Annotated in this window: 53 protein-coding genes, 3 tRNA genes and 1 other annotated feature (2 of these 57 cut by a window edge); of the genes, 47 read left to right on the top strand and 9 right to left on the bottom strand. The window is 35.9% G+C overall.

The features are described 5' to 3' along the window. The 8 genes in view from OEV98_RS10930 to OEV98_RS10895 are tightly spaced (at most 51 nt apart) and all read left to right on the top strand, a layout consistent with a single transcriptional unit that may run on beyond the window. Window positions 1–2,590 carry the 3' portion of a phage tail tape measure protein gene (locus OEV98_RS10930; RefSeq protein ID WP_263073310.1) on the top strand. It extends 233 nt beyond the left edge of the window, so 2,590 of the gene's 2,823 nt are visible here — the last part of the coding sequence; the start codon falls outside the window, past its left edge; it ends in the stop codon at window positions 2,588–2,590. Window positions 2,591–2,592: 2 nt separating this feature from the next. Then, window positions 2,593–4,014: a distal tail protein Dit gene (locus OEV98_RS10925; RefSeq protein ID WP_263073570.1), complete on the top strand. Its 1,422-nt coding sequence runs from the start codon at window positions 2,593–2,595 to the stop codon at window positions 4,012–4,014. Further along, the gene (locus OEV98_RS10920) at window positions 4,011–7,379 is read left to right on the top strand and encodes a phage tail spike protein (protein ID WP_263073309.1); all 3,369 of its coding nucleotides are present in this window, start codon (window positions 4,011–4,013) and stop codon (window positions 7,377–7,379) included. Before OEV98_RS10925 ends, OEV98_RS10920 begins: the two co-directional genes overlap by 4 nt. Beyond that, the gene (locus tag OEV98_RS10915) at window positions 7,376–7,789 is read left to right on the top strand and encodes a DUF1617 family protein (protein ID WP_263073308.1); all 414 of its coding nucleotides are present in this window, start codon (window positions 7,376–7,378) and stop codon (window positions 7,787–7,789) included. Before OEV98_RS10920 ends, OEV98_RS10915 begins: the two co-directional genes overlap by 4 nt. Beyond that, the gene (locus tag OEV98_RS10910; protein WP_263073307.1) at window positions 7,786–8,010 is read left to right on the top strand and encodes a hypothetical protein; all 225 of its coding nucleotides are present in this window, start codon (window positions 7,786–7,788) and stop codon (window positions 8,008–8,010) included. Before OEV98_RS10915 ends, OEV98_RS10910 begins: the two co-directional genes overlap by 4 nt. Window positions 8,011–8,013: 3 nt before the next feature. Then, a complete protein-coding gene (locus tag OEV98_RS10905) occupies window positions 8,014–8,232 on the top strand; it encodes a BhlA/UviB family holin-like peptide (RefSeq protein ID WP_263073305.1) in 219 nt (72 codons plus the stop codon). Window positions 8,233–8,283: 51 nt separating this feature from the next. After that, window positions 8,284–8,544 carry a phage holin family protein gene (locus OEV98_RS10900; protein WP_263073304.1) on the top strand — a complete coding sequence of 87 codons (261 nt, stop codon included), beginning with the start codon at window positions 8,284–8,286 and terminating at the stop codon, window positions 8,542–8,544. After that, a complete protein-coding gene (locus tag OEV98_RS10895) occupies window positions 8,544–9,440 on the top strand; it encodes an N-acetylmuramoyl-L-alanine amidase (RefSeq protein ID WP_263073303.1) in 897 nt (298 codons plus the stop codon). The genes OEV98_RS10900 and OEV98_RS10895 overlap by 1 nt, the downstream gene beginning before the upstream one ends. 21 nt (window positions 9,441–9,461) lie before the next feature. Here the strand turns inward: OEV98_RS10895 and OEV98_RS10890 are convergent, their stop codons facing one another. Then, entirely contained in the window at window positions 9,462–9,839 is a 378-nt protein-coding gene (locus OEV98_RS10890; RefSeq protein WP_263073302.1) for a pyridoxamine 5'-phosphate oxidase family protein, read from the bottom strand. A gap of 27 nt (window positions 9,840–9,866) precedes the next feature. Further along, window positions 9,867–10,514 carry a Panacea domain-containing protein gene (locus OEV98_RS10885; protein WP_263073301.1) on the bottom strand — a complete coding sequence of 216 codons (648 nt, stop codon included), beginning with the start codon at window positions 10,512–10,514 and terminating at the stop codon, window positions 9,867–9,869. Window positions 10,515–10,925: 411 nt separating this feature from the next. Between OEV98_RS10885 and OEV98_RS10880 the strand changes: the two genes are divergently transcribed. Next, window positions 10,926–11,141 carry a WYL domain-containing protein gene (locus OEV98_RS10880; RefSeq protein ID WP_263073300.1) on the top strand — a complete coding sequence of 72 codons (216 nt, stop codon included), beginning with the start codon at window positions 10,926–10,928 and terminating at the stop codon, window positions 11,139–11,141. Between the two features lie 3 nt (window positions 11,142–11,144). Beyond that, window positions 11,145–11,408: a LexA family protein gene (locus OEV98_RS10875; protein WP_263073299.1), complete on the top strand. Its 264-nt coding sequence runs from the start codon at window positions 11,145–11,147 to the stop codon at window positions 11,406–11,408. A gap of 19 nt (window positions 11,409–11,427) precedes the next feature. On the opposite strand, the gene OEV98_RS10870 is transcribed toward OEV98_RS10875, so the two are convergent. Next, window positions 11,428–11,637 carry a helix-turn-helix domain-containing protein gene (locus tag OEV98_RS10870; protein WP_263073297.1) on the bottom strand — a complete coding sequence of 70 codons (210 nt, stop codon included), beginning with the start codon at window positions 11,635–11,637 and terminating at the stop codon, window positions 11,428–11,430. Between the two features lie 260 nt (window positions 11,638–11,897). Between OEV98_RS10870 and OEV98_RS10865 the strand changes: the two genes are divergently transcribed. The 5 genes from OEV98_RS10865 to OEV98_RS10845 all read left to right on the top strand — a co-directional run bounded on the left by OEV98_RS10865 (window position 11,898) and on the right by OEV98_RS10845 (window position 16,161). Continuing rightward, on the top strand, window positions 11,898–13,175 hold the full coding sequence (locus OEV98_RS10865; RefSeq protein WP_263073296.1) for an FtsK/SpoIIIE domain-containing protein: 1,278 nt from the start codon (window positions 11,898–11,900) through the stop codon (window positions 13,173–13,175). Then, a complete protein-coding gene (locus tag OEV98_RS10860) occupies window positions 13,111–13,695 on the top strand; it encodes a replication-relaxation family protein (RefSeq protein WP_263073295.1) in 585 nt (194 codons plus the stop codon). Before OEV98_RS10865 ends, OEV98_RS10860 begins: the two co-directional genes overlap by 65 nt. Window positions 13,696–13,706: 11 nt before the next feature. Next, on the top strand, window positions 13,707–13,934 hold the full coding sequence (locus OEV98_RS10855; RefSeq protein WP_263073294.1) for a hypothetical protein: 228 nt from the start codon (window positions 13,707–13,709) through the stop codon (window positions 13,932–13,934). Window positions 13,935–13,944: 10 nt separating this feature from the next. Continuing rightward, on the top strand, window positions 13,945–14,355 hold the full coding sequence (locus tag OEV98_RS10850; protein ID WP_263073293.1) for a hypothetical protein: 411 nt from the start codon (window positions 13,945–13,947) through the stop codon (window positions 14,353–14,355). Window positions 14,356–14,631: 276 nt separating this feature from the next. Then, complete coding sequence (locus OEV98_RS10845) at window positions 14,632–16,161, top strand: recombinase family protein (protein WP_263073292.1); 1,530 nt, start codon at window positions 14,632–14,634, stop codon at window positions 16,159–16,161. Here the strand turns inward: OEV98_RS10845 and OEV98_RS10840 are convergent. After that, complete coding sequence (locus tag OEV98_RS10840) at window positions 16,158–16,340, bottom strand: helix-turn-helix domain-containing protein (RefSeq protein ID WP_263073291.1); 183 nt, start codon at window positions 16,338–16,340, stop codon at window positions 16,158–16,160. The two genes, OEV98_RS10845 and OEV98_RS10840, sit on opposite strands and share 4 nt — an antisense overlap. Before the next feature lie 411 nt (window positions 16,341–16,751). Between OEV98_RS10840 and OEV98_RS10835 the strand changes: the two genes are divergently transcribed. From OEV98_RS10835 to yihA, 18 genes are all read left to right on the top strand, one after another. Continuing rightward, the gene (locus tag OEV98_RS10835; protein ID WP_263073290.1) at window positions 16,752–17,201 is read left to right on the top strand and encodes a MarR family winged helix-turn-helix transcriptional regulator; all 450 of its coding nucleotides are present in this window, start codon (window positions 16,752–16,754) and stop codon (window positions 17,199–17,201) included. Window positions 17,202–17,211: 10 nt separating this feature from the next. Continuing rightward, window positions 17,212–18,012 carry a glutamate racemase gene (racE, locus tag OEV98_RS10830; protein WP_263073289.1) on the top strand — a complete coding sequence of 267 codons (801 nt, stop codon included), beginning with the start codon at window positions 17,212–17,214 and terminating at the stop codon, window positions 18,010–18,012. A gap of 278 nt (window positions 18,013–18,290) precedes the next feature. Next, window positions 18,291–19,361 carry a GerMN domain-containing protein gene (locus OEV98_RS10825; RefSeq protein WP_407676509.1) on the top strand — a complete coding sequence of 357 codons (1,071 nt, stop codon included), beginning with the start codon at window positions 18,291–18,293 and terminating at the stop codon, window positions 19,359–19,361. A gap of 136 nt (window positions 19,362–19,497) precedes the next feature. Then, window positions 19,498–20,100, top strand: a complete 603-nt coding sequence (locus OEV98_RS10820) for an XTP/dITP diphosphatase (RefSeq protein WP_263073287.1) — start codon at window positions 19,498–19,500, stop codon at window positions 20,098–20,100. A 1-nt stretch (window position 20,101) separates the two neighbouring features. Then, window positions 20,102–20,608 (top strand): metallophosphoesterase family protein, encoded by a 507-nt coding sequence (locus tag OEV98_RS10815; protein WP_263073286.1) that lies wholly within the window; start codon window positions 20,102–20,104, stop codon window positions 20,606–20,608. A 166-nt stretch (window positions 20,609–20,774) separates the two neighbouring features. Beyond that, window positions 20,775–20,848, top strand: a tRNA-Arg gene (locus tag OEV98_RS10810). Between the two features lie 164 nt (window positions 20,849–21,012). Continuing rightward, window positions 21,013–22,014, top strand: a complete 1,002-nt coding sequence (locus tag OEV98_RS10805) for a tyrosine-type recombinase/integrase (RefSeq protein ID WP_263073285.1) — start codon at window positions 21,013–21,015, stop codon at window positions 22,012–22,014. A gap of 142 nt (window positions 22,015–22,156) precedes the next feature. Continuing rightward, a complete protein-coding gene (locus OEV98_RS10800; RefSeq protein ID WP_263073284.1) occupies window positions 22,157–22,471 on the top strand; it encodes a hypothetical protein in 315 nt (104 codons plus the stop codon). Window positions 22,472–23,057: 586 nt separating this feature from the next. Beyond that, entirely contained in the window at window positions 23,058–23,600 is a 543-nt protein-coding gene (locus OEV98_RS10795) for a helix-turn-helix domain-containing protein (protein ID WP_263073283.1), read from the top strand. Window positions 23,601–23,753: 153 nt separating this feature from the next. Beyond that, on the top strand, window positions 23,754–24,623 hold the full coding sequence (locus tag OEV98_RS10790; RefSeq protein ID WP_263073282.1) for a Swt1 family HEPN domain-containing protein: 870 nt from the start codon (window positions 23,754–23,756) through the stop codon (window positions 24,621–24,623). Between the two features lie 208 nt (window positions 24,624–24,831). Then, window positions 24,832–24,905: transfer RNA gene (locus OEV98_RS10785), tRNA-Arg, on the top strand. Window positions 24,906–25,054: 149 nt separating this feature from the next. Continuing rightward, window positions 25,055–25,128: transfer RNA gene (locus tag OEV98_RS10780), tRNA-Arg, on the top strand. Between the two features lie 145 nt (window positions 25,129–25,273). After that, window positions 25,274–26,284, top strand: a complete 1,011-nt coding sequence (locus OEV98_RS10775) for a tetratricopeptide repeat protein (protein ID WP_263073281.1) — start codon at window positions 25,274–25,276, stop codon at window positions 26,282–26,284. 228 nt (window positions 26,285–26,512) lie between these two features. After that, window positions 26,513–27,799 carry a trigger factor gene (gene tig / locus OEV98_RS10770; protein ID WP_263073280.1) on the top strand — a complete coding sequence of 429 codons (1,287 nt, stop codon included), beginning with the start codon at window positions 26,513–26,515 and terminating at the stop codon, window positions 27,797–27,799. A 447-nt stretch (window positions 27,800–28,246) separates the two neighbouring features. Beyond that, window positions 28,247–29,506, top strand: coding sequence for an ATP-dependent protease ATP-binding subunit ClpX (clpX, locus tag OEV98_RS10765; protein ID WP_263073279.1), 1,260 nt, complete (start codon window positions 28,247–28,249; stop codon window positions 29,504–29,506). A gap of 226 nt (window positions 29,507–29,732) precedes the next feature. Continuing rightward, window positions 29,733–31,409, top strand: a complete 1,677-nt coding sequence (lonB, locus tag OEV98_RS10760; protein ID WP_263073278.1) for an ATP-dependent protease LonB — start codon at window positions 29,733–29,735, stop codon at window positions 31,407–31,409. 466 nt (window positions 31,410–31,875) lie between these two features. Next, the gene (lon, locus tag OEV98_RS10755; RefSeq protein ID WP_263073277.1) at window positions 31,876–34,206 is read left to right on the top strand and encodes an endopeptidase La; all 2,331 of its coding nucleotides are present in this window, start codon (window positions 31,876–31,878) and stop codon (window positions 34,204–34,206) included. After that, a complete protein-coding gene (gene yihA / locus OEV98_RS10750; protein WP_263073276.1) occupies window positions 34,196–34,825 on the top strand; it encodes a ribosome biogenesis GTP-binding protein YihA/YsxC in 630 nt (209 codons plus the stop codon). The genes lon and yihA overlap by 11 nt, the downstream gene beginning before the upstream one ends. Window positions 34,826–34,901: 76 nt before the next feature. On the opposite strand, the gene OEV98_RS10745 is transcribed toward yihA, so the two are convergent. Further along, window positions 34,902–35,387 carry a LiaI-LiaF-like domain-containing protein gene (locus tag OEV98_RS10745; protein WP_263073275.1) on the bottom strand — a complete coding sequence of 162 codons (486 nt, stop codon included), beginning with the start codon at window positions 35,385–35,387 and terminating at the stop codon, window positions 34,902–34,904. 282 nt (window positions 35,388–35,669) lie between these two features. On the opposite strand from OEV98_RS10745, the gene hemA reads away from it, so the two are divergent. The 8 genes from hemA (at window position 35,670) to ysxE (ending at window position 44,857) form a co-directional block, all read left to right on the top strand. Beyond that, window positions 35,670–37,016 (top strand): glutamyl-tRNA reductase, encoded by a 1,347-nt coding sequence (gene hemA / locus OEV98_RS10740; RefSeq protein ID WP_263073274.1) that lies wholly within the window; start codon window positions 35,670–35,672, stop codon window positions 37,014–37,016. Window positions 37,017–37,030: 14 nt separating this feature from the next. After that, complete coding sequence (gene ccsA, locus OEV98_RS10735) at window positions 37,031–37,864, top strand: cytochrome c biogenesis protein (protein WP_263073273.1); 834 nt, start codon at window positions 37,031–37,033, stop codon at window positions 37,862–37,864. Window positions 37,865–37,930: 66 nt separating this feature from the next. Beyond that, complete coding sequence (hemC, locus tag OEV98_RS10730) at window positions 37,931–38,863, top strand: hydroxymethylbilane synthase (RefSeq protein ID WP_263073272.1); 933 nt, start codon at window positions 37,931–37,933, stop codon at window positions 38,861–38,863. A 21-nt stretch (window positions 38,864–38,884) separates the two neighbouring features. Next, a complete protein-coding gene (locus OEV98_RS10725; protein WP_263073271.1) occupies window positions 38,885–39,667 on the top strand; it encodes a uroporphyrinogen-III synthase in 783 nt (260 codons plus the stop codon). A gap of 22 nt (window positions 39,668–39,689) precedes the next feature. Beyond that, a complete protein-coding gene (gene hemB / locus OEV98_RS10720; protein WP_263073270.1) occupies window positions 39,690–40,667 on the top strand; it encodes a porphobilinogen synthase in 978 nt (325 codons plus the stop codon). Window positions 40,668–40,717: 50 nt separating this feature from the next. After that, window positions 40,718–42,004 carry a glutamate-1-semialdehyde 2,1-aminomutase gene (gene hemL / locus OEV98_RS10715; protein ID WP_263073269.1) on the top strand — a complete coding sequence of 429 codons (1,287 nt, stop codon included), beginning with the start codon at window positions 40,718–40,720 and terminating at the stop codon, window positions 42,002–42,004. Between the two features lie 315 nt (window positions 42,005–42,319). Beyond that, the gene (locus OEV98_RS10710) at window positions 42,320–43,693 is read left to right on the top strand and encodes a LysM peptidoglycan-binding domain-containing protein (RefSeq protein WP_263073268.1); all 1,374 of its coding nucleotides are present in this window, start codon (window positions 42,320–42,322) and stop codon (window positions 43,691–43,693) included. A gap of 117 nt (window positions 43,694–43,810) precedes the next feature. Beyond that, the gene (gene ysxE / locus OEV98_RS10705) at window positions 43,811–44,857 is read left to right on the top strand and encodes a spore coat protein YsxE (RefSeq protein ID WP_263073267.1); all 1,047 of its coding nucleotides are present in this window, start codon (window positions 43,811–43,813) and stop codon (window positions 44,855–44,857) included. Between the two features lie 106 nt (window positions 44,858–44,963). Here ysxE and OEV98_RS10700 read toward each other — a convergent pair whose 3' ends face one another. After that, window positions 44,964–45,155 carry a hypothetical protein gene (locus OEV98_RS10700; RefSeq protein WP_263073266.1) on the bottom strand — a complete coding sequence of 64 codons (192 nt, stop codon included), beginning with the start codon at window positions 45,153–45,155 and terminating at the stop codon, window positions 44,964–44,966. A gap of 273 nt (window positions 45,156–45,428) precedes the next feature. Further along, window positions 45,429–45,716, top strand: a binding site (T-box leader). 79 nt (window positions 45,717–45,795) lie between these two features. Between OEV98_RS10700 and OEV98_RS10695 the strand changes: the two genes are divergently transcribed. From OEV98_RS10695 to OEV98_RS10685, 3 genes are all read left to right on the top strand, one after another. Next, window positions 45,796–48,441, top strand: coding sequence for a valine--tRNA ligase (locus tag OEV98_RS10695; protein WP_263073265.1), 2,646 nt, complete (start codon window positions 45,796–45,798; stop codon window positions 48,439–48,441). 187 nt (window positions 48,442–48,628) lie between these two features. Continuing rightward, window positions 48,629–49,930 (top strand): bifunctional folylpolyglutamate synthase/dihydrofolate synthase, encoded by a 1,302-nt coding sequence (locus tag OEV98_RS10690; protein WP_263073264.1) that lies wholly within the window; start codon window positions 48,629–48,631, stop codon window positions 49,928–49,930. Between the two features lie 251 nt (window positions 49,931–50,181). Continuing rightward, window positions 50,182–51,900 carry a sensor domain-containing diguanylate cyclase gene (locus OEV98_RS10685; protein ID WP_263073263.1) on the top strand — a complete coding sequence of 573 codons (1,719 nt, stop codon included), beginning with the start codon at window positions 50,182–50,184 and terminating at the stop codon, window positions 51,898–51,900. A gap of 136 nt (window positions 51,901–52,036) precedes the next feature. On the opposite strand, the gene OEV98_RS10680 is transcribed toward OEV98_RS10685, so the two are convergent. From OEV98_RS10680 to OEV98_RS10670, 3 genes are read right to left on the bottom strand one after another with little or no spacing between them, the layout of a single operon-like run. Further along, window positions 52,037–53,287, bottom strand: coding sequence for a hypothetical protein (locus OEV98_RS10680; RefSeq protein WP_263073262.1), 1,251 nt, complete (start codon window positions 53,285–53,287; stop codon window positions 52,037–52,039). A gap of 1 nt (window position 53,288) precedes the next feature. Further along, window positions 53,289–53,717 carry a prepilin-type N-terminal cleavage/methylation domain-containing protein gene (locus tag OEV98_RS10675; protein ID WP_263073261.1) on the bottom strand — a complete coding sequence of 143 codons (429 nt, stop codon included), beginning with the start codon at window positions 53,715–53,717 and terminating at the stop codon, window positions 53,289–53,291. 3 nt (window positions 53,718–53,720) lie between these two features. Then, entirely contained in the window at window positions 53,721–54,158 is a 438-nt protein-coding gene (locus tag OEV98_RS10670; RefSeq protein ID WP_263073260.1) for a type IV pilus modification PilV family protein, read from the bottom strand. A gap of 528 nt (window positions 54,159–54,686) precedes the next feature. Here OEV98_RS10670 and OEV98_RS10665 point away from each other — a divergent pair. The 3 genes in view from OEV98_RS10665 to OEV98_RS10655 are tightly spaced (at most 10 nt apart) and all read left to right on the top strand, a layout consistent with a single transcriptional unit that may run on beyond the window. After that, entirely contained in the window at window positions 54,687–56,342 is a 1,656-nt protein-coding gene (locus OEV98_RS10665; protein ID WP_263073259.1) for a GspE/PulE family protein, read from the top strand. Between the two features lie 10 nt (window positions 56,343–56,352). Further along, window positions 56,353–57,405: a type IV pilus twitching motility protein PilT gene (locus OEV98_RS10660; protein ID WP_263073258.1), complete on the top strand. Its 1,053-nt coding sequence runs from the start codon at window positions 56,353–56,355 to the stop codon at window positions 57,403–57,405. Next, window positions 57,392–57,671, top strand: the 5' end (the start) of a protein-coding gene (locus OEV98_RS10655) for a type II secretion system F family protein (RefSeq protein WP_263073257.1). Its footprint extends 929 nt past the window's final position; only the first 280 of its 1,209 coding nucleotides appear in the window; it begins with the start codon at window positions 57,392–57,394; the stop codon falls past the right edge of the window. The genes OEV98_RS10660 and OEV98_RS10655 overlap by 14 nt, the downstream gene beginning before the upstream one ends.

Raw genomic sequence — 57,671 nt, 5'->3', positions numbered from 1 at the left:
AATGAGTCGTGTAAAGGCTATTTCTGGCGCTACACAAGAAGAGTTTAAAAGTTTAGAAGAGGCAGCACTAGATTTAGGAGCATCCACTTCTAAATCAGCTTCAGAGGTAGCAATTGGTATGGAAGACATGGCGGCAATGGGCTTTAACGTCAACGAAATCATTGCTGCAATGCCAGGGGTTATTAGTGCCGCAGAAGCTTCTGGAAGTGATTTAGCAACTACTGCAGGAATTGTAGCAGCTGCATTAAATTCATTTCAATTAGAAGCGTCTGATGCTAGCAGAGTAGCCGATGTGCTTGCGATGACCGCCAATGTGTCTGCTGCAAGTGTAGATGATATGGGATATGCGTTCAAATATACTGCCCCTATCGCAAACTCATTAGGGATCAGTATGGAAGAGGTTGCCGCAGCAATTGGTATTATGACGAACGCAGGTCTTGAAGGTTCTCAAGCAGGTACATCATTGAGACAAATCTTGTTATCTTTAAACAATCCAACAAAAGAACAAGCGGAATTAATGGAAGACTTGGGTTTTTCCATGAAAGACTCAGATGGTAAGGCTAAATCCTTGTCTAAAATTATTGGTGATTTAACCAAAGTTACTAAAGATAAAACTCAAGCAGATAAATTGGCAACAATAGCAACACTTGTTGGCACCGAGGCATCATCGGCAATGATTGCAATGATGGACCAAGGTGTAGATCAATTGGATGAGTTTACCGACTCCTTACAGAATTCGGAAGGTGCTTCTAAAGCCGCTGCAGATGTCATGATGGATAATGTTGCTGGAGCATACGAGGAATTTACAGGTGCTTTAGAAACGGCAGGAATTAAGTTAGGAAATGAATTTTTGCCATTGTTATCTGACGTCATTCATTGGGGAACAGGTGTAGTCGATACCTTATCGGAAATGGATTCTTCGACATTAAAAGCTGGACTAGCTTTTGGTGGAACCACTGCAGCAATTGCATTAGCAATCACGACAATTGGTAAATTAGCTGGTTCAATAAAAGGCTTATTTGTATCCATGGGTCCTGCTGGTTGGCTAATTGCGGGTGTATCTGTTTTGGGTGGTTTGATGGCTGCTGGAGCAGCATCGACTAAAAGTTTAGAAGAGAGAATTGGAGAATTAAGCCAAAAGTTCGAAGAAGCCGAAGCATTAGATAATAAAATTACCCAGTTTGATGAATTATCTAATAAGTCTAAGTTAACGAATGATGAGTTTGCTCGCATGGTTGACTTGAATGAAGCGATTAATTCATCTACAGATCCAACGAAAGTTCAGGAGTTGAAGGATGAATACGCGAAATTACAAGAGAATTCTGGTTTAACAAACGATGAACTACAAACCATGATAGATTTGAATGGAGATTTAATCGATACGGTTCCAGAAGCGACGGGAGTAATCACGGATCAAGGAAACAAAATTCTTGATACGACAGAGGCGTTAAAAGAATACAATGAGGAACAACGCAAAGAACTCCAAGCACAATTGGAACTGGAAAGAACTGCTGGTGCTTATGATTATTCTCAAAAACTTGAAGAACGTAAGGATAAGCTAGAAGAAATAAATAAAAAGAATGAGAAATTGGTAGAGTACCAGGAAAAAATCCATTATTGGGAAGACCAATTGAGGCAAGCTAACGAGGATTTAAATTATCTCCTTGAAAACAGAAGTATGTACACTGATGAAGAATATGAAGCTGCAAGAAGAAGAGTAAGGACACAAGAGGAAGGTCTTGAAAAAGCTAAAGAGGAGTTAAGTGAGCAAGGGAAAAAAGTACTGGAAGCTCAAAAAGAATTGGACACAATTAACGAAGAAATAAGTGGTTATGAGGTTATTCGGGAACAATTAGCCCAACTGTATTTAAAACAGGTGGATATTAACGCAGAAAAAGGCAATGAGCTGTATGCGATTGATCAGCAGATTAAAAAATTAGACGAGCAGAAAAAGAAACTAGAAGAAACAACTCCGATTGAAAAGAAAAACACCGATCAATACAAAGAACGTGTAAATCAAATCGATGAGCAAATCGATAAATTAGAGGATGTAAGGAGTCAAATTGAAGATTTAAATCGAGAAATGGGTAAACCCATTACCAAAGAATTTAGAATCAACGAAACTACTTACAAGACCATAATGACAACCGAATATAAAAGACGACAGGTAGATGTGGATGCGAATAATAGACCAAAATATCACACTGGAGGAGTTGTAACAAACAGAAAGATTCCAAAACTTCATACCGGTGGTTTTCCCTCGCAAGTTGTGGATGCGTTCGCTAATGCTCCAATGCATAACGAAATCGACATACGGGCGTTGCCTAGAGAAATGATTTTGACCGAAGCGCAGCAGGCAAATTTATTTAGATTGTTAGATGCTGGGCAAGTAAATCATTCCAATGCTCAACCACTAAACGACGAAATAGTGGTGGATCTCCTTAGAAATATCGCTTTAATTTTGTCAGATGGTTTAAATCCTACTGTGGTGTTTGACGCTCGAGATTTAGCCTATGCCATTGAACCTCATGTAACAGAAAAACAAGGGTTTAACACCAATCGAATGAATAGCTTTAATGGAGGTGCCTAGTGATGATAAAACAAAGCTTAGTATTTAACGGAATAACGAAGCCGTACTTAACGGTTCTTTCAAGAAAAAGAAGCTACTGGGCACCCATTAGCAGAAATTTGACATATGTAATTGGTCGCCCAGGCGCTTTGCTAAATCATACGAAAACGGATGTCAGAGTCGAAGAAGTAAGTGTTGAAATCTCGGCTGAAAGCGCACAAGAATTAAGGAAAATTGAAGAGGATTTAGCTGATTGGTTGATTCAGGAAGAGGAAAAAGAATTGATTTTTCCGGACGAGACAGACCGAACCTACTATGCATACATTGATGGGAGTTTTAACGCTAACGAAATCGTGTCGAAAGGTTACGGTACGCTTAAGTTTATTTGCTTAGATCCTTACAAGTATGGAGCGATTAAAGAAAGTCAAATATCTACAGATTCAGTAGTTATTGACTATAAAGGAACGGTGGAAGGAAAGCCTGTTTTTAGATTTAATGTGGAGGAGCCATTAACTAATATCGATGTTATTAGGGAAGATGATTATTTCTCAATTGGGGAACCGGCGGATGAAACAGACGTTGTGTATCCAGAGCGTACTAAAATGTTAGAGGACGAATTAGAAACTACAGTCGGTTGGGGAGATTCTCCCATGACTCCAGATAATGGAGTGAAAGCTGGTACCATGGTCAGCAATGGCGATGTGTTTTATGCTGCGAATTATGGAAATGGCTCCAACTGGCATGGTCCTATCTTAGCAAAGTCGTTGAGTGAGCCTATACAGGATTTTTGGATTAGAGCATATTTCGATGTGGATTGTAGAAAGAGTGATCAACGAGCCAGAAATGAAGTGTATTTGCTAGGAGAAAATGGGGCGATTATTGGAAAATTAGCCGCCGCGATAAACAATAGTGGCTTAAATGTGGACGCAGGTTGCCACATTCGAAATGTGGACAAGTCAAGATGGGTACTAAGTGAAAATGGATTTACGAAGTCTAAGTTTTTGGGTTATGTCACTTTAGAAAGACGTGGTACTCAATTTAAAGCAGAATACGGTTATGACGCATTTGTTGACGGCAAGCATGTAAAGTACCCACAAAAAGAAGTGCTATTTCAAGACATCGAAAATAGTTATCAGCAAAAAGTTGCTGCCGTTGCCATATTTGTTTCCAAGTGGGGAACGTTAGCAAGTCCTTATAAGTCAACTGTACGATCCGTTTATGTCCATCGACTCAACAACGATGCAGGAATTCCATATATAGTCGACGAAGGGGACGAAGTCGTACTCGATTTCGAGCGAGAATTAATAGAAATTAATGGCGAACCTAGAACCGATTTAAAGGACTTTGGTGGAAATTACTTTGGTCTGAAAAAGGGAAATAATACGATTGTCATTAACCCTAGCGGGCTAACAGGAACAGTCAAATGGAGGGAACGGTTTAGATGATTCATATTCTTGATAAACAAACCGATGCCATTCTCACATTTTTAAAAAGCGAAGTAATTGAAGCTGTTCACGAAGAGGATATAAAGTACGTAGAAACCTTTGATTTTGCGGTTGTCATGAATGATAAAGCCAAATATGTACAAGGGAGAAACAGAGTCGTTATTCAAGCGGATGATGGCTCTTTCCACGAGTTTATTATTAGGCAGCACGAGAAAATTAGAAACGGGGTAAGAGGCTATAGTGATGCCTCTTTTTTAGATTTAGATAAGCAAAAAATCATTTCGCCAGTAGATTTAAATGGGCAAACCGTAATAAGTGCCGCCGATTTTGTTTTAACAGGTACCGAATGGCAAGTTGGTGAAGTGGAATATGCAGGAATTAGAAGTATTACTTTCGACAACCAAATGGGTGCTTTTCAGGCACTAAAAAGGATTGCCTCTATATTTGGACTGGAAATGCGGTTTCGTGTAGAAATTAAAGGAAACAAAATCGTAGGTCGTTATGTAGACTTTTTTGTACGTAGAGGACAGTTCCGTGGGAAAGAGGTCACTTTTGGAAAAGATCTCATCGATATTACTCGAATCGAGAAGAACGATGTAGTTACCGCACTATATTGCGTGGGACCTGAAAGGCTAGATGGAACACGATTAACAACTACTGTAGTGGATAACGAAGCTCTACAGCGGTGGGGAAGAAATGGAAAACATCTTTGGGCTATCTATGAGCCAGAATCCTACGAACCAGATATGACATTGGAGCGATTAACGACACTTGGAGAGCAAGAATTAGCAAAACGGATTAATAGTGTTGTGCAGTATGAAACAACGCAATCCGCGTTAGACAAAGTACCTGGTTTAGGGCACGAAAAAGTTTATTTTACGGATACCATTCGAGTAAAGGACACATCGTTTGTACCACCCTTATATCTGGAAGCGAGGGCAATTCGTGTAAAAAGGGACCTTTTGAATCCTTCGCAGAAGAATTATATTTTAGGAGAGTTTATTGAGTACTCGGAGGAAGACGTCCGAAAACGATTTAAAGAACTCCAAAATTTATATGGAACCAAAATCATTAAAAGTCCTACGGAACCGAAAGGAAAATTTGAAGCCATTTGGATTAAAACTGGTGTGGTACCGGAAATCGGGCATACCTGGGATGGCAACAAATGGACAAAACTTACTCCTACAGACGCGATGGAAGTAGGGGCAGAAACACCCGAAGGGGCACAAGAAAAAGCAATCCTAGCGGAAAATAATGCAAAATCACACGCAGATATAGTTGCCGTTGCTGCAGAAGGTAGTGCAAAGACTTTTGCTTTAAACGAGGCAGACAAAGCAAGATTAGCGGCTATTGCCGCAGCAGCAACAGACACGGAATCAAAAGTGCGTACGGCAAAAACTGCTCTAGAAGAGAGTATAGCAGAAAAAGCTGATGCAACTAATACGTACACCAAAATCGAAGTGGATAATGCTTTAGAGTCGAAAGTCAGCGTAACGAAATTTACAACCGATATGCAAGGAGTTATATCTGACATAGAAATTCACGAAAACAGAATAGCGCTAACGGAAGAGGGATTACTTTCGAAAGTGTCTAGTACCACATACAATCAAAAGATCTATGAGATTGAAACCAATATTGGATCTAAAGCAGACACGAGCAAAGTAACAGCAATAGAAACCAGATTATCTACTGCGGAAACAAATATTTCGCAAACGAATACCGCAATCGAGTTAAAGGCAAATAAAACGGATGTTTACACCAAGACAGAAGTTAACAGTGCGTTAGGTAGTAAAGCCGATAACTCAGCTGTCATGGCTATTGAGGAACGTGTAGATACAGCAGAAGCAACCATCACTGCGCAAGCTGGAGAAATAAGATTAAAAGCCAATGCTACGAGTGTGTATACAAAATCCGAAACGGACACCAAGTTAAATTCGAAGGCGGATCAATCATCACTGGATACTGCCAACGGAAAAATTTCGATTTTAACCACTAGAATTACAACGGCAGAAAGCGAACTGGAAATCCAGGCAGATCAAATTGCGTCGAAGGTATCCCAAACAACGTACGATGTGGATATTCCGAATTTAAAAACACGCATGGAAAGTGCAGAATCTAGTATCGTGCAGCAAGCTGATTCAATTGAAAGCAAAGTTTCAAAAACCGATTTTAACGGAAATACTATTGCGTCGCTAATCAACCAAACTGCTACGAGTGTACAAATAAGTGCAGCAAAGATTTCCTTATCGGGAGATGTTGAAATTATTAACGGCAGAGCTGTTATTTCCGATTTATCCGCAAATAAAATTACTACCGGTATATTAGGAGCAAGTAACGGTGACTCCTCCATTAATTTGGATACGGGAGCATTTACATTGCATGGATCGTTTGACCGAGAATTTTCTGGCGGAGTAGCATCTTATGAAGCTGTAACCGAGTCGTATAACGGAGCGTTACGTTCCCGGTTGGTCAGTAAAACTTATGGAACCACTAAAATGACCAATGTTACACGTTGGTTGGTGTTATCGGATAAGACTGTATCCACTCAACGGGAAGTACATTCCGGTGCACCAGATTACAAGGGTGCTAGATTTATAGACTTTTTTGCCGATGAATCTAGGACAAGCGACGTAATCGGACAAGGGATGCACATATATTCGGGGCAAAATTTAAGAATGCAAGCTGGCTATAACATAGATATCATCACTCCGAACGCGAATTTTACGACAATCAACGGTGGTGGTTTAGCAGTTGAAGCAGACGGTACTATTTTGGCACTAAGAAGAAAAACAGCATTTACTGCTTCAAGTGGTGCTATGCTTGCGTTTCAAAGCGCAGACTCTAATTGGCAAGGTGCTATTGGAATTCCAAATGACGGACGAAGCATGCATATCACTACGTATTACGGAGGATATATATTCTTGCGTACGGGAACGGAAGTACGTGCCGTAAATGTAGATGCGAATGCTTATGTACCGTTGCGTGCAGCATCATTTCCAACAGGTTCCTTAGAAGAATATAAACAGGATATCAAACGATGGGATCAATCAGCGTTAGATTTGATACGAAATTCTACTATATACGAATACCGTTTAAAGGAAGAAGTCAAACAAGGGATTAATAAAGTTCGCCAAGGATTAGTCATTGGAAAAGGCTATAACACACCATCGGGAGTGATAGATGGCGACGGGGTCGAGCAGTATTTGATGAACAGTTGGTCTTGGAAAGCCATACAGGAATTAGATGCAAATGCCGTCAAAGTAAACGATGAAGTGGAATGGTTAAAGCTTGAGAATCAATATTTAAAACAAAAAGTAACTTCATTAGAAGCAAAAATAATGGAACTGGAGGCAAAAGTCGCATGAAAGTAGAATTAGAAAATCGTAAATTAGAGCAGGCTGCAAACCTGCTTTTTCATTTGGCATTGAAAGGAAAACAATCCAGACACCGCACGAAGTTCATCAAACTATTGCAAGCAAGAATCGAAGAAGTAGAAGAGCAACGTATTCAGCTCGCAAAGGAACACAGCAATCTTGATGAAGAGGGTAATCCGATTGTCAAAAATAATAAATTTGATATTAAAGATTTGGACGCATTTAGCAAAGATTTAGAAGAGCTTTACGACGAAAAAATGGTTATTGAAGGCGGAGATTACACCAGTATGCTGAAAACACTGAAAGAAGTCTTATTAACTTGTGAAGTGGAATTCAGCGGTAAAGAAGCCGTTTTATATGACTATCTTTGCGAACAATTTGAAGGAGGTGAAAATGAGTGAATATCCAAATAACAAACGTTAATATGCGCTATGCCGAAGGAGCATTGGAAAGCGTTCAAGTATTTTTTAATGGACAAGACCAGGAGCGCACGATAAGTATTAGTGGGTATGTCCCGTTAGCTGCAGAAGAATATGTTGGTAACGAATCGGTTACTGCTTTAACAGGATTAATTAAACAATCTGTTTCTGAGAGGTTATTAGAAACTCCAGCTGAGGTGTAGTCTATGGATACAAACTTAATTCAATATTTTGTTACACAAGGGCCGTTTGCGGTCCTTTTTGTATGGCTGTTTTGGTCTAGTCGAAAAGAAAGCCAAGATAGAGAGCAAAAGCTTTACCAAACGATTGATGATCAAAATGAGATTTTAAAAAACTTTAGTAGCAAGTACGACATTGTCATAAATAAATTAGACGATATCGAAGAGCGATTACCACCAAAATAGGTAGTCGCTTTTTTATATAAAAAATTTTTAAAAAAAAGGAGAGATTTGTAGATGGAGATTTTAGTAGATTACGTAGTGATTTTAGTTGCAGCTATTTGTTTATGTGTTGGCTACATCATTAAAAACAGCTTAGATTTTGTGCCGAACAAGTATATCCCGTTGGTTATGGGTGTGCTTGGGGTTTTACTTAACGTTTGGTTAAATGCATGGTTATTGACCCCACAGATTTTGCTCGGTGGACTAGCGAGCGGATTAGCCAGCACAGGGGCATTTGAGTTAGTTAAAAATTTTAAACAGGGAGATGTTGAGTAATGGTTAAAATTTTTATTGATCCAGGGCATGAAGGTAGAAAGGCTGGTTATGATCCGGGAGCTGTTGGCAATGGTTTGTACGAATGCGACTTAACGCTTAAAATTGCACTTAAAATGAAAGAGAAGTTATCGAAATATCAGGGGGTAGAAGTTAAATTAAGTCGTGAATCTGAGAAGAAATTATCGCTTAAACAACGTACTGATATGGCAAATGCTTGGGGAGCCGATTACTTAATCTCAGTCCATATTAACGCTGGCGGTGGCACAGGCTTCGAATCCTATACTTACAATGGATCTTATTCCGGCAAACAAGAAACAAACCGCAAACGTGCTATTGTGCACGCAGAAGTAATGAAATCTCTTGGCAAGGATGTCAAAAATCGCGGAGAAAAAGAAAATAATTTCCATATGGTTCGAGAATGTAAAGCAGAAGCTATGCTCTCTGAAAATCTATTTATCGATACTAAAGCAGATGCAGATAAGCTAAAACAAGATAGCTTTCTTGATAAAATCGCGCAAGGTCACGTAAACGGACTTGTAATCGTGTATAACCTAGAGAAAAAGACAGCGCCATCTAAGCAAAAAGAAGAACCTGTAGCTTCCGGAGAAACATATAAAATTAAAAAAGGTGATACTTTCTGGGGAATCGAAGAGGCTTTAAAAATTGCCCATGGGACGCTGCAAAAATTGAATCCTACAGTTGACCCTAACAAACTACAAGTTGGACAAGTCATCAAAATTAGTGGCAGCTCAGCGGAATATTACACGATCAAAAAAGGAGATACGTTCTGGGAATTGGAAAACAAATTTAAGCTAACGCACGGCACATTACAAAAGTTGAATCCGAAAGTAGATCCTAATAAATTGCAATTAGGTCAAAAAATTCGAATCAAGTAACCAAATTAAAAACAGCTCCAATTAATATTGGGGCCGTTTTTCTAACAAAGCTAGTAATTCACGACAATCTTGGTCAATCTCAATTTCATTATATATAAAAAATTTTGCAATTAGTTGAGAATTAATAGTTTCAGGGATAATCCCCATTGGAACTGAATTAAATGATTCGCATTTATAGACATATTTCAAATCCACTATAGACGGTGCCTTAAGACCAGAAGATTTTTTTAATGTAAAATACCTTGAAGGTTCTTTTGTATAATGATGTATTTGGCTAGATAATGTAAAAAAATATAAATAATCATCATCAAAACCGAAATTAATTGGAAATAGTATAGGGTGGCCATGGGTTCTAAAATCAATTTGATTGCTTTGTTTAAAACGAATGTTCTTCTTCATAACTATTGACCCTTTTTCGTAGAACATCTAATAAATCACCATTTCACCTTGGTCGTCTTTATAAACAAAATATTTTTCTCCCTTAACATCTTCGCCAATTTCCCATAAATTCCTTATATCATTATCATCTAAATAAGTTTCAAGTCTGTTATAGACAAATATATTACCGTTTATTTTTTCGGCAAACTCATGCGTAAAATCATAGTCTTCATAAAGATTAAATAAGTCTTTTAGTGGTTTGTAATATTCGTGAATTTTTTCTTGAGAAATTACAGGATTTTGTCTATTCGTGGCCAGATCTTTTAGCTCTAACCACGGTTCTTCAGAATGTGTCAATTCAACTAATTGAGTACCTGTTTGAGTACCATAAATATGATTCACTATCTGTAATATTTTTCGAGTTTGATTATTCAATTCATAATCATCAGGAAGAGATTTAACCCTTTCTGAAAAATTATTATGTCTGTACTCAATAAACATTTCTTTAACTACTGGCCCGTTTTCCCAGGCTTCAATTTTTTCCTCAAATAATGGTTTATCAGTTACTGCAAGATTCATTGCTTGTGCATAATATAGTAACTTTTGTAATTTAAGATGACCATTAAATGATGCGTTGGCTGCATCGGTATTATTTTCAATAAACCATCTGCTTATGGTACGAACATCATAACACACAGTCCAACACCTCCCCTTAATAAAACGATATCTCGAAATAAATAAATACATAATATTTTATTTTCTGATAATTTACCCATTTCTAATCAAATCATATCATTAATTAAGAATATTTTCTAGTAGATTCTAAAAAAATCTAATAAGCTATTATTAAAGTTTCAAAACATCAACTAGGAAATTTTAGTTAACGATGTTTTTCCGCATCCATACTACTAATAAATGGACTTTCTTCATGGCAATTTCCATTGTTAGTAATCTGCTCATACAAATCACCTTCCAATTATTTGGTTATTCAAAATGAATGAGCTTTTCCTTTAAAAATTGAGGACTATTCTGTTTTTTTTACTTGAAAAGAGAACGAACGTTTGTGTATAATAAGAACAAAGGTTCGTATGTATGAGGTGATAATCGATGAATAGTCTGTTTTTGCGAGCAATAGAAAATGGAGAAAAGTTGGAGATGATTTATCAATCGGATAAAGGAATACTGACACAACGAATCATCGGTGTTAGGAAGATAGGTAAAGAATACATCCAGGCATATTGCTATACAAAGCACCAGATAAGGACATTTAAAATAAACAATATATTATCGATTGCACCAATTAGACATAAAAGAGGAGCGTAGGAAATGTTCTATTATGAAGAAGAACACATATCAAGAGCGGATCGTATGAAAAAACAAGAAGAAGAAATTTATACTATCATCAAGGACTTTATTATGAAGAACAAATATTCGCCTTCTATTTTAGAAATCACTAAGAAATCAAGCGTTGCCTCCAAAAGTACGGTATTTGCATATATGCACAGATTAAAAAATAAAGGGTTAATCGACTGGAAACCTGGTACACCACGTTCCATTTCGTTAACCACATTAACAGAAAAAGCTCAATAACGAGCTTTTTTATTTTTTGTTATCTTCTCACCCATATCTCCCTAAAGTCTAGATCCAATTCCTCGCAAATTTTATAAAGAACACGAAACGAAGGACCCGACTTACTGTTAGTTAAAGAGCTCATTGCTCCCTCGCTAATTCCTATTTTTTTAGCAAATTCACCTTGCCCTATTTCTCTTTCTGCAAAAATTACTTTTAACCTACACTTAAATTCTTTCTCAAATTCCATCTTATCCACCTCAATTTTATAATTTCTTCATTACTATCTTTAATTCCTTCAAATTTTTTTTAGTGGACAAGATATATTGAACAAGCAGTGTGGAATATTCTTTTACCAATACTGTAAGAGAAATAGCAAAGGAATGTTCCAAACTTCAATATATAGCGGATATAACAGCCCTAAGAACATTCCAAACAATTGAAACTATTTACTACGTAAATATTATTCGGAAGTGGCGATGATGAAAGGTATAACGGTTGGTGATACTAATGATTTTTGAAGCAGTTTCAACCATTGCAGCTGCTGGGCTGGCTGGTTATTCTTATCTCAAATCTAAAGGAACGGGTACAAGTGATTCGGATAAAATTCAAAAAATCTTCGCAAATGCCGAGTGGCAAGGAAAAAAAGGAGAATCTATTCGATTGCAGCGCAAACAAAAATTTGAAGGTGGGTATGAGTATGTGTACCAACTACCATTAGGTTTTGATCGTAAAAAAATTGAAGAAAAGAAATACATCTTGGAAGATGGGTTAAATGTCCGTAATCAATCATTCGAAATCAATTTTTCTGATTTAAAAGATTTGAAGTTTAATAAAACGATAGTTAGCCAGTTAAAAAACTTAATAAAAACTAAACGAAAGAAAAAGGAAATTGAAGTATCGTTTGATGGGATGTTGAAAATAAAGATTTATGATGAACCAATGCCAAACATTATTGAATGGAGGGAAAGTTTATTAATACCTAATTCTTGGTCCGTACCGATTGGCATAACACGTAAAGGAGATATCGTAAGACATGACTTCGATAATTCTAAACATTTGATTGTAGCAGGAGCGACTGGATATGGAAAAAGTGTAATTCTAAAACTTATTGTAACTACTTTGATTAGGCAACAGCCTGAAACTGTAACACTATCACTCATTGATTTAAAAGGAGGCTCTGCCTTTCATCGTTTTAAAGATTGTAAGCAACGGAAGCACTACTCTAGAGATCCTGAAACGGCTGAGCAAGTATTAAAAGAAGTCCAAAATAAGATGAACCACTCCTTTTTGAAAGTTGTAGACAAAGGCTACGAAGATGTGAAAGAAGCCGGAATAAAAGAAAGACATTTTATAATAATCGACGAGGCTGCCGATCTATCCGATTTTCCTGAATCAATGAAAATCATAACGGATATCGCACGACGAGGTAGATCGGCGGGATACTACCTAATATTTTGTACTCAATATCCAACCGCCCAAGTTATCCCATCGCAGACTAAAAGAAATATTATCGCAAGATTGTGTTATGTAGTGGATACAGAAACTGCTTCACGTGTAGTGCTAGATGAAGGCGGGGCGGAACAATTACACGATTTACCTGGAAGAGGGATTTATAAAGCTGGCCCTAAACGGTATACATTACAATCTCCATTCATTTCCAATAAACAGATTGCTAGTATAATAGCACCCTATATTATGGAGAATCCAAAGGATGGTGGCGATGGACAAAAGAGCAGCGAAACAACAAAGAATCGAAAACATTCTCTTATCCTTGAAGAAGTTTGATTATTTAACCAGAAAACAAATTCAAACGATCCACAATTTAAAAGGGGATAGAAATGCAAATCGAATATTAAATGATATGGAACGTTATCTGCATTCCTTTAGACACGGTTTAGAAAAGGTATATTATTTGTCAAAGGATGGACGTGAAAGAGTTAAATGTGACATCATAAGAAAGAAAACACCACAAGTACAACATTTTTTATTGAGAAATCAATTATGGATACATTTGAAATGTCCATCTACTTGGAAAAATGAAGTTAGGATTACTGCTGATAAAGTCTCTATTGTTTGCGATGCAACTTTTATATGTAATAAAGCTCCTTGTTTTGTCGAAGTGGATGTGTCACAACCGATGATTAAAAACAAATCTAAGATTGATAGATATAGAAAAATTAAAGAATTAACGGGTCAAAATTTCCACCTAATCTGGCTAACGGAACTGGACAGTAGAAAATCAAAAATTAATGAATTAATGGATGGATTATCAGGCCATGTTTTTACACTTAATGAAATTAATTAGGAGGGGTAAATGTGGGAGATCTTGGAACGATGTTGCTGGAAAAATACAACGCATTAGCAGACAAAGTTGTGGGATGGGAAGTAGATTTAGTAAATGACGCCCTTGGGAATTTACTACTTTCTGCTTTAAACAATTTAGAAATCATATTGCCTTTAACAGGTATAGCTTGTTTGTTTATTATTAAATCGACAAGACCTTTTGCAGTTGGGAGCCTAATTATCGGGTTACTACTTTTATAGGAGGGGAAATATGCGAACAGAATCAATAGAATTTCAATCGTTTATGAGTGGGGAATATAAAAGTAAAAAAAGGCTACATCCTAAATGGATAACAGTAGCTAAGGGTTCTATAGCAATTCCGATTATTAGCTCTTTAAATGGAAGCTTTGCTTTTGCTGCTACTCAAGATACTGTTGCCCCTGTTGTCGCAAGTACGACGAAAGAAAGTATTATTCATGCTTTTGATCCATTAATTGACTTAATGATATCTGTTGCTTTACCAATTGCTGGCATTATGATTACGGGAGGAGCATTGATGATTATGCTTGGTCAAAAAGATAAAGGTTTTATGCTTATCATGAACGCATCATTAGGATATGTTTTAGTTAACCTGTCTCCATTATTATTAAGCTTATTGGAATCGGTCGGGAAAGCTATATAAGTGAAAAAAATGTAGGCACTTTTCTTTTTTCTAGAAGAAACACGCACATTTGGAATTAGGCAGCATATGCATGCTAAAGCCTAGCGAAAAGCGCCATGGGGATATTTTACGCTCTTCTTTTAAGGAGGAGTTTTTTTATTTTTAACGAATTTCTACTATTATATATATTTTTCTGACCACACTAGAAATAAGAACTAATGTTCGTTATAATAATTAGTAATTATACAAGCTATTAAAATATAAAATGTACCAATCGGAAAAATGGAGGGGTTTGTTTTGATTATCAATGAAAACAAAGAAAATAAAACACTCTCGTATGAAGAATATCCTTACGCTACCTATGTCAGAATATCCACCGATAAAGAAGAACAAGAAAGCTCTCCAGAAAACCAAATCGACATTTGCCGTTACTGGCTAGAAAAAAACGGCTTTGAATGGAGTGATAAATCCGTTCAATTTGATGACGGGATCACCGGAACGGTGCTATTAGATCGCACTGCTATGCAGCTTATTTTAGACAAAGCACGTAGACGCGAAATCAAAATGGTTATATTTAAATCAATCAGTCGTTTAGCACGTGATTTGCGTGATTCCTTAGAAATTAAAGAAACGTTAATTGCTCATGGTGTACGACTTGTCACGATCGAAGAAGGTTACGATAGTTTGCACGAAGGGAAGAATGACATGAAGTTTGAAATGTTTTCTATGTTTGCGGCACAATTGCCAAAAACAGCTTCTGTGTCCATTAGTGCTTCGATGACAGCAAAAGTTAGACGTGGCGAACATGTCGGCCAAGTGCCATTTGGTTACTCCTTAAAAAATAAAAAACTCGAAATAAATGAATCAGAAGCACCTACCATTCGTCAGATATTTAGTTGGTATAACGAGGATGGCTTTGGATTTAAAACAATAACAAGATTATTAAATGAAGAAAACGAAGCTGGAAATCTTTCAAAACCGAGAAAGAAAGATAAATGGCAGATGACGACTGTTCAACGCATTATACAAAATCCTACATATGCAGGGATGTTTATTCACAACCGTTATACGAAAGTAAAAATTGGAGGACGAAAAAAACAGATTCAGAATCCACGAGAAAAATGGTCAATATATGAGGACCATCATCCAGCTATCATTTCAAAGGCGGATTGGGAAAAGGCTAACAGCAAAGAAGTGATGAATAAAAAGACAAAGATTACTCCTTGGAATGAATTTAGAGGATTGTTGCGATGCTCTGAATGTGGGTCTAATATGGTTATCTTGCAGACTGGTAGTAAGAAGAAAGACGGGAAGAAAGATGATCGATGGAAGTATTTGAAATGCAGTGCTTATCGTCGTGGGGGCAGTAAGCACGGATGCGTAAATCATAGCCCGATACTATATGATGATTTTAGAGAGTTTTTACTAAAAAAACTTCTTCGTAAAGGGAAAAATACAAAAATAAAATTTGAAAACAATCTGCATGAGAAAAAGAAAAAAGAAATTGCTGTCCTTCAAAAACAAAAGCTGCATCTAGAAGAGAAGAATAAAAGCCTTGTGGATATCTACTTAGACAAATTGATCGGTAAAGATGAGTTTCAACTAAAAAGACAAGAATATACAGATGAAATTAAGAAAATTGAAGATAAGATATTTATTTTGTCCCAAGAAAAGGATATGAAGGTTGAAATCGAAAGCATCCAGGAAGCTTTTGAGCAATTGAAGAATCATAAGCAAGATCTGCATCATGCGTTAAGTACTTTGATAGATCACGTAGTAGTGCATCCAGATGGAAAACTGGATATTCATTATAAATTCAAGCTTTAGTGCGGTTTTTGTTTGCAATTGGTATATATCTCATTTGAAATATGGTTTCGAACTGTTTTTTCGCTTATAAATAATTCCTGAGCGATTTCCTTTGTAGTTTTATCTTGGACTAACAGTTCAAATACTTCTCTTTCTCGCTTCGTCAATAATGGCTTATGAGTGAAATCATTCTCCTTCAAATACATGAACCCTCCTTGCCTTCGCCAGCTAGAAAACGCGGGGATGGGTATGAATCGTCAACATATCATATGTGAACAAACGTATTGGAGTGACAGCTTTATGAACACTTATAAAGAAATAGGCGCTTTGTTAATTGCTCAATAGTATATTCATGTTCGGAATAATTGTCATATCTTAAAGGAAACAACTTGAATTTTTCTTGAAAAAATTAGACAATAAAGTATAAACATTTTATTTCGATGATTTTTATGGTAGTTTTGTTGTTTTACAAAGGTCTAAATTGTGGACAAACTTTCCTTTACATGTTGTTTATCCTTGTATCGTGATTGTTTGGTAAACAATTGATACAGATAGAAAGGAAGTATTTTCAAAGAAAATACTTGCAAAAAAAGACTAGGGGGTGCTTAACATTGGAAAACCAATTAAGACAGTTTGATTTTCAAACTGTCGCAGATATTGAAAAGGATTTACGGTATATATCAGGACTCATTAAGCAAAAGGGAAGAGAAATATTAAGTAATTACACGATAACTCCCCCACAATTTGTTGCCCTTCAATGGTTATTTGAAGAAGGGGATATGACAATTGGAGAGCTTTCTAATAAAATGTATTTAGCATTTAGTACGACGACTGACTTAATCGACCGGATGGAAAAGCATATGCTTGTGAAGCGGGTAAGGGATGAAAAGGATCGCCGTGTTGTCCGTATCCATTTATTAGAGGAAGGTAATCGAATAATTGATGAAGTAATCAAGAAACGTCAAGTTTATTTAAAGAATATATTAAATAACTTCTCGGATGAGGAAGTTGGATTTTTAAAGGATAATTTAAAGAAATTGCATGAGAGTATGAAAGATTGAGGCGAGTTACTTGTCATCAAAACCAATTGGCATCATTGATTCTGGTGTTGGTGGTTTGACGGTCGTTAAAGAAATGATGCGTCAACTTCCAAACGAGCCAATCGTATATATTGGCGATACTGCACGTTGTCCATATGGACCGAGACCATGTGAAGAAATAAAGAAATTCACCTGGGAAATGGTTCATTATCTAGAAAAGTTTGAGATTAAAATGTTAATCATTGCCTGCAATACTGCAACTGCTGTCGCATTGAAGGAGATTCGCTCCGAGCTTCCGATCCCTGTACTGGGAGTTATTAATCCAGGTGCGAGAGCAGCGATAAAAGTCTCTAAACGAAATCAAATTGGTGTCATAGGAACTGCTATGACCATCAATAGTAAGGCATATGAACTTGCATTAAAATCGATAAGAAAACATATTTCTGTTCACGGCTTGGCTTGTCCGAAATTTGTTCCTCTTGTCGAGAGTGGGGAATGGTCTGGCCCTATTGCAAAGGAAATTATCGAAGACACACTTGCTCCATTGAAGACTACTCCTATTGATACATTAATTTTAGGCTGTACCCATTATCCGTTGCTAGAACCATTAATAAATTCCTATTTTGCAAGCAAGGTGAAAATTATCAGTTCTGGTGAAGAAACGGCCCGTGAGGCAAGTGTTATTTTAGAACATACGCATTCACTAAATGATGAGGCTGACCACCTTTTTCATCAATTTTTCACTACAGGTTCTAAAACTATTTTTAAAGCCATTGCTAAACAATGGCTAGAATTAGAGGATATTACCGTACAATCGATTAAGTTAATATAAAAAATGTGTTGAAACTGCCTTCGTCCTAATAGTTCATTGGACACTACTGTTCATGGAATGATATGACGAAGGCTGTTTTTTGTAAAAAATAGAGTAGCTTATAATTACACTAGAAGTAGAAGGAATATAGAAAGAGCCAACATTAAAAAAAATTATGCCTTTTTTGCTATATCCCTCCTAGGAGAAACAATAATAGATATTTGTCCAATTTTTTTTGGCGAATCGGTCTATTTTTTGGAAAAGCTCGTATATATGTAGTACAAACTGTCTTGGGAGGGATATTAGTGAAACGAAAAATCACTTATTTTTTGAGCATTTTAATCGTTTCCATTTTATTGTCTGGATGTGGATTATTTAATGGAAGCAAAGAGGATATAGACCCACCGAAGGATGTTTCCTATGAAGAGGACTTAGACTTGGATGTTTCAGGTTCACAAGGAGATATCGAGGCGGATGGAGAGAGTGCTGATGGGGAAACAGCAACGATTCAAACAGAATTATACTTAATTGATAGCGATGGTTTTGTTGTACCAAGAACCTTTTCTTTGCCTAATACGGAAAGTGTAGCAAAACAAGCATTAGAATATTTAGTTACTGGTGGTCCGATTACGGACCAATTGCCAAATGAATTTAGGGCCGTTTTACCAGCGGATACAGCGGTTGATTTAGACATTACCGATGGCGTTGCGACTGTAAATTTCTCTAATGAATTTGCACAATATGCTCCAGAGGATGAGTTGAAAATTGTACAATCTGTTACCTGGACATTAACGCAATTTGATAGTGTTGATCGTGTGAAATTACAAATGAATGGTAATGACTTGAGTGAAATGCCTGTAAATGGAACCCCGTTAAATGGAGATTTAACAAGAAAAATTGGCATTAACCTCGATACGACAAATGTGGTGGATATTACAAATACAAGACCTGTAACGGTTTATTATTTATCACAAACAGATGAGGAAAGCTATTATGTTCCAGTCACAAAACGTATCCAAAATAGTGAAGATAATACAGTGGCAGCAATTGTTGAGGAGCTAGTCAAAGGACCAGATTTATCATCTCCATTATTCACGATGCTAATGCCTGATGTTGAATTATTGAACGAACCGGAAATCTCGGATGGGGTAGTAACATTAAACTTTAATGAAAATATTTTAGGTAGCTATGAACAAAAACTTGTATCAAAACAAGTAATGGATTCTCTTGTATTATCTCTTACAGAACAAGAAGGCATTAAAGGTGTAGCCATCCAAGTAAATGGGGAAGCAGATATTGTAAACCAAGATGGAGAACCTGTGACAGAGCCAGTAACACGTCCGAAAAACGTGAACACAGGTAGTTTTTAATCAACAAATGATAAAGGGAGGCTGAAATTTTCAGTCTTCCTTTTTGTTTTTGGCTCATGCATTCCTATTGTTTTTGTTGCAATATAAGAGGTAAAATAAACAAATAAAACAAAACAAACAAAAATGGGGTTTAGCTATGAAAGAAATGATCATTGCAACGAAGAATGCTGGAAAAGCAAAGGAATTTATCGAAATATTTTCACCAATGGGATATACAGTTAAGACATTGCTTGACTTTCCAGATGCACCAGATATTGAAGAAACCGGAGCAACATTTGAAGAAAATGCGCTCTTAAAAGCAGAAGGAATAGCGAAATATTTTAACAGAATCGTAATAGCAGATGATTCTGGTTTGGCTATTGATGCATTAGAGGGACGTCCTGGTGTATATTCCGCAAGATATGCAGGAGAGTCTAAAGATGATGAAGCAAATATTGCGAAAGTATTGGAAGAGTTAAAAGAGGTACCAGAGGAGAAGAGAACAGCACATTTTCATTGTACATTAGCACTAACTGGACCTTGTATGGAACCAGTTATTGTTGAAGGTATGTGCGATGGTGTGATTTTAACAGAGAAAAGAGGGACAAGTGGCTTTGGCTATGATCCAATATTTTATGTCCCTGCATTAGGAAAAACAATGGCGGAAATGAACGGAGAAGAAAAAAATAGCATTAGTCATCGTGGAAATGCGATAAGAAAACTACGTGAGTGGGTAAAAAATGCTGAAGGTGTGATCTAAGATGAAGGTATTAATTTGTAGTGATAGTCACGGTTTAACAAATGAGCTAATGGAAGTGAAAAAGAAGCATCAGGAAGTAGATGTTTATATTCATTGTGGAGATTCGGAACTAGACTTTAACGATCCAGCAATTCAAGGCTATCAAGTTGTTAGAGGGAATTGTGATTATGGCAACGATTTTCCTGAGCAATTGATGGTGGATTTAGGAAAAGATAAGCTTTTTGTTACACATGGGCATCTTTACCAGGTAAAATCTAGTTTGATGTCATTAAAATATAAAGCACTGGAAAATCAGGCAACGATCGTTTGCTTTGGTCACTCCCATATACTCGGATTTGAAATGATGGAAGGCATCCTTTTCATTAACCCTGGAAGTATTCATTTACCAAGAATGCCGAAGGAAAAGACTTATGTTGTTTTAGAAATTACAGATACAGAAAAAATAATCCATGTATATGAGTATGGAAAAGGTGTTCTTTACACTAAACATTTTCCGAAAGAAAATTAAATGTTCGTAATGTTATAGTAGGGAGAGAGAAAAGAAATCTGTGTCTCTTTCCTGTCTTTTCTTTTTAAAAAAAATCTTTTTTTGTTGTTGACAAACGGTAAAAAACACCATATAATAAATCTTGTCTTTGATAAACATTGTTTTTTCAAAGCAGAATATTATACTTGTCCCAGTAGCTCAGCTGGATAGAGCAACAGCCTTCTAAGCTGTGGGTCGGGGGTTCGAATCCCTCCTGGGACGTACAGTTTAATAGTCTTAAACCTTGACATGAAAGGGTTTTGGACAGATAAGGGATACTAACGCAGATTAGAACACTGTGGGAGTATCCCTTTTTTTATCCCTACAATATCCCTTTCAAATTTTCTACTACCTCCAACTAATATTTAGAGTAGGAGACAGTAAGAATGACAAAGAAAAAAGATATCTTTGAAGTAAATGCAGAAATTCCCCTTTTTAAACAAAAACTGAATACAGGTATTTCAAATACATCAACATCTGTAACAGTAGTAAAAAAGCAAATTGGCAGAAATTTAGATAGTGTAATGGAGATTATTATTCAACAAATGCAAGTTAGTGGATATAGGGAAAGAACTATTATTGACTATAACAACTATATGAAACAGTTTAGAAAAGTTACAAATATAGAATACCTTGAGGATATTACAACTGATAGCATTTATCTTTGGCTTGATTCTATGAATGTTTCTAATCAAACTAAACTGACAAGGTTAAAATGTTTAAAAGCAATTCTTGGTAAATGTTTTAATAATGGTTGGTTTAGCTCTAAGTTTTGGCATGGAATTAATATTAAAGTAGATAAGAAGGTTAAAAAAGGTGCTAAGAAAGATGATGTATTGGTATTACTATCATTATTGGACTTAAACACTTTTATTGGCTTAAGAGATGCTGTAGCTGTACTTACTCTTTATAGGACAGGGATTAGGATAAACACATTAGGTCAGCTTCAAGAAAAGCATCTTGATTTTGAAAACAAGCTGTTATGTATGGATGGTACAATTTTAAAAAATCACAAAGTTTTAAAATTACCTTTAGATGATGAATTAATACATTTAATGAAAATCTTAATAATGCAGAATAACAAAATTAGAGCATATTATGGTCAGGTAAATTCTTATTTATTTATCTCATACAAGGGTACATCACTAAATACAAAGTCAACAAACAATGCTATTTCAAAGCAACTTAATAAGTATGCTAAGATGTATGATTTAAATAACATCAATCCACATGCACTGAGAAGGGGCTATGCAAAGAATTTGTTAGACAAGGGTGCAAACCTTGCATTAATCTCAAAAGCTCTAGGACATTCCAATCTAGCTGTTACAACTCAATATCTTGATATAGATGTTGAAGAAGTTGCAGATAATCTCAGGGATTTTTTATAAAAAACATGTTTCAAGATATTTGATGACATAGGTAAACAATGATTTAAAGAAAGATACATTATTACATGAAGTTAACTTCTTAGAATATAATACATTGCATATTATTAGTGTGTATTAATCATTTTACTAGGGGGTTATGAAAATGAAAGTAAGGTCTCTTAGAGAAGTACAAGAGGAGATATCTTTAGATGCTTTTGGCCATATCTTTTGTAATGAATTAAAAAAGTGTTTAGAGAATATTGATAATTATTCCTATCAATTAAAGGATTATTTAGTTACTAAAATTGCTGGTGAATACTGCATTACAGATACTAGGAAGCTAAAGAAGCATAAACAAGATACAGGAATAGAGCTCTTTACTGAGGATAATGAAGATATGTTTTTTAAAAGATTATTAGAAGTGTTATTTGAGGATTTGAGTAATACTACAATTACAAAATTAGACTCTAAAAGTTAATCAAAGGGAGCTTATCCCTTTTTTTATTGGTATTAAATGCCTTTAGTGATATTTTCTAAGCTAGTATATTTTTCAGGTACTTCTCACTATTTTACATACCCCATCCCCCCCTATTACCCCTCTAATGTACAAAGCTTGAGTAAATGAAAAGATAAAGAGCATCCAAAGTGATTGCTCTTTTTTTTATTTCAATATTTAAAATGATTACAATTCTGAATTACTCTGAAATTCTTGGGTGTATATAGTTAGGATTATTGATATAACAACAATTCAAATTTATTAAAAATCCAAGACCATTCCTCTTTGTTGTAGAACATCCTTTTAAAACTTATCTCTATATTTACCCATTCAGTGAAAAAGATACTCCATTATTATCTGTCACAGTATTAACTTGAAAATCTAATGATAGTTTTGTACAGTCAATGAATTTTTGATTATCAGGGGGAATGTCTACTTAACATTAAAGAACTGAAAGACATGAAAGTAAAGAAAGAATTAAAAGGTTGTAAAGGATGGATAGTACAACTATTCTAAATAACTTTGTATTAAAAATAGAAACATCCAGATTAAAAAAGGAGATAATTTAATGATTAGAGAAAATGAAAAACACAAAAAACATATTTCAAAAAATATTATTCAGCAGGGAAAAACTTTATTAGCTGAAAAGCTTACTAATACAGATATAGAGCAAGAACCATTTGTCCATCTGTCAGTAAAAGAATCCTACAACTTTAAAACTGATGAAATTGATAAAAAGGTTTTTCTATCTTTAGATAAAGATTTCATATCTTCTGGTGGTTTATATAAGCTTCATCCATCAGCATTGAAAGTGTTACTTGTTATTGCTGCACATACTGATAAGGATGGATTTGCTTGGATTTCACAGGAGAAAATAGGAAAACTAATTGGACTATCAAGACAACAAGTTGGTGTAATTATTCATAAGCACCTTATTAGCAATGTCTACAATGGTAAGAAGTTGTTAGATGCAATTAAATTAAAGAAGAAAGATGGACAAGAGTTTTATTTGTATTATCCAATAAATTGTTTCTTAGATTATGAGGTATATTCAGGGGATGATGAACTATTAGGGGAATATGAAGATTTACAGGCTGTAGAAGTTAACTAAAATTATGAGTACATTTAATTAGGGGATTCCTAGGGAAAGGGGTCTCCTTATTTATCATTTTTAATTAAAGAAATGAGTAGTACTTATGTTAAAATTAGATTGTTGAAATTGTAAATTTTTAGAATTATGGCAGAGGATAAAGGGGGAAGAATAATGTCATTTACTTATAACTTATCATTTAGTAATGAAAAACTTTTGGATGGTTTAATTTACAAATTAAAAAGAATGCAGGAGCATGAATTGGCACAATTGTTAAGAGGTGCAAGTCTTTCTATTGAAACAGGTGGTTATTCTTATTATGATGGTGGTAGGGGAAGACCTGATGCCATGGCAACTAATATTTACTTGTATGTAAATCCTATAAATATTGATGGACTAGACAATGACAATACAAAGGAACTTTTAAGAGCTACTCTTGATAAATTAATACCTGCTGAAGTAGGGTATGATGTTAAAAGAGTAATTATAGAAATTGATTTGAGTAAAGACTTTGAGTTAGAGGATGATCTTATATCAGACTTGGAAAAACAATCAGATAGACTATCAGGTAAGATTCTGTCTAAAATTCTTCCTACTGATATAAAAGAAAAAGGGTATTACATGGCTGAGGTTTATACATATCTTTATGCTGTGGAAAATTCACTAAGATTGTTTATAGAGGAAGTTTGTAAAGATGTCTATGGAGATGATTATTTTAGCAAGATAACTGTACCAAACCCTCTTAGAAATACAATTACCAATAGAGTTGAAAAAGCTCAGGCTAATAAATGGCTAAGTGTAAGGGGAGACTCTAAATTATTTTACTTAGATTTTAAGGATTTAGGGGCAATTATCAGTAACAACTGGGATGTTTTTAAAAAATATTTTCCTAGTCAAGATTTTATAATTCCTAAAATTGATGAAATGGCTGAATGCAGAAATTTAATTGCACATAACAGTATTGTACATGAAACTGAGAGAAGTGTAATTAAAACCTACTATAATGTAATTTTAAAACAAATATCAAAAGGCTTTGAAGATTAATAATTTCTGTGTAATAACATTATAAAAGCTAAGCTTAAAATGTGCTTGTTATATAAAAAGCTCTGAGTTATTCTGTTATCATGAGGTAATAGAACTTTGTTAGGGAAATGTACTAATCTCTAGTTTCATAAAATTAAAAATTTAAAATGTGTTAGTTCCTTATAAAAGCCTTGCTATGAGTGTGTTTTGGCAGATAAGGAACTGTATTGTCTCAGTAGCTCAGCTGGATAGAGCAACAGCCTTCTAAGCTGTGGGTCGGGAGTTCGAATCTCTCCTGGGACGTTAAATAAAGGGAGCTCTTAGTCAACTAAGAGTTCCTTTTATTTTTTTATTGCGTTGACTAATCATAATAATTGAAGTGAACTTCCCAAATGTGGTAATATAATAGTTGGCAAATTTTCATTTTATCTAGTAATAGTAATACATACGATGTCCCAGTAGCTCAGCAGGATAGAGCGACAGCCTCCTAAGCTGTAGGTCATGAGTTCGAATCTCGTCTGGGACGCTAACATATGAAGCAAAAGAAAGCACTGCGAAATTGTTGTAGATTCAGCATTTTCCAGTGTTTTTTGTTTTGTTTAGTTGGTTTTTCTTATAAAGAGTGGTAAACTGACAAAAAATCTGATTAATAAAAGCGTGGGATGAGTGTGGTGAAAGAAGAAGCTTCAAATAACAACATTATCCTTTTCCCGAAATTAGAACAACGTCTATTACAGAAGGGGAAGGATTATTTAGATAGAGGTCGAGTAAATGAAGCAATTCCTTTACTATTAGATGCAAAAAAAATTAATAGTGAAAACCAAGATATTTTATATACGTTAACTGCTGCTTACTTAAAATTAGGGAGTATGCAAAAGGCATTAGACATTGTTGAAGAAATGTTAAATCTCGGAATTGGTGATTATTTTGAAACTACTGATATGTATATAACAATACTTTTTCAACTTCACGAGTATAAAAAAATCCAACAATTGATAACAATGTTAATGGAAGAAAATCAAATACCATTTTCTAAGATGGATCAGTATACCGAGCTACTACATCTTTGTGAGCGAATGGATGATGTGGAGAACATTGAGCATAGTCGTGAATTTGAGCCGATCGAAAATATATTTGAAGGAAATTTTACAGAAATCGTTCAAAATATTGCCCAACTAGATATCGAGCAAATCCAACATCACATAGATACTATTCGAAATTTTTTACGAGACGAAGAAGAAGATCCATTTATTAAAACGATATTGTTAAATACGTTAAAGGAAAACGATTATCGTGAGGTTGTGACCATCAAGAAATTTGGAATGGAAATGAACCTTAATGTAATGGAATATCCTTCTGTACGAGAGGTACCATTTGTAGAAGAAGTTAAGCAATTTCTATTCAAGCAATATGAACAAAAGAATCCAAGCTTAATGGAATATACAAATACCCTTTGTGAACGTTTCTTTTTCAATATTTATCCATTGGAAAGGGACTTTACGAATGTAGAATTATGGGCAAATGCCATTCTTCGTGTAGTTGACCGGTATATGAATGAAAATGAAGTAGCGGATGGTAATGATTCCCAATTCAGAATTTCTAATGGTATAGATGAAGACAAACTGCAGGAGGCACAGCAGTTTATCTTAGCAGTGGAGCAAAAATTCGTATCCCGATTTTAAACCCGTATGTATTGAAACAAATGAATCCTATGTTATAATGGTAGGGTTGAAGTAATCTGTTCTTTTTTCAAATACCTTGAAAAATATTCAAAAAGATTTCATTTTTCGGGATAGATTTTGTAGCTTTTTGAATACATTGTTGCGTATGTAGGATGTTTTGTATACAATGGACAAGGTCTACATATAAGAACAAAATAAAATGATAAATAGATGTTGGAGGGAATCGGTATGTCTGCAAAATGGGAAAAATTAGAAGGCAACCGCGGTGAATTAACCGTTGAAGTAGATGCAGCGTCATTTGACAAAGCATTAGATCAAGCATTTCAAAAAGTAGTAAAACAAGTAAATATTCCTGGATTCCGTAAAGGTAAAATACCACGTCCAATTTTTGAACAAAGATTTGGAGTAGAATCCCTTTACCAAGATGCAATTGATATTGTTCTACCTGATGCGTATGCAAAAGCTGTAGAAGAAACAGGAATTGAGCCTGTTGCATCACCAGAAGTTGATGTTGAAAACATCGGTAAAGGTGAAGGTGTTACTTTTAAAGCAGTTGTTGTTGTAAAACCAGAAGTTAAATTAGGTGAATACAAAGGCTTAGAAGTTCCAAAAGTAGATACTGAAGTTACAGAAGAAGATGTAGCAGCAGAGCTTACAGAACTTCAAAAACGTCATGCCGAGCTTGTTGTTAAGGAAGATGCACCTGCAGAAAATGGCGATACAGTTGTTATCGACTTCGAAGGTTTTGTTGATGGAGAAGCATTTGAAGGTGGAAAAGGTGAAAACTATTCACTTGAATTAGGTTCTAATTCTTTCATCCCAGGCTTCGAAGAACAGCTTGTTGGCGTTAAAGCTGGTGAAACGAAAGATGTGAATGTAACATTCCCTGAAGAATACCATGCAGCAGAGCTTGCAGGTAAACCAGCTGTATTTAAAGTAACAGTTCATGAAATTAAAGGCTTAGAATTGCCTGAGCTAGATGATGATTTTGCTGTTGATGTAGATGATGAAGTGGAAACTTTAGATGCATTAAAAACAAAAATTAAAGATCGTCTAACACATGATAAGGAACATCAAGCACAACACGAAGTGGAAAACACAGTATTAGAAAAAGCAGCTGAAAATGCTGAAATGGATATTCCAGAAGAGATGATTGAATCTGAAGTGGACCGTATGGTAAAAGAATTCGAGCAAAGATTACAAGCACAAGGCTTAAATCTAGAATTATACTCACAACTTTCCGGTCAAGATACTGATTCATTAAAAGAACAAATGAAAGACGATGCAGCAAAACGAGTTCGCGTGAGCTTAACTCTTGAAGCTATTGTAAAAGCAGAAAATATTGAAGTAACAGATGAAGAAGTAGAAGCAGAACTTCAAAATATGTCTGAAATGTACAATATGCCAGTAGACCAAATCAAACAATTATTAGGATCTACTGACAGCATTAAAGAAGATTTAAAAATGAATAAAGCAGTTAAACTACTTGTTGAAACAAGCAAAACTGTTGCATAATAGTGTAAAGAGATTCTTTTATTAATTTCATAAAACAAGGTGCAATTTATTGTACCTTGTTTTATCCTAACTAAAAAAAGAATCATTTTTTTTACAATCAATACATAATTTAGCTAAAAATTGTACATAATAAATATCTAACTCTTTGACCTTTAACCTTCGAGCGAAAAAAATACATACGAATACATAATAATAGTTCTAGTTTTTACCGCCTATTAATACGATTACTTAGTACAAACTATACATAATCTGTTTCGAGTCTTTTTATTACCTGTTTGATACTCAATATGCTACAATTCCATTACATATAAGAATAGAGAAATTCATTCTTAGATGACCTTTTGAATTTATTGACCAGGTTTTCATGTTTCAAAAACAGCCTCTTTGTTTTAACTTTGTAAATCTCGGGTTAGGTAGATGAGAAAAAATTTTTAAGGGGTGAACAATATGTTTAAATTCAATGATGAAAAAGGACAATTGAAGTGTTCTTTTTGCGGAAAAACTCAAGACCAAGTTCGTAAATTAGTTGCTGGTCCAGGCGTTTATATATGTGATGAATGTATTGAATTATGTACGGAAATTGTGGAAGAAGAGTTAGGAACAGAAGAAGAAGTTGAGTTTAAAGATGTTCCGAAGCCAATCGAAATCCGTGAAATATTAGATGAGTATGTTATTGGTCAAGATCAAGCGAAAAAGACTTTGGCGGTTGCTGTCTACAACCATTACAAACGGATTAATTCCAAGAGTAAAGTGGATGATGTTGAATTAGCGAAAAGTAATATTAGCTTAATTGGACCAACTGGTAGCGGGAAAACATTACTTGCTCAAACGTTAGCTCGGATTTTAAATGTTCCTTTCGCAATTGCTGATGCAACTTCTCTAACAGAAGCAGGCTATGTTGGAGAAGACGTAGAAAATATTTTATTAAAATTAATTCAAGCAGCTGATTATGACGTTGAACGTGCAGAAAAAGGTATTATTTATATTGATGAAATCGATAAAATTGCCCGTAAGTCAGAAAATCCATCAATTACACGGGATGTTTCTGGTGAAGGTGTTCAGCAGGCATTATTGAAAATTTTAGAAGGTACGGTTGCAAGCGTTCCACCTCAAGGCGGGAGAAAACATCCACACCAGGAATTTATTCAAATTGATACAACGAATATTTTATTTATCTGTGGTGGAGCATTTGATGGTGTTGAACAAATTATTAAACGCCGTCTAGGTAAGAAAGTCATCGGCTTTGGTTCAGATGCCAAAAAAGAAGATGAAGAGAAAGATCTATTAACAAAGGTATTACCGGAAGATTTGTTACAATTCGGTTTAATTCCGGAATTTATCGGTCGTATACCTGTCATTGCAACATTAGAGCGATTAGATGAAGATGCATTAGTTTCCATTTTAACAAAACCAAAAAATGCACTTGCAAAGCAATTTAAAAAATTATTAGAGTTGGATAATGTTGAATTGGAGTTTGAAGAAGAGGCATTGCGTGAAATAGCGAAAAAAGCAATTGAACGAAAAACTGGTGCGCGTGGTTTACGTTCCATTGTGGAAGGTATTATGTTGGACGTAATGTTTGAATTGCCTTCTCGAGATGATATTGCAAAATGTATCATTACAAAAGAAACGATTCTAGATAACAAACGTCCGTCATTAGTATTAAAAGATGGTACAGTAATTGAACACGAGGAAAAAACAGCGTAAAAATACTCTATAATAATAGACGAATTTTAACCGAGCAAGCAGGAAGCAAGTTCCTGTTTGCTCGGTTTTTTTATTTGGATTGGTTGCGTATAGGCAGATATGAATTCAGAAAAAAATGAATATAGAGAAGTAGCATTTCTCTCCATAAAATCTTGTTTATTCCATAATTGAAAGGGAGATACTAATGGACATACAGAAAAATTATCATCTTATGGAGGGAATACATATGAGCTTAACAGGCATCGTCTTACTAATTCAATTATTTTTCGGAGTTGTTATTGGATTATATTTTTGGAACTTATTAAAGAATCAACGGTCCCAAAAAGTAAGTATAGACCGAGAGTCACGAAAGGAAATGGATCAATTAAAGAAAATGCGTTCCATCAAGCTCTCGGAGCCATTAGCAGAAATGGTTCGCCCGACGACTTTCGCTGATATTATCGGACAAGAGGATGGAATAAAAGCATTAAAAGCCGCATTATGTGGTCCAAATCCACAGCATGTGATTATTTATGGCCCTCCAGGAATAGGCAAAACAGCGGCAGCTCGTTTAGTATTAGAAGAAGCAAAGAAAATGGAGAAGTCACCATTTAAAAGAGATGCAAAGTTTGTCGAGTTAGATGCTACAACCGCTCGCTTTGACGAACGCGGGATTGCAGACCCATTAATTGGTTCTGTCCATGACCCGATTTACCAAGGTGCTGGGGCAATGGGGCAAGCGGGAATTCCACAGCCAAAACAAGGTGCTGTAACTAACGCCCATGGTGGTGTTCTATTTATTGATGAAATTGGCGAATTACATCCAATTCAAATGAATAAGCTGCTAAAGGTGTTAGAAGATCGAAAAGTTTATTTAGAAAGTGCTTATTATAGTGAGGAAAACACACATATTCCGAGCTTTATACATGATATTTTTAAAAATGGATTACCTGCTGATTTTCGATTAATTGGTGCTACCACAAGATCCCCTGACGAGATTCCACCAGCAATTCGTTCACGCTGTATGGAAATATATTTCCGAGAATTAGATCAAGAGGAATTGAAGCAAGTAGTAAAACGTGCCGCAGATAAAGTAAACCTTTCAATAAGTGAATATGGAATTAAAAAGCTTTCCCAATATGCGAAAAATGGTAGAGAAGCAGTAAACATGGTTCAAATTGCAGCAGGGCTAGCGATTACAGATGATCGTCACAACATTAAAGACGAGGATGTTGATTGGGTTATCCATTCCAGTCAGCTTTCTCCTAAACTTAGTAATAAAATATTACCAAAGCCTCATATCGGTCTTGTTAATGGGCTTGCGGTTTATGGACCAAATAGTGGGGCATTATTAGAAATTGAGGTAACGGTCATCCCGGCCATGGATAAAGGATCAATTAATGTAACAGGGATTGTGGAGGAAGAAAGTATTGGCGGACAAGGAAAATCGATTAGAAGAAAAAGTATGGCGAAAGGGTCAATAGAAAATGTAATTACCATTTTACGTTCGTTTGGAGTTCCCGCAGATGAATATGATATTCATGTTAATTTTCCGGGAGGAATCCCCGTAGATGGTCCATCAGCTGGTATTGCAATGGCAACAGGTATTTATTCGGCGATTTACAAAATGCCCGTGAAAAATACGATTGCAATGACTGGTGAAATAACCATTCATGGCAAGGTTAAACCAGTTGGTGGAGTGTATACAAAAATTAAGGCTGCAAAGAAAGCTGGTGCAAAAACGGTGATTATTCCTGCGGAAAATATGGAATCCATTATCACGACGATTGAGGATATGGAGATTATCCCAGTACAGCACATTAAAGAAGTATTTGAATTAGCGTTAGTGAAAAATGAAATAAAAGAGGTAGTCGATCATACTGCCGTATTCTCGTACCAAGAACAGAAGAAAGAAAGCATATAATCTTGTTTCGTTAATATGATATAACATTATGATAAAACTTCCTTTGTTTTCTCGGTTTGTTGTATAAGCAAGCCGGATTTTTTTGAACTTATATTAGCTCCTTGTAAATAAATTCAACTATTTAAGCAAATCTCTATCGTTCTGGATTATTGGAAAAAGTAAAACTACAGAACCTAGCTGCGGCTCCTAGTGGCTAGCAAACTTCGCCAGCCCTCCGTACGATAAGTCAACATCGATTCAGAGGCGTATCATGTTTCCTTTATCTCCTGCGGACTGGCTCCAGTTTGTACGCCACAAATCAGTCGCCTCGATTTTTGATTAGTATTATTTGTTGGGGTGCGGTAAAATATAGGATAAGCGAAAAATTGTAACAATCTGCACCTTTACAGTTGCAAGAAGAAACTGTTTGCTTTAATATACGTAAAGCATATACATAATAATGATAAAGAAATAAGGAGGTTTACATATGAGTGAACAACAAAGAACGATAGTTCCCCTCCTGCCGCTTCGAGGTTTGTTAGTGTTCCCAACAATGGTGCTTCATCTTGATGTTGGAAGAGATAAGTCCGTACAAGCTCTTGAAAAGGCGATGATGGATGAGCATTTAATATTTTTAACCACTCAGAAGGATGTCTCAATCGATGACCCCGAAGAAGAGGATCTATATGAAGTAGGAACTTTAGCGCGGGTTAAGCAAATGCTGAAACTACCAAACGGAACGATACGTGTGCTTGTTGAAGGCTTGAATCGGGGGAAAATTGAAGAATTTATTAATCATGAAGATTATTTTTCTGTTTCCATCAGCTTGTTCGAAAACGATGCGAAAAAGGATGCAGAAGATGAAGCGCTAATGCGAACCATCCTTGATTATTTCGAGCAATACATAAAAATGTCGAAAAAGATTTCTGCAGAAACATTAGCAACTGTTCAAGATATTGAGGAGCCGGGTAGGTTGGCGGATATAGTGACTTCTCATTTACCATTGAAGCTCAAGGATAAACAAGAATTATTAGAAACAGTAAATGTCAAACAAAGACTAAACCGTGTGGTCAAAATTTTAAACAATGAAAAAGAAGTAATTCAGTTAGAGAAAAAAATTGGCCAACGCGTGAAACGCTCAATGGAAAGAACACAAAAAGAATATTATTTACGTGAACAAATGAAGGCGATTCAAAAAGAACTTGGCGATAAAGAAGGGAAAACGGGAGAAGTTCAAGATTTAAAGGAAAAAATTGAACAGGCTAATATGCCGGAGCATGTTTATAATGCTGCTATAAAAGAACTGAACCGTTATGAAAAAATTCCTAGTACTTCTGCAGAAAGCTCTGTCATTCGAAATTACTTAGATTGGCTAATCGCTCTTCCGTGGACAAGGGCTACAAAAGATGATATCAATATCCCGAAAGCAGAAAAAGTTTTAAATGAAGATCATTACGGCTTGGAAAAGGTGAAAGAACGGGTACTAGAATATTTAGCTGTTCAGAAGCTAACCAAGTCATTAAAAGGCCCAATCCTTTGTCTAGTTGGTCCACCAGGGGTAGGTAAAACAAGTTTAGCAAAATCAATTGCTAGATCACTGAATCGAAACTTCATCCGTGTATCTTTAGGTGGTGTTCGTGATGAATCAGAAATTCGTGGCCATAGACGTACGTATGTTGGGGCAATGCCTGGAAGAATCATTCAAGGGATGCGAAAAGCAGGAACTATTAACCCTGTATTTTTACTTGATGAAATAGATAAAATGTCCAATGATTTCCGCGGCGATCCATCTTCCGCTATGCTGGAGGTATTAGATCCAGAACAAAATAAAAACTTCAGTGATCATTATATTGAAGAAACATATGACCTATCGAAAGTTCTATTTATAGCTACAGCAAATGATTTATCTACCATTCCAGGACCACTGCGAGACAGAATGGAGATTATTTCCATCGCCGGTTATACGGAGTTAGAAAAGCTTCATATTGCAAAGGACTATTTAGTACCGAAACAAATTAAAGAGCATGGAATGAATAAACAACAGTTACAAATTCGCGACGAGGCAATTACACAAATCATTCGTTACTACACAAGGGAAGCAGGAGTTCGTGGACTAGAACGACAAATTGCCACCATCTGTAGAAAGACTGCACGTATCATTACTTCTGAAGAGAAAAAGCGCGTAATCGTAACGAATAAAAATATTGAGGAATTCCTTGGAAAGAAAATTTTCCATTATGGTCAAGCGGAAATTGAAGATCAGGTTGGGGTTGCTACTGGTTTAGCGTATACTACCTTTGGTGGAGACACGCTACAAATTGAAGTTGCCCTTGCTCCAGGAAAAGGCAAGCTTGTCTTAACTGGTAAGCTTGGCGATGTAATGAAAGAATCTGCTCAAGCAGCATTTAGCTATGTCCGTTCAAAAGCAGAGCACTTAAATATAGATCCTGATTTCTATGAAAAGTATGATATTCATATCCATGTTCCGGAAGGAGCAGTTCCAAAGGATGGTCCTTCCGCTGGAGTAACGATGACAACAGCACTTGTTTCTGCTCTAACAGGAAAGGCCATCCATAAAGAAGTAGGTATGACTGGAGAAATTACATTACGCGGACGAGTATTACCTATTGGTGGCTTAAAAGAAAAAACATTAAGTGCCCATCGTGCCGGATTAACGAAAATAATCTTTCCGAAGGATAATGAAAAGGATTTAGAGGATATTCCAGAAAGTGTGAAAAGTGATTTAACTTTTGTTGCGGTATCCCATGTAGATGAAGTATTAAAACATGCGTTAGTTGGTGAAACATTTGAAAATTAAAAGTGCAGAATTTATAATTAGTGCAGTTTCTAAAGCACAATATCCAGAAGGTAACCTACCGGAAATCGCGCTTGCTGGGCGCTCCAATGTAGGAAAATCTTCGTTTATCAATAAGCTACTCAATCGACGAAACTTGGCAAGAACATCGTCTAAACCTGGAAAAACACAAACGTTAAATTATTACTTTATTAATGAAAGCTTTTATTTTGTAGATGTTCCTGGGTATGGTTATGCGAAAACGTCGAAGACAGAACGAGCTGCCTGGGGGAAAATGATTGAAAGCTATCTCATGGGTCGACCACAATTACAATGTGTTATTTCCCTAGTGGACTTAAGACATCCACCTTCCAAGGATGACGTCTTAATGTATAATTTTTTAAAGCATTATGAGATTCCCGTAATTGTGGTTGCAACGAAGGCTGATAAAATCCCGCGTGGAAAATGGCAAAAGCATTTAAAAGTCGTTAAAGAAACATTAGATGTAGATCCGCGAGACCCAGTTGTATTATTCTCTTCTGAAACTGGTCTCGGAAAAGAAGAAGCATGGCAAGAAATTCAAAAGTTTCTTCATGATGAAAGCGAAGAAGAAACGAATGAAGATTCAATAAACGAAGAATAGACAAAAAAGGTGTCCAACCCTGTAGGGAGAAGGACACCTTTTTCATGTATTGGTATAATTGCTAAACTAAATAGTCTTATTTTCGTTTAAAAAAGAAGATATAAATACCGCTGAGAACGAGAATAACTGGCCAAAAGGAATGAAGCTCTGCTACGGTAGATTCAATAGAACCAAGCCATTGGAATAATCTATCATAAAAAAGCTGTAGCAGAGCCAAAATAAGGAATAGAACTCCGTAAAATAGCCCTGCTTTCGTTTTTTGATATTGTAGTAAATATCCAAGTGCAACAAATAAAATAATAACACCAATATGGTCAAAATGGATATTCCAATAAGATGTTAAATGGAAATGAATACCAAGTCCAGTGAATAAAATTCCTGGTATGATAGATTCATAGCTTTTTCCTCTATATGCATGAAAAATAAATGCTAATCCAATAATAATAAGCATTGTTGGCCAAGTGAAAATCGGAAAGGAAAAATGTATATCCAAAGAACTTAAAAAGAAATATAACCCAAATCCGATTAATATAACACTTGGAAACAGATGTTGTCCTTTCATCCTAAACCCTCTCTTTTCAATCAAGAAACTTGAAATATCATGATAGATTTGTTAACTTGTTTAGTGTAACTTTTAAATTAAAATAATTATAAAGTAGCTTTTCAATATTGACTAATGTTTCTTTTGATTTGGTATAAAATATAGTAGAAATGTTAATGAAAGTATAAACTAATGGTATCATAATTTTTTCGTTTCTGTTCACATTTATACTAATTTCCGAAATCAATTTAATGGTACAATGTTGTCTGGAATAGTCTAATAAAAAAATTGGGGGTGGCTTTTTTGCATATATTAGTGGTTGGTCTAAATTATAAAACAGCCCCTGTGGAAATTCGAGAAAAGCTCTCATTTCTTGAATCACAAATAGGTGAAGGAATGGTGGCTTTAAAAAGCAAAAAAAGCATACTAGAAAATGTGATTATTTCCACTTGTAATCGAACAGAAATTTATGCAGTCGTTGATCAGTTGCATACAGGGAAATATTATATAAAAGAATATTTATCTGAGTGGTTTTCTATAAATAGAGACGAGTTTGAATCATCGTTATTTTTTTATGAAAATGATGAGGCAATTCGACATTTGTATAAAGTAACCTGTGGCTTAGATTCTATGGTACTTGGAGAAACGCAAATTTTAGGTCAAGTCCGTACAAGCTTCTTGTTAGCACAGGAAAAAGCAACAGTTGGAACAGTTTTTAATCGATTGTTTAAGCAAGCCATTACGCTAGCGAAACGAGTACATACTGAAACGGAAATTGGGGCAAATGCGGTTTCTGTCAGTTATGCAGCTGTAGAATTAGGTAAGAAAATCTTCGGTAGCCTAGATGGGAAACGAGTTTTAATTATTGGGGCAGGAAAAATGAGTGAGCTAGCAATCCAAAATTTACAAGGTAGCGGTGCTAGTGAAATTAATGTTGTCAATCGCACATTTGAAACTGGAAAAAAATTAGCAGAAAAATATGGTGGTACTGCTTATGAATTTTCTGATTTACCTACAGGATTAGCAGGGGCAGATATTGTCATTAGTTCTACTGGTGCAAGTCATTATGTTCTTACGAAAGCTATGATGGAACATGTCAAAAATGCGCGTAAAGGTAATCCGATGTTTTTAGTAGATATTGCGGTTCCGAGAGATATTGATCCAGAAATAGGGGAACTTGAATCGGTATTTTTGTATGATATTGATGATCTCGAAGGAATAGTAGAAGCAAATCTACAGGAGCGGGAGCATATTGCCCAAACCATTCTTCAAATGATTGAAGAAGATCTCGAAGAATTCCAACAATGGTTAAATACGCTTGGAGTTGTTCCATTAATTGCTTCTTTACGTGAAAAAGCATTATCCATTCAAGCAGAAACAATGAAAAGCATTCAAAGAAAAATACCGGATTTAACCGAGCGCGAACAAAAGGTGATAAGTAAACATACGAAAAGTATTATTAATCAAATGTTAAAGGATCCGATTATCCAAATTAAAGAATTAGCCGGTGGCCCAAATGGGGAAGAGGCGCTCCGATTATTTCAACAAATTTTTCAACTAGATAATCCGATTCCTGCGGAAGCTACAGACAATCAAGAGATTTCTGATCCAAATTACATTACAAAAACATCATCCCTTGTTCGAGCATAAGGGAGGTTTTCCTAGTGGGAGAACAAATATTGGCGAAAATGCATGAAGGGATTGTACTTCTTTATGCATTTTCCGTTTTGTTATATTTTGTTGATTTTTTGCATCATAACCGGAAGGCGAACCGAATCGCTTTCTGGTTACTTTCTATTGTTTGGCTCCTGCAAACCTTTTTTCTGTTATTTTATATGTACGATAAAGGTCGCTTTCCAATTCTTACATTATCGGAAGGGCTTTATTTTTATGTGTGGGTGCTAATTACATTGTCATTAGCGATTAATCGATTCCTGCGGGTAGATTTTTTCGTATTTTTTACGAACGTTCTTGCATTTCTACTATTAGTAATTTATACTTTTGCACCATTTCATTGGCAATCGAATGTATTAGCTGAAAAATTAGCTTCCGAGCTTTTAATTATTCATATTATTATTTCCTTGTTAGCATATGGTGCTTTTACATTGTCGTTTATTTTTTCATTATTATATTTAATACAATATGATTTGCTAAAACAGAAGAAATGGGGAAAACGATTAATCCGGATTGGAAATTTGGCGAAATTAGAGCAATTGGCATATATTTTAAATGTTATTGGTGTGCCCTTGTTATTAAGTGGTGTTATACTAGGATTGCAATGGGCGTACATAAAAATACCCGATTTAGTGTTTTATGATTGGAAAATAATTGGTTCCTGTTTTGTTTTAATCGTGTACGGGATTTACTTATATATGAAAATCCGGAAAGAAATGATGGGCAGAAATTTAGCTTTTTTAAACATTGCAGCTTTTTTAATTGTACTAATCAATTTTTTCCTATTAGGAAAGCTGTCCCTATTTCATATTTGGTATTATTAAGAGCATGAAGAAACCAAATCAGTGTATGAGATATTAACTGATTATAAGCAGATAAAGGAGATTTCCATGAGAAAAATCATCATTGGTTCCAGAAGAAGTAAGTTAGCATTAACGCAAACACATTGGGTAATCGATCAACTAAAAAAAATCGGTGCACCATTTGAATTTGAAGTGAAGGAAATTGTAACTAAGGGAGACCAAATTCTTAACGTTACACTTTCAAAGGTTGGCGGAAAAGGGCTATTTGTTAATGAGATTGAAAACTCTATGTTAAATAAAGAGATTGATATGGCTGTACATAGCATGAAAGATATGCCAGCAGTGCTCCCACAAGGATTAACAATTGGTGCAATTCCAGAACGAGAAGATGCACGTGATGTGTTAATAGCGCGGAATAATCTTAAACTAAAGGAACTACCAGCAGGTTCGATTATAGGAACTAGTAGTTTACGCCGAAAGGCACAATTATTAGCAATTCGTCCGGATATTGAAGTAAAGTGGATTCGTGGAAATATTGATACGAGATTAAAAAAATTAGAAACTGAAGAATACGATGCCATCATTTTGGCTGCTGCAGGATTAAAGCGAATGGGCTGGTCAGATGATGTCGTGACCGAATTTTTACAAGCAGATAGCTGTATTCCAGCAGTTGGACAAGGGTCGCTTTCGATCGAGTGCCGTGCAGACGATCATGAGCTATTAGAATGGCTAAATAAAATCACATCGGAACAAACAAAACTAGCAGTGCTTGCCGAACGGGCTTTCTTAACGAAGATGGAGGGCAGCTGCCAAGTTCCAATTGGTGGCTATGCTGTAGTGAATGAAGCAAATGAAGTAGAATTAACTGCATTTGTATCCTCTCCAGATGGAAAAACCATTTTGAAGGAAAAGGTTATTGGTACAAATCCTCAGGAAATAGGGGAAGAGGCTGGCAATCGCCTTATCAATCAAGGGGCAAAGGACTTGATTGCAGATGTTATTCGTGAGTTAGAGCAATAACTTTATTGGAGATGGGAAGCAATGGAGGAGAATTTGCCGCTAGCAGGGAAGCGATGCTTAATTATGCGTAACCCTTCACAAGCTAAACAATTAGTTAATGGAATCCGCAAACTTGGCGGAGAAGCGGTCAATGTCCCGCTAATTTCCTTTAGAAAAACGATAGTAAACGAACAGGACCAGTTAATTGTAAAGAATCTTGCAACCTATGATTGGATTATTTTTACGAGTCAAAATGGTGTGAGGTTTTTTATGGAGCAATTACAGGAAAGTGATGAAAGCTTTCCAAAACATGTAAAGGTAGCTGCTGTCGGGAAAAAAACGGAACAGCTTCTTCATGATTATGGGGTAACGATTAGCTTTATCCCTAGCCAATTTACTGGAGAAGCATTAGCAGCAGAAATCATACCATATATTCAACCAATGGATACGATTTGTATCATCAAAGGAAATTTGGCAAGCAATATTATTTATGACGAATTGCGAGCGAAAACGCCTAATGTCCATGAGCTTATTATTTATGAGACATATTTACCGGAGGAAAGTAAGGAAAGGCTTGCAGCACAAATTCGCGAGGAAGCTGTTGATTTATTAGTATTTACAAGCCCATCAACAGTTCAACACTTTCTTTTAGTTATTGAGGAAAACAAGCTGCAGCAAAAGCTAATGGGAAAGATATTTGCCTGTATCGGTCCAGTAACAAAAAAGGCATTAATAACCGCAGGATTCCCAGTACATATTTGTCCAAAAATATATACTGGTGAGCAATTACTTAAAGAAACAAAACAATTTTTTGTTAGGAAATAGATCAAAAAGGACGGAGATTAAGATGAGCGACTTACAATTTAAACGTCACCGCAGATTACGGAGAACTCCTTTTATGCGTGATTTAGTTAGAGAAAATCATTTACGAATGGATGACTTTATTTATCCATTATTTGTAGTTGAAGGAGAAAAAACAAGAAATCCTGTTTCCTCTATGCCAGGTGTCGAACAAATTTCATTAGATTATTTACCACAAGAAGTCGATGAACTACTTTCTTTAGGTATTAAAGCAATCTTATTGTTTGGCGTACCAAATGATAAAGATAGCGTCGGAACAGGAGCATATCATACACATGGTATTGTCCAAGAAGCTACTAGAGTGATTAAAAAGCATGCACCTGAAATGCTTGTAGTCGCAGATACATGCTTATGTGAATATACCGATCATGGTCATTGTGGAGTTGTAGCAAATGGCGATGTATTAAATGATGAATCATTAGAGCTATTGGTAAAATCGGCAGTAAGTCAAGCAGAAGCTGGTGCCGATATTATTGCACCTTCTAATATGATGGATGGATTTGTAATTGCGATTCGCCAAGGCTTGGATGAAGCTGGCTATCGCCATATTCCAATCATGTCCTATGCTGTAAAATATGCATCCGCGTTTTATGGTCCTTTCCGTGATGCTGCGGATAGCACACCACAATTTGGTGACCGGAAAACTTACCAAATGGATCCAGCTAATAGACTCGAAGCATTACGTGAAGCTCAGTCTGATGTAGAGGAAGGGGCAGACTTCCTTATTGTAAAACCAGGATTACCTTACATGGATATTATGCGTGACGTTCGGAATGAATTTAATTTACCAGTAGTTGCTTACAATGTTAGTGGTGAATACTCAATGGTAAAAGCTGCTGCACAAAATGGCTGGATCGATGAAAAAGCAATTGTTCTAGAAATGTTAACAGGCTTTAAACGTGCCGGAGCAGATTTGATTATTACGTACTTTGCGAAGGATGTAGCGAAATATTTACAGGGGTAATTAGTCTTCATGTTTTCGATTACAAGTAATTAAATCTAAGGAGGATGTACATGCGTTCCTTTGAAAAATCTAAACAAGCATATAAAGAAGCAGTAACATTAATGCCAGGCGGAGTAAATAGCCCAGTACGTGCATTTAAAGCGGTTGACATGGATCCAATCTTTATGGAACGTGGCAAAGGCTCAAAAATATATGATATTGATGGAAATGAATATATTGACTATGTGCTTTCCTGGGGTCCGCTAATTATTGGTCATGCAGAGGATCATGTAGTGGAGGCACTGAAAAAAGTAACGGAAAATGGGACAAGCTTTGGTGCTCCTACGATAATGGAGAATAAGCTTGCACAGCTTGTGAAAGAACGGGTACCATCCATTGAAATCGTACGGATGGTGTCTTCTGGTACGGAAGCGACAATGGCTGCTATTCGACTGGCAAGAGGGTATACGAATCGTAATAAAATATTAAAATTTGAAGGATCATATCACGGTCATGGAGATTCTCTTTTAATTAAAGCAGGATCAGGTGTTGCTACACTTGGACTTCCAGATAGCCCAGGTGTTCCACAAGGAATCGCCCAAAACACGATTACCGTTCCATATAATGATTTAGATGGCGTGAAGCTTGCATTTGAAAAATACGGAGACGATCTTGCGGGAATAATTGTAGAACCGATTGCAGGAAATATGGGTGTAGTTCCACCAATTCCGGGATTTTTAGAAGGTCTTCGCGAAATTACGGAGCAATATGGGGCACTCCTTATATTTGATGAAGTAATGACAGGTTTCCGTGCCGCATATAATTGTGCACAAGGATATTTTAATGTCACTCCTGATTTAACATGTCTTGGTAAAGTTATCGGTGGTGGCCTACCAGTTGGTGCTTACGGTGGGAAAGCGGAAATTATGGAGAAAATTGCTCCAAGTGGTCCGGTATATCAAGCAGGGACATTGTCTGGTAACCCATTAGCGATGACCGCTGGTTATGAGACATTGCGTCAACTAACAGAGGAAGACTATCAAGAATTTAACCGTAAAGGAGATTTATTGGAAGACGGCTTCAAAAAAGCTGCTAGCAAGTATAATATTCCTTTTACCGTAAATCGCGCCGGTTCCATGATTGGTTTCTTCTTTACGAATGAAAAGGTCATTAATTTCGAAACAGCAAGAACTTCTAACTTACAATTTTTTGCTGAATATTATCGTGAAATGGCATTACAAGGAATCTTCTTACCACCATCCCAATTCGAAGGGCTATTCCTTTCGAAAGCCCATACGGATGAAGATATTGAAAAAACAATTCAGGCTGCAGAAAAAGCATTTGCCAAATTAATATAATTTAATAATGTTGATAAAAGAGGTGTCTAATGGAAGTCCGTTAGACATCTTTTTTATTAGGTGAATAGGGAATCTCTTGAGTGAAGGAGACGAAAAGGGAGTCCTTGGAAGTTTTTTGCATTGTAAATGGAGTTTCATTTACTCTATTAATCCGTAAGAAATGGGTTATAAATAATGTTTATCATGATAATCTCTCTTTCTTTTCCAATGGGAATCCTAGAAAAATAGCATATTTTCTAATGTTCGTTCATACAGTGTATTGATACAAGTAGACAAAATTTGATTGTGACCGGATAGAATTGAGAGGGGGATATTATGACGGACCGTTACAAACCATCAACACTTAAATTTTCATTAGACGAAGTAGTTACTTTTCGAAAAGGTGATGAAATAGCTGAGCTTATCAGTTTATCATTAGAGCCGAATGTAACCATTCAAGAATTAGATCATTATATTTCCATTCGTGGTTCCTTAGATATGAATGGAGAGTATAAAAAGAGTGAAGAAAAATTAGAAGATGATGAGGATCATTTTTCATTTTCTGGGCAAAAGTATGCAGCTGTATCGGAAACGCGAGAAGAAGGTGTATGTGACTTTTATTATGATTTTCCAGTCGACATTACCATTCCGAAAACAAGAATTCAAAGCTTAGAAGAGTTAAACATTTCCATTGACTCCTTTGATTATACGTTAACCGATAATTCCAGCTTAAAGCTAACAACAGATTTATCGATTTCCGGTGTGTATGAGGAAGATTTTACGGTAGAAGAACGTGAGGAAGAGGATGTGTACGAAGAATTTTTCTCACATGAAACATTGTATACTACACCAACGAATGAAGAAGATACATTAACACCATTTCAAGATTTCGATTTAGATAGTCGCGAGGAAAATGAAGAAGTTACCTTCACTGCGGAAGCCAAAAAAGTAGAAAGCCAAAAGGAACAAGAAGAAGAGGATATTCATGTACCAATCCATGTGCTTTATACAAAAGGGGATGAATTGGTCGAATTAGATTTACGAAAGGAAGAAACCGATCATACCAGCATAGAAGAAGATACAATAGCAGCACCAACCTTGAAGGAAGAGCAGTCTTTACCTATAGATGAAGCACAGGAGCAATTTACTAGCAGTCGTGCGGAGACAACCATTCCATCAGACGCATTTGAACAAGATGATGTACAAGAAGAAAACAGTGAACCAATCGTCGAAACAGTACCTTTTTACTCAGCAGATGAAGCTACATTTGAGGAAGAAGAAGCAGAGGAAGAGAATGAGGAATGGGAAGATTTTGATACCGTCCACCTAGAACGTAAGGAGGAACTTCATTCGGTGGAATTAGACATGAGATCTGCAGAAGAAGTGGATGAAGCGGTAAGTGTTTTAGACACTGAAAATGAATCTGTACGTAATCAAAAAAGTATTAATTATCAGCCACAGGTACAAAAGGAAACAGAAGAGCATACCATTTCGCTAACGAAATATTTTGCACGGAAAGAAGAGCATGATCGTGCGGCTAAAATGAAAATATATATTGTCCAACAAGAGGATACGCTACAATTGATTGCTGAAAAATATGATTTAAGTGTGTCGCAAATTTTGCGAATGAATCGTTTAGAGGCACATCAGGACGTATATGAAGGGCAAGTTTTATATATCCCAACAAAGTCGGAGAAATCCTATAGCTAATAATGGATGATGAATACTATATGCAAATTAATTTGAAACGGGTGTTCACCCGTTTCTTTGTATGTTCAACCATGTGTTGTTAAAGGACAGAAGAAAGCTATTGTATCGGTGGATACCATGCCAAAATTGGTGGTGGAAAATATGTATGATGCTAATGAGGATGCTATTGTTCGAGACATACTAAAGGAATATAATCTGAGACCAAGCTATTATGAAAAGATTGGGAAAGTATTTAAGGTGTATACAAATGAAAATGTCTATGCCTTAAAACGAATGGATATTCAAGATGGGAATACGTTTTTTAATTACTTGCAATATTTATACAAAAAAGGATACTATCGTATCGTTCCTTTTTACCCAACGAAAAAAGGACATTATTCCGTCCTTAGAAATCGCAAATTATTTTACTTAATGCCGTGGATTAATGATGAAAATCGTAAAGACCATAATGAAAAGACAAAGAAGATGATCCGCGAGCTTGCTAGATTACATGCTGTTACGGCAAAGGAAGTAGAAATTCAGAAAGAGATGATAACCGAGCATTATAAACAAATGAGCTTGCAATGGAAACGAGAAATCGATTATTTAGATAGATGGATGGATCAATGTGAGCAAACATGGTATAAGTCACCATTTCAGTGGGAATTTGTCCAGTATTATGATGAAATCCGAAAAGCATATGAGTTTTCATTGAGTGCGTTAGAACAATGGTATCAAAAAATACAAAATGCAGAAAAAATTAGAACGGTTCTTATCCATGGAAAATTAGCACCGGAACACTTTGTACAAGATGAAAAAGGGTATGGATATTTTATCAATCTAGAAAAATCACAAATAAATTCCCCGTTCCGAGATTTGTTACCATATTTAGCGAAGCAACTGAAAACCTACCCAAGTCAAAAAGAAGAGGTAATCGATTGGATATTAACGTATATGAAATATTATCCACTTCGAGAGGAAGAAAAGTTATTATTTAAAAGCTATCTCGCACAACCCGGTAATTTTATTCATCTTCTTGAAGGATACCAAACGAGGAGGTTATCCAATCATGAAATGAAATATACGAAACGATTGCAACATGCGTATTGGATGTTTAAAAATATCGAGTATATAGTGATGCGGATGGAGGAAATAGAGCAACAGCGGAAAACGTCAGAACAATAAAAGGAAGCGGTGGAGGACATTTTATTTTAAGCGTCTTCTACCGCATTATTTATGGCTTGGCTTTAGGCACAGGATGTGATGCATCTAGTCTGTTAGTTCAGCATTTTTATATAAATTCAATATGAAAGGCTACGGCAATAAGGACGAAAATCATTAATAGGATGACGTCGAAAGTGGTTGGTAGTAGTAGTGTGCGGATACCTTGGAAGATTGTAAAAGGGATAATTAATTGATTGGCAATTGCTCGAATCGTCCGTAGCCAAGCTGGTAATAAATATGGATTATATTTTCTACGCACTTTAGTACACACCTCCAATAAAAAATACAGCTCGTATATTTATCATATGTTTAGTTATACAAGATAAGTAGTCTTACCCTATCTTATGGCCTAATTTTAAAAAAAGTGTTTCCAGGAATGGAAAAAGATTTATAGAACATAATCATTATAGGGTAAAATTCATTGAAAAAAGAACAGTAAAACAATAATTCGTATATTTTTAAAAAAAATGGTGGATAATGATTGACGAACTCAATTATTTTTTTATAGAATATAATGTAAACTAAACAACAAATAAATGCATGGATTGGGAAGAGTACAATTTGTAGCTGTTTTATTAGAGAGGGGATTAAAGGTGAAAGATTCCTATTCAGTACAGTTGGAAGGTCGCCCATGAGCAGTTATTGTGAACGTAGAAAATGCGATTTAGTATTTCTTCTATTAGCAATAATCGGATAATATCCGTTATTTTTACTTGAGAGCAAAGTGCTTGGACTTTGTCAGGGATAAGGTACACTCTGACTTATGAACTTGTACTTTTGAATAAAGGTGGTACCGCGAACAACTCCATTCGTCCTTTAACGAATGGGGTTTTTTATTTTGTTCAGATTGGAATATATTACCAATAGTAATTATTTTTTAATAAAAGGAGGAAATGTAAATGTCAGACCAACAACTATCCATGCCTACGAAATATGATCCACAGGCAATTGAACAAGGAAGATATGACTGGTGGGTAAATGGAAAATATTTTGAAGCAAAAGATGATGAAACGAAAGAACCATATTCGATTGTAATTCCACCGCCAAATGTAACAGGTAAATTACATCTTGGTCATGCATGGGATACAACTTTGCAAGACATTATGACAAGAATGAAACGGATGCAAGGCTTTGATGTATTATGGTTACCAGGTATGGACCATGCCGGAATAGCAACACAAGCAAAAGTAGAACAAAAGCTTCGTGCCGAAGGAAAAACTCGTTATGATTTAGGTCGCGAAGGCTTCCTGAAAGAAACATGGAGCTGGAAGGAAGAGTATGCTAGTCATATTCGCGAGCAATGGGCGAAGTTAGGCTTAGGATTGGATTATAGTCGCGAACGCTTTACATTAGACGAGGGACTATCAAAGGCAGTTCGTGAAGTATTTGTAACCCTTTATAATAAAGGCTTAATTTATCGTGGAGAGTATATTATTAATTGGGATCCACAAACGAAAACTGCATTATCAGATATTGAAGTTATTTACAAAGATATTCAAGGTGCATTTTATCATTTACGCTATCCATTAAGGGATGGTAGTGGCTATATTGAAATTGCGACAACAAGACCAGAGACATTATTAGGAGATACAGCAGTTGCTGTTCATCCAGAAGATGAACGCTACAAGCATCTTATTGGCAAAACATTAATCCTACCAATCGTTGGCCGAGAAATTCCAATCATTGCCGATGAATATGTAGATATGGAATTTGGTTCAGGTGCCGTGAAAATTACACCTGCCCATGACCCGAATGATTTCGAGGTAGGTAATCGTCATAATCTTGAGCGCATTCTTGTAATGAACGAAGATGGCACAATGAATAAAAAAGCTGGTAAATATGAAGGAATGGACCGCTTTGCTTGCCGTAAACAAATCGTAAAAGATTTACAGGAGGCAGGAGTACTTGTAAAAATTGAAGAAATGGTTCATTCCGTTGGACATTCTGAAAGAAGTGATGCAGTTGTTGAACCATATTTATCCACACAATGGTTCGTAAAAATGCAGCCACTTGCAGATGCCGCTATTCAATTACAAACTGGGGATGATAAGGTTCAATTCGTACCAGATCGCTTTGAGAAAAACTATCTTCGCTGGATGGAAAATACACGTGATTGGTGTATTTCACGGCAATTATGGTGGGGCCACCGAATTCCTGCATGGTATCATAAAGAAACAGGTGAAATTTATGTAGGAAATGAAGCTCCAGCCGATGAAGAAAATTGGAAGCAAGATCCCGATGTATTGGATACATGGTTCAGCTCGGCATTATGGCCATTTTCTACAATGGGTTGGCCAGATCGGGAGGCTAGTGACTTAAAACGGTATTATCCAACAAATGCCCTTGTAACTGGATATGATATTATCGGCTTCTGGGTATCCCGAATGATTTTCCAAGCGATTGAATTTACGGGTACGAAACCATTTGATGATGTACTAATCCACGGGTTAGTTCGTGATGAGCAAGGTCGCAAAATGAGTAAATCACTTGGTAATGGTGTTGATCCAATGGAAGTAATTGACCAATATGGTGCCGATTCCTTACGCTATTTCCTTGCAACAGGATCAGCTCCAGGTCAGGATTTACGTTATAGTACAGAAAAAGTAGAATCGATTTGGAATTTCGCAAACAAAATTTGGAATGCCTCCAGGTTTGCATTAATGAATATGGATGGAATGACATATGAAGAAATTGATTTATCTGGTGAAAAATCAGTAGCCGATAAATGGATTCTTACACGATTAAATGAAACGATTGATAGTGTAACAAAACTTGCGGAGAAGTATGAGTTTGGCGAAGTAGGTAGAGCATTGTATAACTTCATCTGGGATGATTTCTGTGACTGGTATATTGAAATGGCAAAATTACCTTTATACGGTGAAGATGAAGCAGCTAAGAAAACAACACGTTCTATTTTAGCATATGTTTTAGACCAAACAATGCGCTTACTACATCCATTCATGCCGTTTATTACAGAGGAAATTTGGCAAAACTTGCCACATGAAGGAGAATCGATTACAACTGCTTCTTGGCCACAAGTTCGTGCAGAATTTTCGGATGAAAAAGCAGCACAGGACATGAAATTATTAGTGGAAATTATTCGCTCTGTACGGAATATCCGCTCAGAAGTAAATACACCAATGAGCAAAAAAATCAACATGCTGATTAAAGCAAATGATCCAGCGACTGAAGCTACTTTATTGGAAAATCAATCCTATTTAGAACGCTTCTGTAATCCAGAGCAATTGACGATTGCGACATCGATCGAAGCACAGGAAAAAGCAATGACAGCTGTTGTAACTGGAGCAGAAATTTTCCTACCATTAGCTGGCTTAATTAATATCGAGGAAGAAATTGCTCGCTTAGAAAAAGAACTAGCAAAATTAAATCAAGAAGTTGATCGTGTACAAAAGAAACTAAGCAATGAGAAATTTATTTCGAAAGCTCCTGAAAAAGTAGTAGAGGAAGAGCGAGCAAAAGAAAAGGATTATATCGAAAAACGGGATATTGTTCAGCTTAGAATTGCTGATTTAAAGGGAATGTAATTCCTAAAAAGGAAATGAAATAATACGATAGTAAAGATAAAGAAGGCGAATCTATATTGGTAGGTTCGTCTTCTTATATAAACAAAATATCAGTAAAATAATAAAATTTTACAGTAAATTTCGTTTGTTTCTTATAGAATAGATACGATGGGAAGTTTTATGATTTTTTTCAATGGAGGACTTTCATATGTTTTATACAGGTAAAGAAGTAGAAAATTGGGTGAATAATCGTTTAAAACTAGGCATTAAACCAGGATTAAAAAGAATGGAATGGATGATGGAGCGGTTAAATCATCCAGAACATCATATAAAAACGGTACATATTGGCGGAACAAACGGAAAAGGATCGACGACGACCTTTTTACGTTCGATTTTACAGGCCGCTGGTTATCAAGTTGGAACTTTTACATCTCCGTATTTTGAAAAATTTAATGATCGAATTTGTGCGAATGGAGTTCCGATTTCCGATGAGGATTTAATTCAAATTGCCAATGTTATTCTGCCTTTAGCAGAGGAGTTAGGAAATACCGAATTAGGAGAGCCTACCGAATTCGAAATTATTACAGCAATTGGCTTTTATTACTTTGCAAAGGTTAATCCAGTAGATATTGCATTAATTGAGGTAGGGTTAGGTGGACGATTGGATTCCACCAATATTATCCATCCATTAGTATCGGTTATTACAACGATTGGCTATGACCATATGCATATTTTAGGAAACACATTAGCAGAGATAGCATTTGAAAAGGCAGGCATTATTAAAAGTGGTGTACCACTAATCACTGGGGTAAAAAATGAGGAAGCACTACCAGTTATTTTAGAGCAAGCAAAAACAAAAAAAGCGCCAATATATGCTTTAGGTAAACAATTTACCGTAACAGATTTAGGTCCGGATCATCATGGAGAATCCTTCTCCGTAAGCACTGCTTTTATGCATTATGAGAATTTACAGCTTTCTATGCTAGGACAGCATCAAATTGAAAATGCTGCATTAGCAGTAATGGCTGCCCAAATCTTAAAAGAATTTTATGCATTTTTAATTGACGATGAGAATATCCAAAACGGATTAGCAAAAGCGTACTGGCCAGGTCGTTTTGAAGTTGTTAGCAACAACCCAGTTATTATTATGGATGGGGCTCATAATAAGGAAGGAATGGAAAGCTTTGTACGTTCATTGCAACGCCATTATCCTAATAAACGTGGAACCATTTTATTTGCAGCGATGAAGGATAAACCGCTTGATGAAATGATTGGCTTATTGGATAAGCTCCCATATGAATTAGTATTCACGGAAATTGATTATCCAAGAGCAGCTAAAGCAGAGGAACTTTATCAGCTTTCCCGAGCCGAAATGAAGCAAGCAAGAACGGATTGGAAATCCGTAATTTTGGAAAAAATCGAGCAGATGGATAAAGAAGAACTATTAATATTAACCGGTTCCCTTTATTTTCTTTCCGAAGCGAAGCCCTTTTTATTAAATTTTAGATAAAATTTGGAAATAAGAATATGACAAAAATTCTATTATTTGATAAAATATTCATAACCTTTCTTTTTAGGATGTTTCAACTATTCTATTAATTTAACGAATTCTATCATAGTTTCCTTGTATGTCGTTGCATACAAGCTTCACTCTCAATTTAACGTTACGAACTTGTATTGTACAACTAATGGATAGGTATTTCATAGCGGATGGAGATTGCGTCTTCGCATACTACCTCTTTTAAGGGTGGGAGAGATAAATTGGTCTTAGATAAAAAAATACAATATTTTATTTGGATAGCTTGGGTGATTATATTCCCGGCAGGACTGTGGATTTGTCATGAGCTAGAACCACCAACATTAGATTTAATAAATACAGATTTTTATATTTTTGTTTTGTTAATGATTCCTGCGGCACTTATTCCAATCATTATTAATAAAACATTACTATCTGTTATTCAATGGATTACCCTTGCCGTTTTTTTGAAATTTGGTCTATATGCGGAGCTGATTTTAGGACAAATTGTCGTTTTACTAGTTTTGTCACGTGTACATCTTACGAAAGATCAACTGTATCGTTTTCCATTAAATTCTTCCATGTTTGTTATCGTTTCAATAGTAAGTGCATGTGTATATTATTTACTAGGTGGCACACATGAAACTTCTGCTATAAGTAATTTATCTTTTATTCGTTTGGCTGCAATTTATTTAGCTGTATATTTTTTCTTAAATCAATTCATGATCTTTTTCTGCTATCGATTGTTGTTTAAAGAGAAAGTATCTATTTTTAGTGCGGAATTACTTTGGGAATCCTTAATTCAAATTGTAACCTTTCCGATTGGGATTATATTATACTTTTTGTACAATAACATCGGTATTATTAGTGCCGTTTTAATTGGATTCCCTGTGATTAGTATGTTATTAGTATTAAAATACTATAATACAACGAAGCAAATGAATAATCATTTACAAAAAGCAGTGGAATTTGGCCACCAATTAACCGAACGGTTGAAATCAAATGAAGTATTAGAAGTATTTATTCATAATTTATTAAAGATGTTTCCGATTGATTATCTTTATATATTAGATAATGTCAATGGAGAGCAATTGGAGCTAATTCATAGCTATGAAAATGGGGAAAATGTCGACATTGAATCCTCTCCCATTCGAAAATTTGATGGTATTGCTGGGATGGTATGGGCAAATGAAGAGGCAGTATTATTCGGTGAAAAAAAAGAGTGGGAAAAGCTTTCATCAGGATATATTCCTAACGATATGGAAAGCGTGCTTACCGTGCCAATGATGAAAAATAATGAAGTAACCGGTGTTTTGACAATTGGTACGAAACGGAAAAGAACGTATGAAAAATATCATTTAATGATTATCGATATTCTCTGCTCGTATTTAGCGATTGCTTTTGAAAATGCACGCCATTATGAGCGGACGAAATTTCAAAGTGAGCGTTGCCAGCTAACCAATTTATATAATGCTCGAGTGTTTACGGAAAAATTAGAAGAGAACTTTGATAAATTGAATAATGGTGAGGTAGATGGACTTTCCTTACTATTAATTGATATCGATCATTTTAAAATGGTAAACGATACTTATGGTCATCAAAGTGGGGATGAAATACTAATTCAAGTAGCAGATTTACTAAAAAATATTGTAAATGTAAAAGGTTTACTCGCAAGATATGGTGGCGAAGAATTTGTCATTTTGCTACCTAATGTCAATAAAGAAGACGCAGATCTTTTTGCCGAACGCATTCGCGAAACAATTGAAAATCGTACGTTTACGATGTACGATAATCTTTCGGATACTCGGAGAAAGCTTACAGCACGCATTACGGTGAGTATTGGTGTTGCTTCCTCACCTACCGATACGGATGACCCAATGGCGTTACTGCGCTATGCTGACCGGGCACTGTATATTGGTGCGAAAAGGGTAGGTAGGAATAAGGCTGCGAAATATGTGAGTTAATCAAAAAATGCCTGGCTCTTAGAAATGAATGAGTCGGGCATTTTTGATCTTTTCGTTAGCTTATTTGGCTGATTGGATTATGACGAATAGCTTTTTCTAATCACTTGCGGCTAATGATTCTTTTAATGGTTTCCGCTTAATAATGGTAATCAAATTCCTTGATTATTTTTGGTGTGCCCCAAATGATTTGTGTGTTTCCGCTATCCTCCCCGCCAGATGAACTTTGAGGGCATTCCGTTGCAAATTTAGTAGAATCGGTAATGACGCGTGGGTCGTTACTTGATTTTGCATATACGTTACTTTTCCCATTCGAATTATTATTATAATTATTTTCTATCGTAAGCTTACCATTCACGCAAATCTTCGAATTATCGCCAATATCAATTCCTTTAATAGTGGCATTCGAACCAATATAAATTTTCGAATCGACCATCCCATTGATCTGCCCAATCTCTCCAGTTCCACCAATATAAATACTCGATTTATATAGCTTCGTATTATCCATTTTCCCGTTTCCGCCAATTTCCAGTGTGGAATAGTTCAATCCATTGCCATTAAAATGCCCGAAAGTACCATCACCACTTACATGTAAGCTGACATAATTTTGACTGTTCATGTTCTCGGTTGTCATTTTTCCTAATATATATAATGTCGAACGATTTATTTCATAATTCATATTTGGCAAATATAGTTCCCCAGTGACTTTATAGACTGCACCATTAAAGACTAATTGATCATTATTATCATAACGAATAGTACCAACTAATTGGCAGGAAAAGTTTATTGTGTATACATTTTTTGGACATGTTGCTAAATTACTTCCAGGATCATTTATTTTGTTTCCTGTTGGCATATCGTTAGGATTTCCTTCGTTTTCTCCTGTTGCTTCCTTTTCAATGGTAATCCAATTACCCACATCAATGATTAACGTACCATCAATCCTTGTAGTAGCGTTGTCCTCCATACCATTACTCGCATAAGTAATAGAAATTTTATCCTTATCCTTTGTTACGGTAATATGATCAATTGCAAACGATGCAGAAGATTTCGTATCAATTACTTTCGCCAGTGGAACAGCGGGCGTTTCGATTAACCGCTGATTTAAGAAATTTTTCACCATTGTTACCGCACTGTCCATTGTTATATCCGTTTGCTCGGGAGCATTTTCATTAATGGAGTATAGTTCGTTCAGTACTATTTGTTGAAAATAAGCTGCCCCCATTTCTGCTAGGTCAACGGATTGTGATTTTGTTTCTACTGCACCATTTTGCTTCATACTGGTAGTAGATTGGGTGAGAAAGGCTAGTGATAGAATCGTAAAAATGGTAATAATAAATAATACAGTAACTAGCGCATATCCATTGTTATCGTTTAACAGTCGTTTCATCTTATTCACCATTCTTTAATCGGTATAATATCGTATCAATGCTTATTGTATTGCTTGTGTCATTTTTATCGGTAACAGTAACCGTTAACGTGGCGTCCTCTATGTCTGGGTTTACCGAAATTGTACCAGGATGATCGGAATGTATACATAATTGTGGATGCTCATATATTTTTGAATCCGTCCCATTACTTACGGTTATTTTACAATTGGCCGAATTTATCGTATAAGATTGCTCAGAATAACGATGGAAACTTTCTAAGTCCGTAATAATATAATTTATTTCCTGTTGCATTTGATTTTTCGTTAGTGAAGTTTGAGAGAAATGAAACCCTTGAAAAAAAACACTCCAAATAATCCCACTGACGATAGTGAGAAGAACAATTGCTGCAAGCACTTCTAATAAAGTAAAGCCTTGTTCCTTTTGCTTCATATTCTACTCCTCCACCAAAATATATCCATAACTTTCACTGACAACAGAATGATTACCACCATACAATTGCACATGGATTTGATGTGCCTTTGTGGGATTTGTATTAATATCAGATTGCTTTGCTATCGTAATTGCTACTTGCCAATCGCCTTTAGGAAATGCTGCATAGTAATCGTTGGTCCGCTCCGACAGATAATCGGGTTTTTTATGTAACGTTGGTTTGGCAAGGAAGCTGATAATCTCTTCTTTCCTTTGCCATTCTACTAAAATTTCTTTCGCTGTATTAATCGCTTGTGTTTTTTCTTGATTTTTTTGATTGATAAATCCCATTTGTGGAAAGATATACATCATGGAAACTAAGATTATGGATAATATAACGATAGAAACTAATATTTCTAATAATGTTACCCCTTGTTGATTTAACATTTTCTTTCTTGTCATGGTGGAATGACTCCTTAGCTTTTCTATCATTTAAAAATTTTATTAATTAGTTGCTATTTAGTAAGTAGAATGTAGTATGAATATATGGCTCCCGCTTATCTTCAAGTCTTTGTCTGTCCATTTTCTATTTCTTATCTAAAGAATGTCAACTACATTTTAGAAAATAGACCTTATGAAAAAAATAAATCTTGCGTTACGCCAACTACATGGTATAATTTTCCTATTTGTAAGCTCCTTTATTATTTTCCAGTAATTTAATATTAATTGCTGAAAACACGGAATACATATATAAATTATTCGTCTATTCTATTTTCTATCATATAATATTCCAAAGTTAAAACATATATATTTTGTAAAAATAATAAGAAAAAAGTCCTAGGAATTTTTTCCTAAAAACGATTGCCAAATGGTACATTCAATTATAAAATGAATGGAAATATTAAACGTTATAAGAATGTTAATAAACAAAAATTTCATAAAAATTCAGGAGTCTTTCTTTTATTTAACGTTTTAGGAGGTGTAGCATATATGGCTAGAAAACGATTAGGTGATTTGTTAGTGGAGGCAGGAATTATTTCCGATGTCCAATTGCGAGAAACTTTAGCAAACAAATCAGTGGAGGAAAAGCTAGGAGATGCGTTAATAAGAGAAGGATACATAACCGAGCATCAATTGATCGAAGTATTAGAATTTCAGCTAGGAATTCCACATATTAGTATTCATCAATATTCGATTGAACCAGAAGCAATCCAAGTGGTACCAAAGGAACTTGCAAAAAGACATTTTCTCATGCCGATTCGCATTGATAAAAATCGTTTGCTAGTAGCAATGGCAGATCCGATGGATTATTTCGCGATTGAAGAGCTGCGGATGGCTACAGGCTATCATATTGAACCTGGGATTGCGACGAAGGATGAGCTTTATCGTGCGATTACGAAATACTATGATTTGCAAGAGTCAATGGAGGAATTAATGAATGAATACTCTCCTCAGGAAACGATTGATGAGGCGAGGGTTCACGATGATGATTCTCCAATTGTCCGATTGGTCAACCAAATTATAGCCAACGGTCTAGCACAGCGAGCTAGTGACATCCACTTTGATCCACAGGAAACCGAATTACGTGTTCGCTATCGAGTAGATGGACAATTACGGACTGAACGAACATTGCCAAAGCATATGCAGAACATAATTACTGCGAGAATTAAAATAATGGCGAACTTAAATATTACTGAAAGCAGGTTACCGCAAGATGGTCGAATGAAATCAACGATTCAATTTCGCCAAGTAGATATCCGCGTATCGACACTTCCTACGATCTTCGGGGAAAAAGTAGTGTTACGAATTTTAGACTTAGGAAACGTATTAAGTAGTATTGATAAAATTGGATTTTCCTCTGATAATCGAGAGAAATTTTTAGAGATGATTCAAAAACCGAACGGAATCGTTCTTATCACAGGTCCTACTGGATCAGGGAAATCTTCTACTTTGTATGCAGCACTAAATCAACTGAATGAAGAAGAAGTCAACATTATTACGGTAGAAGATCCAGTGGAATATCAGCTGGAGGGAATAAATCAAATTCAAGTGAATGAAGATATTGGTTTAACCTTTGCTAATGGACTTCGCTCGATTTTACGACAAGATCCAGACATTGTAATGCTAGGAGAGATTCGCGATACAGAAACTGCCCAAATAGCAATCCGAGCCTCTCTTACTGGGCACTTAGTATTGAGTACAGTCCATACGAATAGTGCGGTTGCAGCTCTTACAAGATTAATTGATATGGGTATCGAACCATTTTTAATATCCTCATCGATTAATGGGATTGTTGCGCAACGTTTAGTTCGGAGAGTTTGTCGAGATTGTGCGGAAGAGATAGAGCCTAGTGCGCGGGAAAGAGAGATCTTTGCTGGAAGAGGCATTGCAATCGAAAAGGTGACAATCGGGAAGGGCTGTCCGAGCTGTAATACGACAGGTTATCGTGGTCGGATTCCTATTCATGAGGTATTGTCCGTCAATGATGATATCCGCAGGCTAATTGCTGATGCTGCATCAACGTCAGTCGTTCGAAAATATGTCCGAGAGCAAGGCATGAAATTTTTAATAGATGATGGGTTAGAAAAGGTGCAGCAAGGATTAACGACAACAGAGGAAATTTTACGTGTAGCGGGTATGGATTAGGAGTGATGATATGAATGAAGAAGTAACGGAATTACTACGGAAAGCATTTATGATCCATGCTTCCGATCTCCATCTCCTTGTAGACTCTCCGCCAATTTTTCGAGTGAATGGGAGGCTTCAGCCAACTGGAGAGGCTCCATTAACTGCGACTGATACTGAGAGAATAGTGAGAGAACTAATACCAGAAAAACAATGGGAAACGTTTGTAGAGCAAGGGGAACTTGATTTTAACTATGAATTAAAAGGGGTTTCTCGCTTCCGTTTAAATGCATTCCATCAACGAAATTATGTAAGTATCGCGATTCGGATAATACCAGAAGAAATTCCGACAATTGAAGCACTACATTTACCGGTAGTAATTAAAAAAATGCTGGAAAAGCCACAAGGATTAGTATTAGTTACTGGTCCAACTGGTTCTGGTAAATCTACAACGTTAGCAGCAATGATTCGTTATATTAATGAAAATTATGCAAAACATATTATTACACTAGAGGATCCAATTGAATATGTTCATCATCATATGAAATCTATTCTTAATCAGCGTGAGGTTGGATTTGATACGAAAAGCTTTGCGAGTGGATTACGGGCAGCATTACGGCAAGATCCGGATATTATTCTAGTCGGAGAAATGCGTGATCTTGAGACCATTTCCACAGCGATTACTGCTGCAGAAACGGGACATCTTGTATTTGCTACATTGCATACTAGTAGTGCTGCACAGACAATAGATCGAATTATTGATGTGTTTCCTACCCATCAGCAAAGACAAGTCCGGCTTCAGGTAGCAACTGCTTTAGAAGGGATAATATCACAGCGACTATTACCAACATCGGATGGGAATGGACGGATTGCAGCAACGGAAATTTTATTTAATACACCATCAGTAGCAAATTTAATCCGCAATGAAAAAATCCATCAAATCCAAAATGTCCTGCAAACAAGTAAAGCCCAAGGAATGCACACGTTGGAAATGTCTGTTCAAGAACTGTTAAATCGAGGCACGATAACTTATGAAACTGCAATGCCATATATAAGAACAGGTGATAACAATGGCCATCTATAAATATGTTGGTCGATCGACAAAGGGGCAAATGAAGCGGGGAACAATTGATGCACTTAATAAAAATCAAGCGTTAGCGAAATTACGCGAGCAAGGCATTAGTCCGCGGGAAATAAATGAAGCAAAAGGTCTCTTTTATAAAGAAATAACATTTGGAAATCCAGTGAAGCAGCAGGATTTTGTTATTTACTGCCGCCAGTTTGCCACTTTAATTCGCGCTGGTGTATCGGTTGTGCAATCCACCAATATTTTAGCGAAGCAAACGGAAA

The organism is Perspicuibacillus lycopersici (assembly GCF_025660475.1).
Classification (GTDB): domain Bacteria; phylum Bacillota; class Bacilli; order Bacillales; family Caldibacillaceae; genus Perspicuibacillus; species Perspicuibacillus lycopersici.
Note: the sequence above shows the minus strand (reverse complement) of the source record. Positions and strands in the feature narration are given on the sequence as shown.

Excerpts from the sequence above, each read along its gene's own strand:
- OEV98_RS10675 (WP_263073261.1), bottom strand. The coding sequence starts at position 53,717 with ATGAAGCAAAAGGAACAAGGCTTTACTTTATTAGAAGTGCTTGCAGCA.
- OEV98_RS10710 (WP_263073268.1), top strand. The coding sequence starts at position 42,320 with ATGACGGACCGTTACAAACCATCAACACTTAAATTTTCATTAGACGAA.
- OEV98_RS10865 (WP_263073296.1), top strand. The coding sequence starts at position 11,898 with ATGATTTTTGAAGCAGTTTCAACCATTGCAGCTGCTGGGCTGGCTGGT.
- OEV98_RS10665 (WP_263073259.1), top strand. The coding sequence starts at position 54,687 with ATGGCTAGAAAACGATTAGGTGATTTGTTAGTGGAGGCAGGAATTATT.
- clpX (WP_263073279.1), top strand. The coding sequence starts at position 28,247 with ATGTTTAAATTCAATGATGAAAAAGGACAATTGAAGTGTTCTTTTTGC.
- OEV98_RS10690 (WP_263073264.1), top strand. The coding sequence starts at position 48,629 with ATGTTTTATACAGGTAAAGAAGTAGAAAATTGGGTGAATAATCGTTTA.
- lonB (WP_263073278.1), top strand. The coding sequence starts at position 29,733 with ATGAGCTTAACAGGCATCGTCTTACTAATTCAATTATTTTTCGGAGTT.
- OEV98_RS10725 (WP_263073271.1), top strand. The coding sequence starts at position 38,885 with ATGGAGGAGAATTTGCCGCTAGCAGGGAAGCGATGCTTAATTATGCGT.
- lon (WP_263073277.1), top strand. The coding sequence starts at position 31,876 with ATGAGTGAACAACAAAGAACGATAGTTCCCCTCCTGCCGCTTCGAGGT.
- OEV98_RS10815 (WP_263073286.1), top strand. The coding sequence starts at position 20,102 with ATGAAGGTATTAATTTGTAGTGATAGTCACGGTTTAACAAATGAGCTA.
- OEV98_RS10745 (WP_263073275.1), bottom strand. The coding sequence starts at position 35,387 with ATGAAAGGACAACATCTGTTTCCAAGTGTTATATTAATCGGATTTGGG.
- OEV98_RS10790 (WP_263073282.1), top strand. The coding sequence starts at position 23,754 with ATGTCATTTACTTATAACTTATCATTTAGTAATGAAAAACTTTTGGAT.
- OEV98_RS10805 (WP_263073285.1), top strand. The coding sequence starts at position 21,013 with ATGACAAAGAAAAAAGATATCTTTGAAGTAAATGCAGAAATTCCCCTT.
- OEV98_RS10900 (WP_263073304.1), top strand. The coding sequence starts at position 8,284 with ATGGAGATTTTAGTAGATTACGTAGTGATTTTAGTTGCAGCTATTTGT.
- hemB (WP_263073270.1), top strand. The coding sequence starts at position 39,690 with ATGAGCGACTTACAATTTAAACGTCACCGCAGATTACGGAGAACTCCT.
- OEV98_RS10695 (WP_263073265.1), top strand. The coding sequence starts at position 45,796 with ATGTCAGACCAACAACTATCCATGCCTACGAAATATGATCCACAGGCA.
- hemC (WP_263073272.1), top strand. The coding sequence starts at position 37,931 with ATGAGAAAAATCATCATTGGTTCCAGAAGAAGTAAGTTAGCATTAACG.
- OEV98_RS10905 (WP_263073305.1), top strand. The coding sequence starts at position 8,014 with ATGGATACAAACTTAATTCAATATTTTGTTACACAAGGGCCGTTTGCG.
- OEV98_RS10925 (WP_263073570.1), top strand. The coding sequence starts at position 2,593 with ATGATAAAACAAAGCTTAGTATTTAACGGAATAACGAAGCCGTACTTA.
- hemL (WP_263073269.1), top strand. The coding sequence starts at position 40,718 with ATGCGTTCCTTTGAAAAATCTAAACAAGCATATAAAGAAGCAGTAACA.
- OEV98_RS10850 (WP_263073293.1), top strand. The coding sequence starts at position 13,945 with ATGCGAACAGAATCAATAGAATTTCAATCGTTTATGAGTGGGGAATAT.
- OEV98_RS10895 (WP_263073303.1), top strand. The coding sequence starts at position 8,544 with ATGGTTAAAATTTTTATTGATCCAGGGCATGAAGGTAGAAAGGCTGGT.
- OEV98_RS10860 (WP_263073295.1), top strand. The coding sequence starts at position 13,111 with ATGGACAAAAGAGCAGCGAAACAACAAAGAATCGAAAACATTCTCTTA.
- OEV98_RS10670 (WP_263073260.1), bottom strand. The coding sequence starts at position 54,158 with ATGACAAGAAAGAAAATGTTAAATCAACAAGGGGTAACATTATTAGAA.
- OEV98_RS10875 (WP_263073299.1), top strand. The coding sequence starts at position 11,145 with ATGTTCTATTATGAAGAAGAACACATATCAAGAGCGGATCGTATGAAA.
- tig (WP_263073280.1), top strand. The coding sequence starts at position 26,513 with ATGTCTGCAAAATGGGAAAAATTAGAAGGCAACCGCGGTGAATTAACC.
- OEV98_RS10660 (WP_263073258.1), top strand. The coding sequence starts at position 56,353 with ATGAATGAAGAAGTAACGGAATTACTACGGAAAGCATTTATGATCCAT.
- OEV98_RS10870 (WP_263073297.1), bottom strand. The coding sequence starts at position 11,637 with ATGGAATTTGAGAAAGAATTTAAGTGTAGGTTAAAAGTAATTTTTGCA.
- OEV98_RS10880 (WP_263073300.1), top strand. The coding sequence starts at position 10,926 with ATGAATAGTCTGTTTTTGCGAGCAATAGAAAATGGAGAAAAGTTGGAG.
- OEV98_RS10915 (WP_263073308.1), top strand. The coding sequence starts at position 7,376 with ATGAAAGTAGAATTAGAAAATCGTAAATTAGAGCAGGCTGCAAACCTG.
- ysxE (WP_263073267.1), top strand. The coding sequence starts at position 43,811 with ATGCCAAAATTGGTGGTGGAAAATATGTATGATGCTAATGAGGATGCT.
- OEV98_RS10890 (WP_263073302.1), bottom strand. The coding sequence starts at position 9,839 with ATGAAGAAGAACATTCGTTTTAAACAAAGCAATCAAATTGATTTTAGA.
- OEV98_RS10920 (WP_263073309.1), top strand. The coding sequence starts at position 4,011 with ATGATTCATATTCTTGATAAACAAACCGATGCCATTCTCACATTTTTA.
- OEV98_RS10680 (WP_263073262.1), bottom strand. The coding sequence starts at position 53,287 with ATGAAACGACTGTTAAACGATAACAATGGATATGCGCTAGTTACTGTA.
- OEV98_RS10800 (WP_263073284.1), top strand. The coding sequence starts at position 22,157 with ATGAAAGTAAGGTCTCTTAGAGAAGTACAAGAGGAGATATCTTTAGAT.
- OEV98_RS10820 (WP_263073287.1), top strand. The coding sequence starts at position 19,498 with ATGAAAGAAATGATCATTGCAACGAAGAATGCTGGAAAAGCAAAGGAA.
- OEV98_RS10795 (WP_263073283.1), top strand. The coding sequence starts at position 23,058 with ATGATTAGAGAAAATGAAAAACACAAAAAACATATTTCAAAAAATATT.